This window comes from Rhizobium sp. Leaf321 (assembly GCF_001423215.1).
Lineage (GTDB): Bacteria > Pseudomonadota > Alphaproteobacteria > Rhizobiales > Rhizobiaceae > Neorhizobium > Neorhizobium soli.
Genome location: NZ_LMOF01000006.1, coordinates 414,418 through 472,088, shown reverse-complemented (window position 1 = coordinate 472,088; position 57,671 = coordinate 414,418). Strand labels below are relative to the sequence as shown.

48 protein-coding genes and 2 tRNA genes (2 of these 50 only partly in view) are annotated in these 57,671 nt (G+C 59.3%); 14 read left to right on the top strand and 36 right to left on the bottom strand.

Going from position 1 to position 57,671, the window contains the following annotated elements; genetic code table 11:
- Positions 1 to 4,144, top strand: the 3' portion of a protein-coding gene (locus ASF70_RS08670) for an alpha-2-macroglobulin family protein (protein WP_062579063.1). 1,322 nt of this gene lie to the left of the window's left edge; the window shows 4,144 of its 5,466 coding nt (coding positions 1,323–5,466); its start codon lies off the left edge, out of view; the stop codon is at positions 4,142 to 4,144.
- A gap of 83 nt (positions 4,145 to 4,227) precedes the next feature.
- On the top strand, positions 4,228 to 6,309 hold the full coding sequence (gene pbpC / locus ASF70_RS08665; protein WP_062579061.1) for a penicillin-binding protein 1C: 2,082 nt from the start codon (positions 4,228 to 4,230) through the stop codon (positions 6,307 to 6,309).
- Positions 6,310 to 6,361: 52 nt separating this feature from the next.
- On the opposite strand, the gene ASF70_RS08660 is transcribed toward pbpC, so the two are convergent.
- From ASF70_RS08660 to ASF70_RS08605, 12 genes are all read right to left on the bottom strand, one after another.
- Positions 6,362 to 7,717 (bottom strand): pilus assembly protein TadG-related protein, encoded by a 1,356-nt coding sequence (locus ASF70_RS08660; RefSeq protein ID WP_062453853.1) that lies wholly within the window; start codon positions 7,715 to 7,717, stop codon positions 6,362 to 6,364.
- A 319-nt stretch (positions 7,718 to 8,036) separates the two neighbouring features.
- Positions 8,037 to 8,112: transfer RNA gene (locus ASF70_RS08655), tRNA-Phe, on the bottom strand.
- A 181-nt stretch (positions 8,113 to 8,293) separates the two neighbouring features.
- A complete protein-coding gene (yacG, locus tag ASF70_RS08650) occupies positions 8,294 to 8,512 on the bottom strand; it encodes a DNA gyrase inhibitor YacG (protein WP_062579059.1) in 219 nt (72 codons plus the stop codon).
- 22 nt (positions 8,513 to 8,534) lie between these two features.
- Complete coding sequence (locus tag ASF70_RS08645) at positions 8,535 to 9,155, bottom strand: Maf-like protein (protein WP_062453855.1); 621 nt, start codon at positions 9,153 to 9,155, stop codon at positions 8,535 to 8,537.
- A 28-nt stretch (positions 9,156 to 9,183) separates the two neighbouring features.
- The gene (gene infA / locus ASF70_RS08640; RefSeq protein WP_062453856.1) at positions 9,184 to 9,402 is read right to left on the bottom strand and encodes a translation initiation factor IF-1; all 219 of its coding nucleotides are present in this window, start codon (positions 9,400 to 9,402) and stop codon (positions 9,184 to 9,186) included.
- Between the two features lie 129 nt (positions 9,403 to 9,531).
- Positions 9,532 to 9,963 carry a low molecular weight phosphatase family protein gene (locus tag ASF70_RS08635; RefSeq protein WP_062454876.1) on the bottom strand — a complete coding sequence of 144 codons (432 nt, stop codon included), beginning with the start codon at positions 9,961 to 9,963 and terminating at the stop codon, positions 9,532 to 9,534.
- A gap of 68 nt (positions 9,964 to 10,031) precedes the next feature.
- Entirely contained in the window at positions 10,032 to 10,505 is a 474-nt protein-coding gene (locus ASF70_RS08630) for a UPF0262 family protein (RefSeq protein WP_062453857.1), read from the bottom strand.
- Positions 10,506 to 10,507: 2 nt separating this feature from the next.
- Positions 10,508 to 11,821 carry a histidinol dehydrogenase gene (gene hisD, locus ASF70_RS08625; RefSeq protein ID WP_062579057.1) on the bottom strand — a complete coding sequence of 438 codons (1,314 nt, stop codon included), beginning with the start codon at positions 11,819 to 11,821 and terminating at the stop codon, positions 10,508 to 10,510.
- Between the two features lie 42 nt (positions 11,822 to 11,863).
- Positions 11,864 to 12,295, bottom strand: coding sequence for a DUF2948 family protein (locus ASF70_RS08620; RefSeq protein ID WP_062579055.1), 432 nt, complete (start codon positions 12,293 to 12,295; stop codon positions 11,864 to 11,866).
- 83 nt (positions 12,296 to 12,378) lie between these two features.
- Positions 12,379 to 13,221: an oxidoreductase gene (locus ASF70_RS08615; protein ID WP_062579053.1), complete on the bottom strand. Its 843-nt coding sequence runs from the start codon at positions 13,219 to 13,221 to the stop codon at positions 12,379 to 12,381.
- A gap of 153 nt (positions 13,222 to 13,374) precedes the next feature.
- Entirely contained in the window at positions 13,375 to 14,667 is a 1,293-nt protein-coding gene (murA, locus tag ASF70_RS08610; protein ID WP_062579052.1) for a UDP-N-acetylglucosamine 1-carboxyvinyltransferase, read from the bottom strand.
- Positions 14,668 to 14,796: 129 nt separating this feature from the next.
- Entirely contained in the window at positions 14,797 to 15,021 is a 225-nt protein-coding gene (locus tag ASF70_RS08605) for a hypothetical protein (protein ID WP_062579050.1), read from the bottom strand.
- A gap of 153 nt (positions 15,022 to 15,174) precedes the next feature.
- Between ASF70_RS08605 and ASF70_RS08600 the strand changes: the two genes are divergently transcribed.
- The 3 genes from ASF70_RS08600 (at position 15,175) to ASF70_RS08590 (ending at position 18,116) form a co-directional block, all read left to right on the top strand.
- Positions 15,175 to 15,249, top strand: a tRNA-Thr gene (locus ASF70_RS08600).
- Positions 15,250 to 15,351: 102 nt separating this feature from the next.
- Entirely contained in the window at positions 15,352 to 17,151 is a 1,800-nt protein-coding gene (locus ASF70_RS08595) for a site-specific integrase (RefSeq protein WP_062579048.1), read from the top strand.
- A gap of 65 nt (positions 17,152 to 17,216) precedes the next feature.
- A complete protein-coding gene (locus ASF70_RS08590; RefSeq protein ID WP_062579046.1) occupies positions 17,217 to 18,116 on the top strand; it encodes a hypothetical protein in 900 nt (299 codons plus the stop codon).
- Between the two features lie 70 nt (positions 18,117 to 18,186).
- Here the strand turns inward: ASF70_RS08590 and ASF70_RS08585 are convergent, their stop codons facing one another.
- Positions 18,187 to 19,011, bottom strand: coding sequence for a hypothetical protein (locus tag ASF70_RS08585; RefSeq protein WP_156461801.1), 825 nt, complete (start codon positions 19,009 to 19,011; stop codon positions 18,187 to 18,189).
- A gap of 598 nt (positions 19,012 to 19,609) precedes the next feature.
- On the opposite strand from ASF70_RS08585, the gene ASF70_RS08575 reads away from it, so the two are divergent.
- Positions 19,610 to 20,452: a hypothetical protein gene (locus tag ASF70_RS08575; RefSeq protein ID WP_062579040.1), complete on the top strand. Its 843-nt coding sequence runs from the start codon at positions 19,610 to 19,612 to the stop codon at positions 20,450 to 20,452.
- A gap of 15 nt (positions 20,453 to 20,467) precedes the next feature.
- On the opposite strand, the gene ASF70_RS08570 is transcribed toward ASF70_RS08575, so the two are convergent.
- The 8 genes from ASF70_RS08570 to ASF70_RS08530 form a co-directional block, all read right to left on the bottom strand.
- Entirely contained in the window at positions 20,468 to 21,121 is a 654-nt protein-coding gene (locus ASF70_RS08570; RefSeq protein WP_062579038.1) for a recombinase family protein, read from the bottom strand.
- Between the two features lie 263 nt (positions 21,122 to 21,384).
- Positions 21,385 to 22,365 (bottom strand): hypothetical protein, encoded by a 981-nt coding sequence (locus tag ASF70_RS08565; protein ID WP_062579036.1) that lies wholly within the window; start codon positions 22,363 to 22,365, stop codon positions 21,385 to 21,387.
- 361 nt (positions 22,366 to 22,726) lie between these two features.
- Positions 22,727 to 24,025 carry a hypothetical protein gene (locus ASF70_RS08560; RefSeq protein ID WP_062579034.1) on the bottom strand — a complete coding sequence of 433 codons (1,299 nt, stop codon included), beginning with the start codon at positions 24,023 to 24,025 and terminating at the stop codon, positions 22,727 to 22,729.
- On the bottom strand, positions 24,009 to 24,605 hold the full coding sequence (locus ASF70_RS08555) for a hypothetical protein (RefSeq protein WP_062579032.1): 597 nt from the start codon (positions 24,603 to 24,605) through the stop codon (positions 24,009 to 24,011). Before ASF70_RS08555 ends, ASF70_RS08560 begins: the two co-directional genes overlap by 17 nt.
- A gap of 136 nt (positions 24,606 to 24,741) precedes the next feature.
- Positions 24,742 to 24,891: a hypothetical protein gene (locus ASF70_RS23935; protein WP_156461800.1), complete on the bottom strand. Its 150-nt coding sequence runs from the start codon at positions 24,889 to 24,891 to the stop codon at positions 24,742 to 24,744.
- Between the two features lie 460 nt (positions 24,892 to 25,351).
- Positions 25,352 to 29,281 carry a hypothetical protein gene (locus ASF70_RS08545; protein ID WP_062579027.1) on the bottom strand — a complete coding sequence of 1,310 codons (3,930 nt, stop codon included), beginning with the start codon at positions 29,279 to 29,281 and terminating at the stop codon, positions 25,352 to 25,354.
- A gap of 321 nt (positions 29,282 to 29,602) precedes the next feature.
- Positions 29,603 to 29,986, bottom strand: coding sequence for a hypothetical protein (locus tag ASF70_RS08540; RefSeq protein WP_062579025.1), 384 nt, complete (start codon positions 29,984 to 29,986; stop codon positions 29,603 to 29,605).
- A gap of 649 nt (positions 29,987 to 30,635) precedes the next feature.
- The gene (locus ASF70_RS08530) at positions 30,636 to 31,520 is read right to left on the bottom strand and encodes a glycoside hydrolase family 5 protein (protein WP_062579021.1); all 885 of its coding nucleotides are present in this window, start codon (positions 31,518 to 31,520) and stop codon (positions 30,636 to 30,638) included.
- Positions 31,521 to 31,937: 417 nt separating this feature from the next.
- Between ASF70_RS08530 and ASF70_RS08525 the strand changes: the two genes are divergently transcribed.
- From ASF70_RS08525 to ASF70_RS08505, 5 genes are read left to right on the top strand one after another with little or no spacing between them, the layout of a single operon-like run.
- Positions 31,938 to 33,005, top strand: a complete 1,068-nt coding sequence (locus tag ASF70_RS08525; RefSeq protein WP_062579018.1) for a glycosyltransferase — start codon at positions 31,938 to 31,940, stop codon at positions 33,003 to 33,005.
- Positions 32,998 to 34,101, top strand: a complete 1,104-nt coding sequence (locus tag ASF70_RS08520) for a glycosyltransferase family 4 protein (protein WP_062579017.1) — start codon at positions 32,998 to 33,000, stop codon at positions 34,099 to 34,101. The genes ASF70_RS08525 and ASF70_RS08520 overlap by 8 nt, the downstream gene beginning before the upstream one ends.
- 5 nt (positions 34,102 to 34,106) lie before the next feature.
- A complete protein-coding gene (locus tag ASF70_RS08515; protein WP_062453866.1) occupies positions 34,107 to 34,886 on the top strand; it encodes a WecB/TagA/CpsF family glycosyltransferase in 780 nt (259 codons plus the stop codon).
- A gap of 8 nt (positions 34,887 to 34,894) precedes the next feature.
- Entirely contained in the window at positions 34,895 to 35,818 is a 924-nt protein-coding gene (locus ASF70_RS08510; RefSeq protein ID WP_062579015.1) for a glycosyltransferase, read from the top strand.
- A gap of 43 nt (positions 35,819 to 35,861) precedes the next feature.
- Positions 35,862 to 37,319 (top strand): oligosaccharide flippase family protein, encoded by a 1,458-nt coding sequence (locus ASF70_RS08505; RefSeq protein WP_062579013.1) that lies wholly within the window; start codon positions 35,862 to 35,864, stop codon positions 37,317 to 37,319.
- Positions 37,320 to 37,466: 147 nt separating this feature from the next.
- Here ASF70_RS08505 and ASF70_RS08500 read toward each other — a convergent pair whose 3' ends face one another.
- Both ASF70_RS08500 and ASF70_RS08495 read right to left on the bottom strand, forming a co-directional pair.
- Positions 37,467 to 38,087, bottom strand: a complete 621-nt coding sequence (locus ASF70_RS08500; protein WP_244473994.1) for a transglutaminase-like cysteine peptidase — start codon at positions 38,085 to 38,087, stop codon at positions 37,467 to 37,469.
- Between the two features lie 370 nt (positions 38,088 to 38,457).
- Entirely contained in the window at positions 38,458 to 38,892 is a 435-nt protein-coding gene (locus tag ASF70_RS08495) for a BA14K family protein (protein ID WP_062453869.1), read from the bottom strand.
- 197 nt (positions 38,893 to 39,089) lie between these two features.
- Between ASF70_RS08495 and ASF70_RS08490 the strand changes: the two genes are divergently transcribed.
- Positions 39,090 to 40,178, top strand: coding sequence for a calcium-binding protein (locus ASF70_RS08490; RefSeq protein WP_062579011.1), 1,089 nt, complete (start codon positions 39,090 to 39,092; stop codon positions 40,176 to 40,178).
- Between the two features lie 21 nt (positions 40,179 to 40,199).
- Here the strand turns inward: ASF70_RS08490 and ASF70_RS08485 are convergent, their stop codons facing one another.
- The 6 genes from ASF70_RS08485 to ASF70_RS08460 form a co-directional block, all read right to left on the bottom strand.
- Positions 40,200 to 42,005 carry an ABC transporter ATP-binding protein gene (locus tag ASF70_RS08485; protein ID WP_062579009.1) on the bottom strand — a complete coding sequence of 602 codons (1,806 nt, stop codon included), beginning with the start codon at positions 42,003 to 42,005 and terminating at the stop codon, positions 40,200 to 40,202.
- A gap of 2 nt (positions 42,006 to 42,007) precedes the next feature.
- Positions 42,008 to 42,871, bottom strand: coding sequence for an ABC transporter permease (locus tag ASF70_RS08480; protein ID WP_062579007.1), 864 nt, complete (start codon positions 42,869 to 42,871; stop codon positions 42,008 to 42,010).
- Entirely contained in the window at positions 42,868 to 43,809 is a 942-nt protein-coding gene (locus tag ASF70_RS08475) for an ABC transporter permease (protein WP_062580151.1), read from the bottom strand. Before ASF70_RS08475 ends, ASF70_RS08480 begins: the two co-directional genes overlap by 4 nt.
- A gap of 31 nt (positions 43,810 to 43,840) precedes the next feature.
- A complete protein-coding gene (locus ASF70_RS08470; protein WP_082471885.1) occupies positions 43,841 to 45,370 on the bottom strand; it encodes an ABC transporter substrate-binding protein in 1,530 nt (509 codons plus the stop codon).
- Between the two features lie 62 nt (positions 45,371 to 45,432).
- The gene (locus ASF70_RS08465) at positions 45,433 to 46,914 is read right to left on the bottom strand and encodes a M81 family metallopeptidase (protein ID WP_062579005.1); all 1,482 of its coding nucleotides are present in this window, start codon (positions 46,912 to 46,914) and stop codon (positions 45,433 to 45,435) included.
- A 365-nt stretch (positions 46,915 to 47,279) separates the two neighbouring features.
- A complete protein-coding gene (locus ASF70_RS08460; RefSeq protein ID WP_062580148.1) occupies positions 47,280 to 48,368 on the bottom strand; it encodes a D-TA family PLP-dependent enzyme in 1,089 nt (362 codons plus the stop codon).
- A 136-nt stretch (positions 48,369 to 48,504) separates the two neighbouring features.
- Here ASF70_RS08460 and ASF70_RS08455 point away from each other — a divergent pair, with 136 nt between their 5' ends.
- On the top strand, positions 48,505 to 49,368 hold the full coding sequence (locus tag ASF70_RS08455) for a MurR/RpiR family transcriptional regulator (RefSeq protein WP_062579003.1): 864 nt from the start codon (positions 48,505 to 48,507) through the stop codon (positions 49,366 to 49,368).
- Positions 49,369 to 49,386: 18 nt separating this feature from the next.
- On the opposite strand, the gene ASF70_RS08450 is transcribed toward ASF70_RS08455, so the two are convergent.
- The 7 genes from ASF70_RS08450 to mscL all read right to left on the bottom strand — a co-directional run bounded on the left by ASF70_RS08450 (position 49,387) and on the right by mscL (position 56,037).
- On the bottom strand, positions 49,387 to 49,782 hold the full coding sequence (locus tag ASF70_RS08450; RefSeq protein ID WP_082471826.1) for a RidA family protein: 396 nt from the start codon (positions 49,780 to 49,782) through the stop codon (positions 49,387 to 49,389).
- Between the two features lie 117 nt (positions 49,783 to 49,899).
- Complete coding sequence (locus ASF70_RS08445) at positions 49,900 to 51,660, bottom strand: GGDEF domain-containing phosphodiesterase (RefSeq protein ID WP_162237961.1); 1,761 nt, start codon at positions 51,658 to 51,660, stop codon at positions 49,900 to 49,902.
- Between the two features lie 171 nt (positions 51,661 to 51,831).
- A complete protein-coding gene (locus ASF70_RS08440; RefSeq protein WP_062579001.1) occupies positions 51,832 to 52,035 on the bottom strand; it encodes a KTSC domain-containing protein in 204 nt (67 codons plus the stop codon).
- Between the two features lie 170 nt (positions 52,036 to 52,205).
- Positions 52,206 to 52,973: a polysaccharide deacetylase family protein gene (locus tag ASF70_RS08435; protein ID WP_062579000.1), complete on the bottom strand. Its 768-nt coding sequence runs from the start codon at positions 52,971 to 52,973 to the stop codon at positions 52,206 to 52,208.
- A gap of 120 nt (positions 52,974 to 53,093) precedes the next feature.
- The gene (gene galE / locus ASF70_RS08430) at positions 53,094 to 54,128 is read right to left on the bottom strand and encodes a UDP-glucose 4-epimerase GalE (RefSeq protein ID WP_062453878.1); all 1,035 of its coding nucleotides are present in this window, start codon (positions 54,126 to 54,128) and stop codon (positions 53,094 to 53,096) included.
- Between the two features lie 165 nt (positions 54,129 to 54,293).
- Positions 54,294 to 55,469: a pyridoxal phosphate-dependent aminotransferase gene (locus tag ASF70_RS08425; RefSeq protein ID WP_062578998.1), complete on the bottom strand. Its 1,176-nt coding sequence runs from the start codon at positions 55,467 to 55,469 to the stop codon at positions 54,294 to 54,296.
- A 124-nt stretch (positions 55,470 to 55,593) separates the two neighbouring features.
- A complete protein-coding gene (mscL, locus tag ASF70_RS08420) occupies positions 55,594 to 56,037 on the bottom strand; it encodes a large conductance mechanosensitive channel protein MscL (RefSeq protein WP_062578996.1) in 444 nt (147 codons plus the stop codon).
- 187 nt (positions 56,038 to 56,224) lie between these two features.
- Between mscL and ASF70_RS08415 the strand changes: the two genes are divergently transcribed.
- A protein-coding gene (locus tag ASF70_RS08415) for a PAS domain-containing hybrid sensor histidine kinase/response regulator (RefSeq protein ID WP_062578994.1) crosses the window boundary here: on the top strand, positions 56,225 to 57,671 show its 5' portion. 2,075 nt of this gene lie beyond the right edge of the window; 1,447 of the gene's 3,522 nt are visible here — the first part of the coding sequence; the start codon lies at positions 56,225 to 56,227; the stop codon falls past the right edge of the window.

Below are 57,671 nucleotides of genomic sequence, written 5' to 3'. Positions count from 1 at the left end.
ACTCAACAAGGATGTGGCGACCAGTTTTCCGGTCGACGAGGCGCTGCCGAGCCGCAAGCCTGGTGTCTATGTGCTGACAGCATCGGCCGCCAACGCCATTTCGCAGGAATGGGATAACAAGGCGACCCAGTGGTTCGTCGTTTCCGATATCGGGCTGACGACCTATGCCGGCACCGACGGGCTCAGTGTGTTTGCCCGCTCGCTCGGTTCGGCCAAGCCGATCGCCGGCGTCGATCTGCAGCTTCTTGCCAAGAATAACGAAGTGCTCGGTACCGCAAAGACCGATGGCGATGGCCGTGCCACGTTTACGGCCGGCCTGATGCGCGGGACCGCGGCCATGGTGCCGGCGGTGCTGACGGCGCAAAACAGCGGCCAGGACTACGTCTTTCTCGACATGACCCGCGCCGGTTTCGATCTTTCTGATCGCGGCGTCACCGGCCGGCCGGCACCCGGCGCGATCGATCTCTTGCCATGGACCGAACGCGGCATATACCGGCCAGGCGAGACGGTGCATGCGAGCGCCCTTGCCCGCAATGTCGATGCAACCGCGATCGACAACCTGCCGCTCACCTTCGTCTTCCTGCGCCCTGACGGCGTCGAGGACCGCCGCATGGTGAAGTCAGGCGCGCTCGGTGGCTACACGCTCGATCTCGCCCTGCAGGACACGTCCATGCGCGGCACCTGGACGATGCAGGTGTTTACCGATCCCAAGGGCTCGGCGATCGGCGAAAAGACGTTTCTGGTCGATGATTTCGTGCCTGATCGCATCGAGTTCGACATGACCAGCGCTGCGAAGGAAATCGTGGTCGGCGAACCGGCTACGGTCGAGATCGACGGACGTTTCCTCTATGGCGCACCGGCAGCGGGACTTGGCCTGGAAGGCGAAATTGCCCTCAAGCCGACCCGCGAAAATGCGGCCTTCCCGGGCTACCAGTTCGGTCTTGCGGACGAGGAACAGGCGGAAACTGTCCGCATTCCGCTCGAGGCACTCGACGATACCGATGAAGACGGCAAGGCATCGTTTCCAGCAGATGTCGCGGAGCTTCCCTCGACCACCAAGCTGATCAATGCGGATATCGTCGTGCGCATGAAAGAATCGGGCGGCCGCGCGATCGAGCGGACCCTGTCGCTGCCGGTCAAGGCGGATGGACCGCGGATCGGCATCAAGCCCGAGTTCTCCGGCGACCTGCCCGAGGGCGCGGTTGGCAGTTTCAACGTCATTCTCGTGGACGAGACCGGAGCAAAGCAGGCCGCAAAAGGCCTGCCGTGGAAGCTGGTCAAGGTCGAGCAGGACTATCAGTGGTATCGCGAGGGGAGTTCCTGGCGCTACGAGCCGATCACCCGCACCAAGCAGGTATCCAATGGCAGCGTTGACGTAACTGCTGACGGCGGCCGGATTTCGGTTCCGGTCGCATGGGGCCGTTACCGCCTGGAAGTCGAGACGGTCGATGCTGGCGGCCCGGCCTCAAGCACCGAGTTCGATGCCGGCTGGTTCGTGACCGCCACGTCGACCGAGACGCCGGACGCGCTGGAGATCGCCCTCGACAAGCCGAGCTACAAGGTCGGCGATACTGCCAAGCTCAAGGTTTCCTCGCGTTATGCCGGCGAACTGATGATCATTGCAGGCTCCGAGCAGCTGACCGCGGTCAAGACGGCAAGCCTTGCGGAGACCGGCGGAGAGATCGAGATCCCCGTCACGGCCGAATGGGGAGCCGGTTCCTATGTGACCGCGACACTCTACCGCCCGGGTGCTGCGCGTGAAAACCGTATGCCGATGCGGGCGATCGGCGTGACCTGGCTGAAGGTCGATCCGGAAGCACGCGATCTCGCGGTCGCGATCACGGCACCGGATAAAACCCTGCCGCGCCAGCCATTGGATATCTCAGTCGCCGTAACCGGTGCCGGCGCCAACGAAGATGCCTATATGACGGTGGCAGCCGTCGATGTCGGCATCCTCAATCTCACCCGCTACGAGCCACCGGCGCCGGACGACTGGTATTTCGGCCAGCGCCGTCTCGGGCTCGAAATCCGTGACATCTACGGCCGGCTGATCGATGGCTCGCTTGGTGCTACCGGTCGCCTGCGCACCGGTGGTGATGGCGGCAGCATGGCACTGCAGGCAAGCCCGCCGAAGGAAAAGCTTGTCGCGTTCTTCTCGGGCCCGGTGAAGCTTGATGCAGAAGGCAAGGCGAACGTCTCCTTCGACATCCCGCAGTTCAACGGTACTGCCCGGGTGATGGCCGTCGCCTGGTCGAAATCCGGGGTGGGTCATGGGGTGAAAGACGTCATCATCCGCGATCCGATCGTCGTGACCGCCAGCCTGCCGCGCTTTCTTGCGCCGGGAGACGACAGCAACCTCAGACTGGACATCGTCAACACCGACGGACCCGCAGGCACCTATGATCTCGGCGTTACGACAAACGACCCTGTTGCGGTCGGCCAGAGCGCGATCAAGCCGGTCGAACTGGCGGCCGGCGGAAAAACGAGTGTGACGCTGCCGCTGGTGGGCATCGGGCCGGGTGACGGCACTGTTTCGATCCGGGTCTCGAATGCTTCCGGCCTGTCGGTCGATCAGGTTCTCAACATCCCGGTTCGCCCGGCGGCCATGCCGGTGACGGAGCGCCGGCTGGTGGATCTGAAGCCCGGCGCAAGCGTAACGGTGGATTCCAACCTTCTTGCCGACAGCGTGCTTCAGGGCGCCTCGGTCAGCGTCAATGTCAGCCGCTCCAACGCGTTCGATATTCCGGCGCTGCTGATGAGCCTCGACCGCTATCCCTACGGCTGCGCCGAGCAGACGACAAGCCGGGCACTTCCGCTTCTCTATCTGAGCCAGATGGCAGTTCAGAACGGGCTTGCCGATGATGCCGAGGTCAAGAAGCGCGTGCAGGACGCGATCTTCCGCGTGCTCTCCTTCCAGGCATCGGCTGGCAGTTTCGGGCTTTGGGGACCTGATGGTGCCGGCACCGATCTCTGGCTGGATGCCTATATTACCGACTTCCTGTCGCGGGCCCGCGAACAGGGTTTCGACGTGCCTGAAAAGCCGCTCGTCCAGGCGCTTGAAAATCTGCAGAACACTCTGGCCTACACAACCAATGTCGCCGACCAGGGCAATCAGATCGCCTATGCGCTCTACGTGCTGGCGCGCAACCGAAAGGCTGCGATCAGCGACCTGCGCTATTATGCCGATACGATGCTCGGCGACTTCCCGACACCGCTTGCCAAGGCGCATATCGCTGCAGCGCTTTCGCTTTACGGCGATGCCCAGCGCTCGCGCACCATCTTCAACGACGCGCTGCAGATGTCGGAAGATGCGCAGATCAAGAAAGTCAGCCTCAGCCGTTCGGATTACGGCTCCTCGCTGCGAGATGGTGCAGCGGTTCTGGCGCTGGCCGCCGAAAGTCGGCCGGTGCCGCCGATCGTGCCTGCACTTGCCAATGTCGTTGCCAAGGAATGGGTGGCGAAGAAACATACAAGCACGCAGGAACAGACCTGGATGCTGCTGGCGGCCCGGGCCTTGCAGAACGGCGACGAAGACCTGCGTCTCAGCGTCAACGGCGCGGCCCACATCGGGACGCTGATGTCGCAGATGCCAGGCGACGTGCTGCTCGACCATCCGCTGACGGTTCGCAACGACAGCAAGGATAAGCTGTCTGCCGCCATCACCACGGTTGCCGCCCCGGCGCAGCCGTTAGCTGCCGGCGGCGATGGTTTCGAGATCACGCGCACCTATTACACAATGGATGGCGAGGAGGCGAATGTCAGCACGGCGCAGCAGAACACGCGTTATGTCGTCGTTCTCAACGTCACGGAGACAAACGACTGGCCGTCGCGCATTGTCGTGACCGATCTCCTGCCGGCGGGTTTCGAGATCGACAATCCGAGCATCGTCAACAGCGCCAGCCTTGCCAATTTCGACTGGATCGAAGAGGTGCAGGCCGCCCATACGGAGTTCCGCAACGACCGTTTCGTTGCAGCCTTCAACCGCGCAGAAGGTGACAACCGCAAGATCACGCTCGCCTATGTGGTGCGCGCCGTGACACCCGGCACCTACGATCATCCGGCGGCACAGGTGGATGACATGTACCGGCCGCAGCTTTCCGCAAGGACGGCGATGGGCAAGATGGAGGTGGTTGCGGCGCCGTGAGATCCGTTTGCCGTCCTTCCCGGGCGGCAGCGTGCACAGGGCGAAGTCGAGGCAATCAGCGGCAGGACGACAAGAAGAATGCCATGAGACGCAGATGGACGTATTCGTTGGGTCTTGGTTTTTTCGTCGCGCTCGCGGCGGGGCTGGCGATTGCGCTTGACGCTGCAGACCGTGCCTATCCGCCACCGCTCGATAAGGCGCAAACCGTATCGGCAGAGGTGCTCGATGCCGACGGGCTTCTGCTCCGTGCATTTGCCACACCCGAAAGCCGCTGGCGTCTCAAAACCTCGATCGCGGATGTCGATCCGCGGTTCCTGAAAATGCTTGTCGCCTATGAGGACCAGCGGTTTTACCAGCATGGCGGCATTGACCTGAAGGCGATGGGCCGCGCCGCGGTCCAGCTTCTCGTCAACGGGCGGATCGTTTCCGGCGCCTCGACGCTATCCATGCAGGTCGCGCGTCTGATCGAGCCCCGGGAAGCCCGGTCCTATTCGGCAAAGCTCCTGCAGATCGCCCGCGCCATCCAGATCGAGCGCCGCCTCGACAAGCAGGAGATCCTCGAGCTCTATCTCACCTACGCGCCCTATGGCGGCAATCTCGAAGGCGTGAGGGCTGCAAGCCTTGCCTATTTCGGCAAGGAGCCGGGGAGACTGACGGTGGCGGAAGCCGCTCTGCTCGTCGCCCTGCCGCAATCGCCGGAAAAGCGGCGGCCGGACCGGCACCCGCAATCGGCCATGCGGGCCCGTCAAGGCGTTCTCTCAAGGCCGGCCGTGGCGTCGCTGACGGGTGAAGGGGAAGCGGAACGGGCATCCCATGACGGGCTCCCCCGGCGCAGACTGCAACTGCCGGCGCTTGCCGCGCATATGGCGGAAGCCGCAATCCGTAAACAGCCCGGGGTGCCGCGATACCAGAGCACGCTGAAACGCGGCATTCAGCAGAAGCTGGAAGACGTCGCGAGGGAAGCTTCGGCGAAGCTCGAACCGAAGGCATCGCTCGCCATGGTCATGGCGGATGCGATGACGGGCGAGATTGTCGCCCAGGTCGGTTCGGCCGACTATTTCGATGCCAGCCGCGCCGGCTGGATCGACATGACACGGGTGCTGCGGTCTCCGGGTTCGACCCTGAAGCCCTTCATCTACGGACTTGCATTTGAACAGGGGCTGGTGGCGCAAGAGACGATGATCGAGGATCGCCCCGCCGATTTCTTCGGCTATCGGCCGAAGAATTTCGACATGAGCTATCAGGGCGATGTCACGGTGCGCCAGGCGCTGCAGCTGTCGCTCAATGTTCCGGCAATTCGTCTGCTCGATGCCGTCGGCCCGTCGCGCCTGATGATCCGCTTCAGACGGGCAGCGGTGCATCCGGTGCTTCCGCCGAACGAGGCGCCGGGCCTTGCGATCGGGCTTGGCGGGGTCGGCATCACGCTAAAGGATCTGGTTCAGGCCTATGCCGCTCTGGCCAACGGCGGCCAGCCCGTTCGGCTCGGCAACGGCATCGACACTGTCGCGGCACGTCTGGACAGCGAGCCCTTGCTGGAGCCACAGGCGATCTGGAACGTCACGGACATCCTCTCGGATGTGCTGCCGCCAACCGGAAGCCGCCGCCTCGGCATCGCCTACAAGACCGGCACGAGTTACGGATACCGCGACGCCTGGTCGGTGGGTTATGACGGACGCCATGTCCTGGGTGTCTGGGTCGGGCGGCCGGACAATGGTGCGGTTCCCGGCATCGCCGGCTACCAGACAGCGGCGCCTATCCTGTTCGAGGCATTTGCCCGCTCCGGCGTCGCGATCACGCCGCATCCCTCGCCACCATCAGCCACGGCACGGCTGGCGCAATCCGACCTGCCGATCGGCCAGCGGCGCTTCTCGATGACGGCAAGCGGCCTGATCAGCGCCTCGACCCGCGAAGCCGCCCCGCAGATCGTCTATCCCCCCGAGGGTGCCAAGGTGGATCTCGGCGCCCAAACCGGCGAGATCTCGCCGCTGGTGCTGAAACTGCAGGGCGGCCGCCCGCCGTTCCGCTGGCTGGCCAACGGAAAACCCCTCACCGATCTTTCCCGCCGCCGCACCAACAACTGGTTACCCGAAGGCGCGGGCTTCTCGACACTGACGGTGATCGATTCCGCCGGCCGGGCTGCAACCGTGCGGGTGTTCGTGGAGTGAGGGCAGGTTAGGCCAGGAGTGAACCGGACCGAGATCGGAATGATCAGGCCCGTCAGCTTGTCAGCCGTACACGGCCCACGATCTTGCGAAACAAGACATCCATTGCCTCGCTTATGCCGTCGGTCGGACTGACCTCGAAATAGTAGCCTTCCGTGGCGCAAGATTGCATCTGCGTCGGAATTTCCTTCTGAAAGGGTGCGATCCACTTCTTGTAGAAACCGTCTTTGGGCAGAGGCAAATAGGTTGTGTACAGGACTGCGACCTTTATTCCGCGCGCCTTCAGGGCGTTGCAATGACTGGCATTCAACGGCTCCATGCAGCGATCGCCGTTGGATGATGAAAGCTTCTTTGTACAATCGGAACGGTATGCGTCTCCAACGCCGTCCGCGACAAGGAAAACGATTGGCTGTCTATCCGCCGAACTGCTCCCGTCACCGACGGTTTTGATCTTTTGGCCGATCTTGGACAGTATTTCATTGTAGTCGGTCTGCCCGTTCGGCGACGAATGGCTCGGAACGCTCATCAGCTCAATCATCTTCGTCGCCTTTGCCACGGAGGTGAAATTGCTCGTCGGCTCGGAAACGGTATATAACTGGGCATCGGCAGAGGTTTGTCCGAACGTATAGGCACCGATCTTGAATTGGCCGGAAACGGTCTGAGTCTCCTGCGCCGTTGTCATGAGCGCGGAGACCGCCTCCGCGACAACGTCGATGCGGATGGTCGCGCCAACTTCTTTGGCGAGATAGTAATAGCTGTTTTTGTCGGCGACACCGCTCGTCGAAACGATGTGGCATGCAAAAGCGCAGTTGGCGTCCTTGCCTTTCCCATCCGATCCATTCTTCGTTGCAGCTTCCAGTTTCGCCACGTCGTCGGCAGTCGCGCCGACCCCCATCGATGGCGTGTTGTCCAGCAGCATGTAGAAATCCAGAAAACTCGGTATCAGGTAGGCTGCGGTCGCTTGCCCCGAAATCGCCATCTCGTCATTGCCGAGGATCCGCGTAAAGGTCGTGGGTAGAGTGGCGGCGTATTTCAGTCTCGATGTGACGACGCCGTCGGACTTTACCAGCTCCAGCTTGACGTCGATCAGCAGGCTCGACAAACCTTCCATGTTGTCCCCATATCTGGCCGACAACTGAGATTTGAAGATTTTCTTGGCTTCGGTGTCCGCGATGGCGACAGTACCGTCCTCGGCCATTTTCATGGCTTTTGCGACCGCTGCGGATTTTTCGGAGACAGCAGCAAGTACCGCAGCATCCGCAGCGGCATCGAGATAGGATTTTGCCTCCAGGGCGCGTCCGAAATCGATTGCCAATCCGACACTACCGATCAAAGGAACCATGATAAGGCCGGTGAGCACGCCGAAATTGCCCCGGGTGCAGGAAAAAATAGACCTCAATTTTGCAAGCATAAACCGCAATCTGCCTTTTAGTTTTTATAGCGGCATCATGCTGCATTTCGATCAGAGCATTCGATCAGCTCCCACCGTTTCAAATGTTTGTTACTAAAGTAGCGAATTGAAATTGTTAACGAAACGTGTTTTTGCGGCGCCCGGTCTCGTGGCCAGTGGTGGGGAACGGGAGGCCGCTCACCAAAGAAGTCGGCCGATCCTTGTGGAGTAGCATTTTTGACGAACAGCAGGTGAGTGGTAGAGATGCCCGGATCTGCAAAGACGAGACAAATCGCCTTCAACTGGACTCGATCAACAGAGGCATTTTCTTGATAAAAAATGGTGCCCGGAGGCGGATTTGAACCACCGACACGCGGATTTTCAATCCGCTGCTCTACCAACTGAGCTATCCGGGCATCCGGGCTTTATGCAAGCCGTTCCGGTCCTTGGTTGACCGGCCAGGGTTTGTATCCCCGGGAAGCGAGCGGGGTTATAACATCTTGTTCGGCCATGTCCAGCACCCCGGACGACTTTTTTGAAAGGTTTGTGAAAAACCTGATTTCATGAGCGAAATCAAAGGCCGAACCGGACGAGGATCTAGTCCTCGTAGTTGTCGGCTTTGCTTTCATCGTCGGCCACGGGGATGGCGTAGCTGCCCTGCAGCCAGCGGGAGAGATCCAGATTGCGGCAACGGTCCGAGCAGAAGGGATAGTGTTCGCGCGCGGAAGGGCGGCTGCATTCGGGACAGGGCCTTGCCTTGCGCAAAGGCTCCACCTTGCCGCCTGTCGTGATGTCCTTGTTTGAAGTTTCAGCCATATCAGGCCTCCTTCTTAAGTCTTCAGCCTTGCGGCCATGCGCCGGCGACGTCAAAACCTTCGCCAGCCAGCAGACCCGTCACTTCATGAAGCGGCAGGCCGACGACGTTGGAATAGGAACCGACGAGTTTCTGCACGAAGGCGCCGGCGATGCCCTGGATCGCGTAAGCCCCGGCTTTTCCCCGCCACTGGCCCGATGCGATATAGTTCTCGATCTCGCGGGTCGACAGTCGCTTGAAGCGCACCTTGGTCTCAACCACCTTCTGGCGGAACTGGCCGCCCGGCGTGACAAGACAGATGCCGGTATAGACCCAGTGGCCGCGGCCCGACAGAAGATGCAGGGCGGCACTGGCGTCCTGCGTATACTCCGTCTTTTCCAGGATGCGGCGCCCGACCGCCACGACCGTATCGGCAGACAGGATATAGCTGTGGCGCCAGGCGGGATCGTTGTTGACGGCGGCGAAGGCGGCCTCCGCCTTTTCCGTCGAAAGACGACGCGCAAGCGAACGCGGATGCTCCACCCGCTTGGGTGTCTCGTCGATATCCATCGGCATCAGCCGGGCCGGTTCGATGCCGACCTGATTGAGAAGATCGAGACGACGCGGCGAGCCTGAGGCCAGGATGAGCTTTTGTTCGATCGCCATGGGGACCCGTCTTTGCCGCGAGAAATTCTTACTTGAAGCGGTAGGTGATGCGACCCTTGGTCAGGTCGTAAGGGGTCATTTCGACAAGAACCTTGTCGCCTGCCAGAACGCGGATACGGTTCTTGCGCATGCGGCCCGCGGTGTGGGCGATGATTTCGTGTTCGTTCTCGAGCTTCACGCGAAAGGTCGCGTTCGGCAACAGTTCGACGACAATGCCCGGGAATTCAAGAACTTCTTCTTTAGCCATGTATTGGTTTTCTTTCTGTGTTGAAGGTCGGGCATGCCGAAATCTGATCAGCCGCCTCGAAATTTGCGCGGAAACTACACAATCGCGTCCGGTTTGTGAACCTCGCTTGACAGCGATTCTTGAAGACCGTCAATCGCCTGCCGGAGGTGGCCTGCGAATGGGCCTCATCCGTCGGTCAATCAGCTTCCACAGATGCTCTCGCACCTCGCGATAAGCGTCGAGAACCTGCTCGCGCGTGCCGGTCGCAGCCGTCGGATCCATGGTCGGCCAATAGACCACATCGACGGCGTTCGAACGGGTGAGTTCCAGGGCCGCGTGATGGGCCTCCGGCGTCAGCGTCACTATCAAATCGAAGAAATCATCCTCAAGGTCATCCATCGTCCGCGGCTTGTGCTGCCGGTTGCGGTTGAGCGAAAGGCCCACCTCTTCCAGAACGACATCGACGAAGGGATCGTGCTCGCCGGAACGGACGCCCGCCGACTGGATGTAGATATCGGGCTGCAGCAGGCTTTTTGCAATGGCCTCCGCCATCGGCGAACGGATGGAGTTGAAACCGCACATGAAGAGGATCGCGGTCGGAATGCCGATCGTCTGCTTCCTTGTCGGTTCGTCATCGGCCGCCATGGTCTTCAGCCGCGCCAGTAGAGCACGCAGACGAGCGTGAACAGCCGTCTTGCGGTATCGAAGTCGATTCGGATCTTGCCGTCGAGACGATCCATCAGGGTTTGCGAGCCCTCGTTGTGAATGCCGCGGCGGCCCATGTCGATCGCCTCGATGCGCGATGGCGTGGAGGTCTTGATCGCCTCGTAATAGCTTTCGCAGATCATGAAGTAATCCTTGATGATCCGCCGGAACGGCGTCAGCGACAGGATGTGGACCGCAACCCCCTCGCCCGCTTCGCCCGTGATGGTGAGCATCAGCTTTGCCTCGACCAGCGAAAGCTTCAACGTGTAGGGGCCGCCTGCATGGCCGACCGGCTCGAAGGCGTTTTCCTCGACAAGGTCGAAGATGGCAACTGCCCGCTCATGTTCGACATCGGGCGTCGAGCGCCCGATCGAGTCGTCGAGGACGACATCCGAGAGCCGGAAGTGCCCTTGTCCCATCCCTAGCCCTCGTCTTGCGGAGGCTGGGCGTTCATGCGGATGGCGACCGAACGGGCGTGGGCATCGAGCCCTTCCGAATGGGCGAGCGTGATGGCGGCCGGCGCCAGTTGCCGCAGTTGATCGGGTCCGAGCCTGAGGATCGACGTGCGCTTGACGAAATCGAGCACACCGAGGCCGGACGAAAAGCGTGCCGAGCGTGCCGTCGGCAGAACGTGGTTGGAGCCGCCGACATAATCGCCGATGACTTCAGGCGTGTGGCGACCGATGAAGATGGCGCCGGCATTGCGGATGCCGGCCATGAGCGCATCCGGATCGGCGACTGCGAGTTCCAGGTGCTCGGCGGCAATGCGGTTGGCAAGCGGGAGCGCGGCTTCGAAATTCTCGACCAGGATCACAGCGCCGAAATCGCGCCAGCTCGCGGCGGCCGTTTCTGCGCGCGACAGTGTCTTCAATTGTCGCTCGACGGCTGCCTCGACCGATTTTCCGAATTCGGCATCGTCGGTGATCAGGATCGACTGGGCACCGGCATCGTGTTCGGCCTGCGCCAGAAGGTCGGCGGCGATCCAGTCGGGGTCGTTGTCCTTGTCGGCCAGGATCAGCACTTCGGATGGGCCGGCGATCATGTCGATGCCGACGATGCCGAAGACCTGGCGCTTGGCGGCCGCCACATAGGCGTTGCCGGGACCGACGATCTTGGCGACCGGCGCAATCGTATCGGTACCATAGGCAAGCGCTGCCACGGCCTGCGCACCGCCGACGCGGTAGATTTCCGTAACGCCCGAGATGCGCGCCGCGGCAAGGACGGCCGGGTTGATGGTGCCGCCACCGGCCGGCACGACCATGACGACGCGCGGCACGCCGGCAACCTTTGCCGGCAGCGCATTCATCAGCACGGAGCTTGGATAGGATGCCGTGCCGCCCGGTACGTAGAGACCGACGGCTTCGATCGCTGTCCAGCGGGAGCCGAGGCCGACGCCGATCGCGTCTTCGTAGATATCGTCCTTCGGCATCTGACGGGCATGATGCTTTTCGATCCGCTCGGCTGCAAACTTCAGCGCGTCGATCACCTTGCGGTCCGTTTCGGCGAAGGCCTTGTCGACCTCCTCATCGGTCACGCGGATGCCGGTCGCTGTCAGATCAATGCCGTCGAAGCGTTTTGAATAGTCGACAAGTGCCGCGTCGCCGCGGGCGCGCACGTCATCGATGATGGCGTGCACGACGGCGTTCACATCCTCGGAGACTTCCCGCTTGGTCGAAAGAAAAGCGGAAAAGCGTGTCTCGAAGTCCGGTGCTGTCTGCTCAAGCCAGAGTGCCAAGCGGATATTCCTTCCCGTTCCATGCCATGATCACAAGGCCGGTCAAGGATGGCGCGGCCTCGTTGCGGTTTCCCATGCGCCGCCGATATCTGCAAGAGCAACTTCGATGCATTCGACATCGAGAGCAATGGTGCCGCCGCCGGAAAGCATCAGTTCCACGGTGCCATCAGGCCCCTCGCCCTTGGGCATGAAGCGCACGGCGAGAAGCGACAGGACATCATCCTTGCGGTTGCGGTCGATACCGGTCGAACGGACTGCTTCCACGCGCTTCAAGACAAGCGCTGCACGGTGCCGCTCGAACCCCTTTTTCTTCTCGCCGGCCTTTTCCCAATCAAACCTGTTGGCAGCCAGCGAGAATATCTTTTCCGACGCCGACCACTGCACGTCGGACAGCTTGAACACCGCATCCTGCATATGGGCAGACACGATCCCCAGATCGTCGGTATCGAGAGCCAGAAGCTTGAGCTCGGTCATGCGCGTCCATTCCGTTCCTGGGCCGCGATCTGCGGCCCGTTGTTTACTGGTCTGGAGATAGGATGGCGCATGCCAAGAAGCAACTATTTCGGGAAGTCGGCAGAGAGTGTCGTGTCCTTCCAGGCAACGATCTCGTCGCGGCGTTCCGATAGCTTGGCGGTGATGCCGGTATAAGCGATTTCGCCGAGCACGAGATGGCGCGGCGGGTTTGACGCTTCAACGACCTTGATCATGGCTTCGCCGGCACGCACGGGATCGCCCGGCTGCTGGCCGCTATAGCCTGCGGTCTGCTGCAGACGGGTGCCTGCGGTATCCTGATACTCCTCGATTTTCACCGGCGTCTGTTTCAGCGAACGGCCGGCCCAATCCGTCCGGAACGGACCCGGTGCCACGCAGGTGACCTTGATGCCGACCGACGCCACTTCGGCGGACAGCGCATCGGAAAAACCTTCGACCGCATGCTTGCTTGCCGCGTAATAACCGGAGCCCGGGAAGCCGATAAAGCCGGCCTGGGAGGTGATGTTGAGGATGTGGCCCTTGCGGCGGGCGCGCATGCCGGGCAGCACCGCCCGCGTCATGGCGAAAAGGCCGAAGACATTGGCATCGAACATGCCGCGGATCTCGTCTTTCTCGCCTTCCTCGATCGAGGCCTGGTAGCCGTAACCGGCATTGTTGACGAGGACGTCGATGCGCCCGAACTTTTCCTCGGCAGCGCTGACAGCAGCTGCGATCTGGCCTTCGTCGGTCACGTCGAGATCAACGGCGAGCGCATTGTCGTGGCCGGCGATGAGATCGGCAAGCCTTGCCTTGTCGCGGGCCGTGACGACGGTCGGAAAGCCCTTTGCAATTGTCAGCTTGGCGAGTTCCAGGCCGAAGCCGGAGGAGCAGCCGGTGATGAACCAGACGTTGGAAGATGCATCAGTCATAAAAATATCTCCGATGGAAAAGCCGGATCATGAAAATGAGGCGGGGCGTGTTGGATGACAATACCTGACATAGGCATGAAAAAAGGGACGGCAAGGTATCCCCCTGGCCGCCCCTCATCCCTCGAAACATGCGGCCTCTTCAGGCCATATTGCTCAGTCGCTGACGCGTTCGACGATGGCGCCGCAGCGTGTCAGCTTTTCTTCAAGACGCTCGAAACCACGATCGAGATGGTAGACGCGGCTGACGATCGTTTCGCCTTCGGCCGCAAGGCCGGCAATGACGAGCGACACCGATGCGCGAAGGTCTGTTGCCATCACTGGCGCACCCTTCAGCTGCGAAACGCCTTCGATACGCGCCATCTGCCCCGACAGCGAAATGCGCGCACCGAGACGGGCGAGTTCCTGCACGTGCATGAAGCGGTTTTCGAAGATGGTTTCGGTGACGTGCGAAACGCCCGACGACATGGTCATCAGCGCCATGAACTGTGCCTGCAGGTCCGTCGGGAAGCCCGGGAAGGGTTCGGTGACGATATCGACCGGCTGGATCCGGCTGCCGTTCCTGACGACACGCAGACCGCTTTCGGTTTCGGTGATCTCGGCACCGGCAAGGCGCAGCGTATCGAGCGCATTTTCAAGCAGCGAGGCCTGCGTGCCTTCGAGCACCACATCGCCGCCGGTCATGGCAACCGCCATCGCATAGGTGCCGGTCTCGATCCGGTCCGGCAGGACGCGGTGACGGGCGCCCGACAGCGAGGCAACGCCTTCGATGGTGATGGTGCGCGTGCCGGCGCCACTGATCTTGGCGCCCATGGCCGTCAGGCATTTTGCGAGATCGACCACTTCCGGTTCGCGGGCGGCGTTGTCGATGACGGTGGTGCCGCGGGCAAGGGTTGCCGCCATCAGCATGACATGCGTGGCGCCGACCGAAACCTTGGGGAAAGTGTAATGTGCGCCGATAAGGCCACCCTTGGGGGCCGACGCGTTGATATAGCCGGCATCGACCTCAAGGATGGCGCCGAGCGCCTGCAGGCCGTCAAGGAACAGATCGACCGGACGCGTGCCGATGGCGCAACCGCCCGGCAGCGACACGCGGGCCTTGCCTTCACGCGCCAGCAGCGGGCCGATCACCCAGAACGAGGCGCGCATCTTGGAGACCAGCTCGTAAGGAGCGGTCGTATCGACGATGGTGCGGCAGGTGAAATTGATCGTGCGCGAATAGCTCTCGGCCTGGCTTTCGCGGCGGCCGTTGACGGAGACATCGACGCCATGATTGCCAAGGATGCGCAACAGCTGCTCGACATCGGCCAGATGCGGCACGTTTTCGAGCGTCAGCGTATCGCTGGTCAGAAGCGAAGCGATCATCAGCGGCAGCGCGGCGTTCTTGGCGCCCGAGATCGGGATCGTGCCGTGAAGCTCGTTGCCGCCGGAAATTCTGATGCGATCCATGGTGTGGTAACTCTTTCTCTCAAGCGGCCGGGTTTGCGTCTCTAGACCAAACCTTGCGCCGCTTCAATCCGTGATGAAAACTGCGGATGAAAGCAAACCGTGCCACAACCCGTTTATGCACTGCAAACGCTATGATGATTCGTCCGTTTTTGCGGCAGAGGGCGAAGAGGCCGGCAATCCTTGCGTCTCGTCCGCCTCGCCGGCGCGCCGCGCACGCGACTGACCTTTCCGCCGCATCAGGTTTTCCCGCAATTTCGCCGCCGCCCGCTGCTTGCGATCCAGCTCACGCCGCTCGGCTTCGCTCAACGGTGCGGCCGGCGCCTGGCTATCCAAGGTTTCTGGTTTTTTCGACATGGCTTCTCCTTAAAGAAAAAGCCCGACACACGAAAGCACCCCGGGCGTTTTCCCGGATGGTTCTCCAAGAAGTTCGATTTTGCTGCTTGCACTTGCCCCGAACCTATGGCAATAGCCCCCTCGCTGACGACACGAACCCGAACGTCCGCAGATGCTGCTATAGCTCAGGGGTAGAGCACTCCCTTGGTAAGGGAGAGGCCGAGAGTTCAAATCTCTCTAGCAGCACCATTTTCTTTTCCGATAGTGTCAAGAACATAGCATTCTCAATGGCTTTCCGCAACCTGGACTGCTATGGAATGGTGATGTGTAATGGTCGGAAGGCGCTGGAGGATGCGTGGTCTCTCCAGGAGGAAAGGCTCCGGGGTCTGGCAGGGTCGATTTTATATCCCCTCTGAGATTTGGAACGAACGGGACCGACTCCGTGAGTTAGGCGTCAAGGTCGGCAAAAATCAGGACTACCTGAAGTCGCTGGGCGAACGCTCAAAGGGTGACGCTGAAACCGCCTACCTGGAGCGGCTTCGAGACCACAGCAACAAGATGGCCGACTGGCAGGCACTCTTGAGCCTTGGCCCGGTCAAGCTCGACCATGAACAGGTAGTTGCTATTGCTGGAAACGCTGCCCTTGAGTTCGTCAGGCAGCACAAGGCCGACCCAGAGAGTCTTACCGCACCGATTTCCTTCATCCGCTTTGCCTTTGGGTGGCTTGAAGCGAACATGCGGCAGCGCGGCCAGTTCTTCATTGCAATGGACAATCCGGTAGAGGAGTTCCTCAGGGAAGTTGAGGCACTATCACTGCCAGCCCTACCAGATTTCATCAGGAAGGAGCGGGAGAAAGACATCGGCCCCTATCGAGCGATGTTCATCGACTACCTGCGTCGCATCCTCGTTGCGTATCGCGAGAAGATGGGGCAGGACCTCATCGCCTCCGCCCTTGCCTCTCACGTTCTAGCCGTCACAGAGGGAAGCCGCGAGGCGCTTAACAAGGCGGGCGCTGTGTTTGCCGGACGGGCTCTGGACGCGCTCGAAGCTCGCCTTGTCGAGATGGATTATACAGACCCTGCCTGGGAAGCCGGTGTCCCCGCCATCAATCTACCGTCAAAGACGCGAGTCTCAGGCAGAGACCGCTCGGCCAACCCATTCGACCTCTTCAAGCTCCTCGAACACAAAGCCTCCACCCAGACCTCAAGTGCAAAGACGATATCGCTGTATGAGGGAACGGTGCGCAGGTTCAAAAAGTTCGTGGGCCATTCGGACGCTTCCAGGGTGACGAAGGCAAACGTCCGCGAGTGGCGAGACGCGATGATTGAGGAGGGGCTTTCGCCCGCTACCATCAACCGGAAACATCTAGCCGCTATCGGTGCGATCCTGGGCCACGCTGTTGAAGAGTTCGACCTAGGGCACAATGTCGCGCACGGCATCAAGGACAAGCGCGAAGACACAGGTCCTGTGGTCAAGAAGGAGTATGATCGGGAAGTGGTCTCGGACATCCTTACGGCCACCTTTAAGGGGTCAGAGAAGTCTGGCCTGTCCCTTCCTCATAGACGCGCCATCTTCTGGCTTCCGTGGCTCATGACTTATACGGGTCTCAGGGCTGGCGAAGTGGCACAAATTCAAGGTCGGAGCGTCTTAGAGCATCGTGGCCAACCATACCTACTCATCACCCCAGATGATGGCAGCACGAAGAGTAGGAGAGCTTGGGCGACGGGGCTACATGCCCATCTGCTTGAGCTTGGCTTCCTGGAGTTTGCCAAGGAAGTAGGTGACGGCCCCCTGTTCTACACGCCGTACCCTAAAGACATGTCGCTCCAGGGCGTTAAGAACCCCCGGTGGGAACAATCCTACAAGCGGGTGGGGGAGTGGATCACCGGAGAGCTTGGGATCAACGCGCCACTGGGTCGGGCTAACCATGCGTTTCGTCACGCCATGACAACGGCATCCCGTGGCGGCCAAGAGGAGGAGGATGCCTGGGAGCGACTCGATAAAGAGACGCGAGACTACATGCTCGGCAGTCGCCCTCAGAACGATGCGCGTGAGGGATATGGAGAATGGGGCCCATCTGTGCTCAATAGGGAAATCAATAAGCTTCCTCGCTTCAATGTCAAAGACCCTGGGAAGCGGCCCTACAAATAGTCTATTAGGGTAGTTACATAATCCAACTTGCTGGACGAGCTGGTATTTCGCAGGAGCAGTACACTTTGATCTTAAGCAAGTCCGCAGGTTCAGACCTCCAGCCTCCGATCATCCAGTATTTCAACAAGTTCGATGGAAAGCTCTGGTACGCTGAAAACGGCTACCCACACCCCCTACCCGGCCTAAGTGTTGGCTGGAGGCGGGTCACAACGGCGCTAGAGGAAGTTCTTGATCTATATGAGACGGTTCGAGAGGAGAAGCTAGACCCGTCTAGTTCATCCAAAAGTCGGGGGAAAAATACTGACAAGCTGCTGGAAAGACACCAAGAGCTTGTGTATCGAGCCGTAGAATTCGTAGAGACAGCGGCGGATAAAACTAAGTTCGCCCTGTTGCCTCCTGAGCGCCTGAAGGACAGATGGGAAGCTCCGAGAGTCAAGGGCTTAAGGAGACATGCCGACATCATCTGTAACAGGCTGAAGCACAACCAGCATCAGCTTGTAGGCGTGACTGTTAGCCATCCACAAAGCAGGGTCGAAGGCTACATGGTCACCCATATTTCGCCTTCTGGCGAGGCTGTTCCCAATCGAGACATCCATAAGGATAGAGAGGCGTTCTCCCTTAACGTGGACGTTCGGAAGATTGTTGCCAACTGTTACTTGGTCTCGCAAGAAGTCGTGCACGTGGCTGAAAGTATGACTGGGACGAAGATGGAGCCTTTGGACGGGGCCGACCCAGAAACAGAAATTGCCCTGCGAAGACTATGCGACCTTCCGCTTTTTGTCTTTCCCGGCGAAACCGCTAAGCATATGCCCATCCTGTCGTTTGACGGTGAGGCTCTTTCGATTGAGGACCGCGGAGGACATACACGTCATTCGATGTTTGGACACCACTATGAAACACGGTACATGTCGGACGGGCATACTAGGAGCTTCCACATTCCATTCATGGCAGGACATAAGAATTGAACCTGCAACGAGACGATCTGTCAGTACCTGCCCAGTTCCCATGCGAAGGTTCAATCTTTCAGGAACACCCTTAGTCTCCTATTCCGGCAAGGAACCTTATAAAGCCCATACCAGTAGTTGCTGAGAGCACCGCAAGGTCGAGAGGAGCTTCATGTCGTTGCTCAAAGGCGACGCCGTGCCGATAAGGATGCGCCTCTTTAACCCACGCGTTGAACGTCTCAAGCATCCGGGTCACCTTGTCGTCGGCTTCAGGTACTCCGGCGTACCGCTCTAGGAGCAGCGGCTTCAGGTGTTTGTCAGCGTTCTGACGGTTTAGCCGATCAGCCGTGCCGGGGCCAATTACCACAAGGAACGTGCTCTCCACAGCCTCGAAAACACCACGAATAAGGCCCTTCCCACTTTGGGTTACGGGAGCTAACGCTTTCAGACCTTCTTGAAGTGCCGCACGGGCTGCACCAAACCGTTGGTCCGCGAGACCTTCCAAAGTTGATTCGGAAGTCTGGTGGAACTCCTCATCCACGAGGTAGTGTACGCCGCCTTGGGTATATAGCCGGTAATGTAGGTTCTCTTCAGCGAAGATGCGACTAACAGCGGCGACGACATTCTGTTTTTTATCGTCAGAGACGTGTCGCACCCACAATGTGACTGCGCTGAGCATGTCCCCTATCTGAGATTTTCTCCAGAACGCATCGTGAAATGGCCGGTTACCCAGACTTGGATAGTCTACTCCGAGTTCACGCTCGACGGCCCTTGAGAAGTCTCCACCGCTGTACGGCATATTGTCGAAGAAATTTCTGATTATCCGATTCCGGGCTCTATTACTGTCAGACAACTTCACTGGACTGCGAAGATAATTCTGCCGAAAAAGTCCGCCCTCTACAATTTTGTCTACCACCCCTGACGCCCTTCCATAGTTTTGCTGCTGCGTACTTTAATAGGCTACGTCAGCTTCGCAATGAACGTATTATCCAGGCGTCTTTGTTTTCCCAGCAACTATGCGCTATTGAATTATCTATTCGCTCTGCCATCATGGAGGGCATTGCGGGAGAGACCCTGTGCTGCCACGATGCCGGACATCAGGTCGCCTCCAAACAGCTTAAAGCGTTGAAGGATTGGATTGACGGATCACATTTCTACCGACATGAGCCGGGAAGTGAGGAACCGAACCAACCGCTACTGGACAAGGCGATATTAATGGTCTCGAAGGCATGCGCCTGCCTGCGTTGGCTACGTGGCTTCGACATCAAGTAGCCCTCGTCCGGTCCAGAACCCTTTTGACCTGCATCGCAGTCCATCGGCCGGCTTGCGATGTCGTCACCTCCATATCATTCAGTATTACGGCGACAATTGAGGTGACTGGCCGCATAACGTGCTTGATGCAGAGATAAACCGGATGCCCAAGTTTGCTGTGGGGAAAGCCCCTCCCCGCCTGAGGTGCTAGGCGTGTCGCCTCACGTCCTGCTATACTATAGTGTCAGAGTGGAGGAGGATGCATGGAAGAGTTCGGTCGCCGGGAGATTTCCTTTGAGCAAGCGGAAGGCATCGTACCTCTTCCATCCCAGTTGGCGCTTAAGACAACTACTCGTGTTCTCCGTGCGCGGCTGTGGGCCGCCATCCTCAGCCGTGTGGAAGCCGACCAACGGAAAGGGAACCTTTCCATTTCCTTAGGTTCGAAGTGGGAAGCGATTTTTCGCGACTATGTTGTCAGAAGGCTCGGCGCTTTTTCAGATCAGGCCAACAGCACCAAAGATCAATTGATTGCGACCATCCGGCCCAGCTTCGAGAAGGACGACTACGTCGCGGTGCTGGGAACAACTGAATGGCTTGTCCGGAGTGCGGGAGACCAGTTCTTTAATAATCAAGTGCGGCATGTGCTTGAAGACGAGCGTAGCGCCTACAGACTAGTAGACGCCTCAATCGTACCGATCTCGTCAGTTGAGGAGGGTGAAGCTCTTTTGGGTGCGCTTGCGGCTGTTGATAGGCCGGGATTTGGAGGAGGCAGGGCGCATTTGCTAAAAGCGGGATCAGCCTTAACCTCTGGTCAGTTTGCGGACAGCGTACGGGAAAGCATCCACGCGGTAGAGTCGGTCGCTAGGTCACTAACCGGCGAGACATCACTGAGGGAAGCGCTTATAAATCTGGCCAAGAAGCACCCTATGCACCCGGCTCTACAAAAGGGTTTCAATAGCATCTACGGCTACACCAGCGATGCAAATGGAGTACGGCACCCAATGGTGGGAGATGAGGCTGCAATGGTAGGAGAAGCTGAGGCGGTGTTCATGCTGGGAGCTTGCGCTTCCTTTGTAACGTTCTTGATTAAGATCGCCAGTAATTGACCTGCTGCGGCGGCCTCATGCAGCCGCTCGATCCAACACCCTCTTGACCTGCATCGGAGTCCATTGCCCTCCCCTTGAGGTCGCCACGTTCATGTCGTTGAGCGTCTCGGCAATGGATGAGAGTGTTTGACCGGCGTTACGCAATGGTCCGACTATCTTCATGGCCCTATCCGCCTCCGCCCTGGCCTTGTCTTGGATCGCCTTATTGCGCTTCATGGTCTTGTCCCGAAGGCCGCCCAATTGACGTCCCCGCTCTTTGGCCGCCTGAAGTGCCGCCTTGGTACGCTTGGAGATGAACTCCCGCTCCTGTTCGGCAAGGGCCGCGTAGATGTGAAGCTGGAAGTTGTCGGCGTGGGGCATGGAGGCTACGCGGATGGTCGCCTGTTTGATCGTCCTGGCAATGAACTCCACGTCGCGGCTCAGGCGGTCTAACTTGGCCACCAGTAGCTCCGCTTTCTCTTTTCGGGCCAATTGCAAGGCCTTCATGAGTTCTGGTCTGTCGGCCGCCTTGCCAGATTGAACGTCTTGGAACTCCCCAATGATCTTCCATGGCGTCTCCGAGAAGTTCTGGAGGTAGAGGTCGATGTCGCGTAGTTGCGCTTCCAGACCCAGGCCGCTCTTGCCCTGTTCCGCCGTACTCACTCGCGTATAGATGACATACCGTTTCATGGGTCTCTCCAGCTGATAAGGAGAGTCTAGCTTGTATTTATCTAATGTCAACGTTGGTTGTGAGTGTTATATTCTTATGGCGTGTTTCGCAGAGTCCGGGAAAGGGGCGGCCCCTCCCCACCCCTTGTCGTAATGATATAACAAACCGCGCACTTTGTCGCCGAGTAGCCGACTCCCACCCCTAGAGGGGGGAAGTCGCCGCGTTGTCACGTATATTGGAGGTGTCGCGTGAGGCACCCTTGTTGAGGTCCGGGGATGAGCGGTTAATCCGGAACTTCCGCATCACTGGAGTTTTCCGCCTGAAGTCTCGCTATTTCACGCAAGAGCGTTGGCAACCCAAGCATACCACGGCCCCCCTGGGTGATTTCTAGGCCCTCCAGTGACCGGAGCTTAGCGCACTCTTGTATCTTTTGAGCTATTGGCATCATGAGACCAAGCAGCTTACGTGTCTCCCTAGCGCGTTTGTCGACAAATGCCTCAAGGCCATTGAGCGTCACTATATCGACTGTCGAAAACGCTACGGCAGATGTGGAACCTTTCCAGTGACACCTTACGTGATCTGCTTCATCGAGCTTCATGCTATTCTCAGACGGATCGAACGACGCTTTAAAAAGCCGGCCATCTACGACAACAACTGGAAAAGCAATTTCGGCTGCGCGTGGCACGCCCCCATCAGCACGAGGAGCCCGGTCCATTTCCGCAACGTGGGAATATGTGTTTTCGACTACGCTCTTGAGTGCGGAGTAAAAATGGTCTTGTTGTCCATTAGCAAGTGCTTGGCGGCCTCCAAACCCTCCTTCCTCTGGCGTCGCAAATAGGTCGAGAGCATGAAGGATAGGATCTCCCGCAATCGTCCAGATTATTGACTCGCAAAAAATGGAAGCGATACTTTGCGCAGCACAGGCGGTTGGGGCCATCCGCGTGGATGGGCTGGTGAACACGACCCACGGCTTGTCCCTGGACCACTTGCACTCCACAACGTGCGAGACCCTTAAGAAGAAATCGTGACCCGGCGTCCAGACAGTTTTGGAAGCAACAACATCGAGCTCTCGCTTGATATCCCTCCCAGAGCTGGGATCACGGGACACTACATATCCGCCCTGATTGACGGAGAACTCGTTCTGTCTGAAGATGTTCGCGGTCTTGTATTCTGTCGGGTAGCCTTCTCCCTGTAGCCATTCCGCTACCCTTTTACGAAGCTTGTCCTCTTCTGCAGAATTTTGATCACCGTCACCCACGCTCATGTATCCCCTTGCATCTCTGTTGAGCGGATCATGGAGGAATGACTTTGAGTCGTCACCTACTGCCGTTCATCAGACCACCGTTTATCATCAGGCAGGGGCTGGAGGAGTGGACAGTGGGGAGAACTTGGCGGGTGAGGCATGGCGGGAGTGCTCTAGGTGGCTGACATCAGGGGGAAAGATGGTTCTCCACCCACTCCCTCTCCTTTTCCTAGAAGGTTGTCCGGTATGATGTCGGTCACTCTGAGCACCCTACTAAAGGGCAGCTTCAAGCTAAGGCCGATGATGAAGGTAGGCCGATCACCCAACACTTAGAGGAGAGACTTGGAGCGGTAAGCCTTTAGTGGCAAGTTGTTGAAAGACCTTATGCCGCCACCTTTTGACTTCCTTCGGGTCTTACCACGGGCTTCTCCGCGACGGGAAGAGCAACGCCCAACAGTCTCTCAGACACTTCTTGCATCGCCTCTGCAACCCTTCCCTTGTTGGAAACGGCGCACTGTACGCCATCATGCAGAGGCATCGCTCCGATCTCCTGGGTCTCCAGCTTCAGGAGAAACTTCACCATGATCTGGCTTTCTGTGGCCATTAGTTCCACCCCCATGTCTTTCCCCATGGCGTCCCTCAGGGCTGGGTGATGGCGGCTGAAGGCATCGACAAGACGCTTGGCTGTCCAGCCTTCCGGTAGCTCCTCCTTGAGTTCTGGCGAGAGCCGCTTCAGGTCTCCCCTACGTGAGAGGAGCGAGAGCATGGCCAGTTTGCATCCATTGCGATGTTCTTCAAGACCCTCGATAGCGTACGGGTCTCCTGGGAATAGCTTACCTGTTAGACGGACGTACGCCAGTTGACAGAATGCCCCTCTGAAGTCCAGGTCCGCGATAGGCTCCCCGCCGATGGTGATGAGGTGGCGTCTGTCCGATTTTAGCTGCTGCCACCACCCTCCGAAGAGCCGACCGCTGAGATTGAAGGTTTGCGCGTCATCCTCTGACCTCAGGAGAAACAAACGACGGAGAGAGATTGGGCTCTGCCGCTCTCCATCGAACCGGAAGCCAGACTCGTTGAGGTGCGCGTTAATCCGCAAGATTTCGGCACGAAGACCATTTGTTTCGGCCGTGTCGTCATAGTCCATACGGCATTTGATCGGTGTACGATCCTTGAAGCGGATCTCCCCGGTTCTGGCATTGAGCCAAATGGTCTCCGCCCCTTCTGCTCGCGCGATGTCCACCAACTTCACGCCATGCTGGAGGATCGCGTCCATCAGGGCCAGCGTGGGCTCTACTGTCGTGCTCCGCTCCCGATAGATGTAGGGGTGGCGGATGACGAGACCCAAGTCCTGCAATGCCGTGAGTACCCCTGAAAGCAGGCTTTGGGGGTAGTCCGGTCGGTCGTATCTGGTTGGCTTGGTCTTGGCCGTCGCGACTGCAAGGAGATTGCGGTTTTCGGCATGAGGGCTGAGCATCATCACCGCCATGTTCGCCATGACGTTTTCCACCACAAGCCGCCTCCGGGCGATGGCATCCCGTCTGGCTGAGTGGGTCAGGTTGGTGTAAATCTTCCTCTCCACCCGCTCCGCTATGGTCTCCGAGAGCGACTTGAGGCCGTCCCCTTCGGCCGTCAACCACGGGTCCAGGAAGACGGCTGGTGGTAGATCATCCTGGATAGACATCAACGAACTCCTGGAGGATGACGGGTTTCGGGTAGCTCTCTGAGGTGGGCGCGTGGTCTGCCTTATGCTGAAGGGCGTCGGCTCTAGCGGTCCCCCTGGCTACAGCTATCGCGGCGGCAAAGCCTGGAGCTTCCTGCATGGTCTTATGGGGGCAGAGGGACCAACGGGCGGGAGTGGCCTGGATGATGTTGACGACTGCGGGGTATATGTCCAAGGGCTTCCCGCTCTTCGCCCGCCCCTCGTTGAGCATGGCGTGGTACCCGATGCCGCCTAGCTTGATGTAGTCGTGAAGCTGGGCCAGTGCGTGGACCTCGATGCGGCGGCCCTGCGGGATGGCCTTGAGAAGCGTCTCAATGCCGTAGACCACGGGTGGAATGGCTTCAGGTGCGTAACCTGTTCCCCACATGGTCCACCTGACGTTGCCGTTGACGAGGATGGCGATGGCGTAGCTACAGGCCGCTAGAGGTGCGGCTCCTGGTCCCTTCTTGGCGGCGGGTTCATGCCAATGCGCAATGGTGGCTGTGAGCTTGTCTTCTGGGCATAGGTTCGCGAGCGCCGCTTGAAGGCGTAGGAAGTCCATGGGGTGCTCCTTGAGAGTGTGGGAGGCTGACCGAAAATGGTCATTGATTAGATGGCACAAGTGATGCGCCAATTGCATAGCAACGCGGTCAACTATGCGTTTATGTCCTAGTAGCTCCAGGCCGCGTAAGTAGCTGTTATCGCTCGTCTCGGGTGTAGCGCGTGGGCCGCTTCTTGAGCCGCTTTCGCTGGATCGAGACGAGGAGGTTGGAGGGGTCCTCCACATTGAGCCGCGCAATGCAGTCATCAAGCGGCGTACTCAGTGGCAGGCGCTTTAGGTCGGACATGAGGTCCTCCTGGATGGGGCTGAGCCTGCCGGATGGAAACTGGAAGGCGGCAAAGGGTCGGACACTGACGCCACCCCCAGTCCTCCCACCCTTGCGCTCCCTGAGGTGGAGAACATGCGTGATGAAATGGTCTGTGCAGTAACCGCGACGAAAGGCATCCGCCCCGCATAATCTGCCTGGAGTTGGAGGCTCGGCCCTATACATGGTCTGAGACCCAGGTTTCGGCATGATGAAGGCTGTGCAGCGTCCCTCTTCCGCCGCCATCTTGATCTGGGCCGCAAGTCGCCGCTCCAGGTCCATCTCCTCTTGTCGCTTCTGGTGGAGCCAGCTTCGTGTCTTAGGGTGGATATCCACGCCCTTCAGGCTCCGCCGTATCTTCTTGAAGTGGTTCATGGGTCTCCTTCATGAGGATGGAGAGGAGGCCGCATAGCGGCCCCCGTGGTGATCCTTGTGCAGTGGACTACCTGCCTAGTGCCTTGAGCAATTCTTGAGCCCCAGGTTGACCCTCCTGCCTCCGCTGGCGGTTCTCGATGAACGCACCACGCGCTTCCTTCTGCCGCTGCTTGATGAGGGGTCGGAGTTCGGGATACCTCCTCACCAATTCGGCTCTGGCGGCATCGCGGTAGCTACCAGTTATGGAGGCAAGACGGTTTAACCGCGTTCCCTTCTCCCCAGCTTCGCCGTCCGGCAAGTCCTGATAGCCTGACTTCTGGATTTCCTTGGCGAGGTAGTGCTTTAGGGGCTTCTTGCCGGGTAGCTGGCCACTGAGTTCCTGTAGGGTTTCATACGCGCTCTTCCTGTTTTCCAGCCGAACGTCGCGTAGATCGATACCTTGGAACTCTGGGTCCGGCTTACCAATCCACTTCTCGGTCTGAAGCATGATGCGGTTATGTTCCGCGTCAACAATGTCGGTGTCCTGGGTGCCTGCTAGAGCCAAAGTACGCTCCATGGGCTGGCCGAACACGTCATAGACCTTTGGAAGGGTTTCCCTTAGACCCGGAACACCTCGGATGAGATTGTCCACGAAGCCCCTGGCCTCTCTGATGTAAGGGTCTGGGTTGTGCTCGCGCATGAGGGTGCTGGCAGGGAGCATAGACGCCATCGTCCTCGCAACGTAAGCGGGGAACTTCTCTGGCTCCATTGCTGCCTGGATGGCATTGTTGAGACTGAGGAGGAATGTCCTGTCTCCCAGGTTCTGTGCCAAAGCTAGAACTACGGCTCCAGAGGCGTCCTCAAGGTCCTTATCCGGGTGCATCTGCCTCTCAACCACGATGTCGGTGATGATGCCCATCGCCATCGCTGCTGGGTCAAAGCGTTGCCACTGGAGGTACTGCTTCTTTCCGTCCGCATCCTCCCAGACGATGGAATAGGGTCTCCACCCTGTCGCCATCATTTCCCGCCTAAGTTCTGGGTCCCTGGGTCCGCCACCTGTCAGCCTTCCCGATGCTGCCATGGATGCCGCAAGGCCTGCGAACATGGACCCCATAAGCATCTGCCCTGTGGCGTGGGCCTTTGCCTCTACCCCACCCTTCCCCTTGATGGCATCTCGGAACTCCTTCTGCGCCAAGTTGAGTCCTGGAGTAAGCTTGATGCCATACCTGAGGACATTCACAGGGGTCTTCACAAACGGCAGGACTAGCGAAAGGACTGGAGCCGTGCGACGGGCTGAGATAGCGGCCCTACCCATGCTTCCTCCAATCGTCGTCTCGTAGTCCAGGTCTTGTTGGAAGCCTACCATCTGAGACTCTCTCAAGGCCTTCGCATCGAGAGCGCGTCCGGTGTCGGGGTCGATGGCCAAATCCATTGCCCTCTGGATGAAGGACTTGGTGTCGGCCGCATTGAGACCACGCTCGGCGGCGTCTACGGCCGCCCTGGACTGGACAACCGCACGGTACCTCATCAGCTTGAACATCTCGTCCATGGCACCCAGGGACCGCGTGGGGAGACCAACGATGTTCCTGTAGCTGGCGGACATATAGGCGTTCTGTACCACGTCCCAGACACCCTTGACGGGCTTCCAGGGGAGCACTTCTGCGCTGATGCCTTGGGCTCCGCCTTGGAAGTATTCCGTGTTGTGTGGGGCAAGGATCGAGTCACCACGCTTGAACGCCTCGACCGCTGAGAACCAGCCGTCCGCTAGTGAGGTCATGGTGTAGGTGTATTCTCGGAGCGCCTGACGCGAGACCGTGGAGAGTTCCGCCCTTCGCGCTGCGTCCTTGGTGACCAGCTTCAGAGCCGCCGACCCGAAGAGCTTCTCCGTGGGACGGGCAACAAGCATCATCGCGTTGGTGGTGGTGTTGACGAGGTGAGTAGGCCACATCCAGAGGAGGCCGTTGGTAAGATGCCAGCTTGCCTCATCCATGACCCTCTCGGACCACTTGCGGTTAGCCATCATCATGATCTTGCGTGGGTCTCCCTCCGCCTTCTCCATGATGACTGCGAGCTTGGCGGAGTCGAGGTTCTTGATGTTCTGAAGGTCTGCATCCCTCACGCGGAACTGGCCACGCGCACGGCGGAGGGCGCGGCCTGAGTTGGCAAGCATGGAGTTGGCATTCGCCATGACATCCACGGCCGCTGCGAGACGGGCCTTGAGTTCCGCATTGGCCGCCTCCGCGTTCCCCGCGAATGCGTCCAGGTTCCCTAAGCGTATGTCGCTGGCTAGTTTGTCTGCGTCGATGAACATCTTGTTGCCCACACGGAGGGAGGCTTCCAGGGTCGGGACCATCTGAGACGCCTTTCTGCCCATCTCCGCGATCTGCCCCAGGATAACCTCAGGGTCTTCATTGAAGACGTCTGCAAGCTCCTTGGTGATACCCTGGACACGTGCGTCCGTCATCTTGGCTCCACCCTTGGCCACGTCATAGCGCGACTTCAGGACGTTGGCCGTCTGGCGGATGAAGGTCATGGTCTCGGTGGTGCCGCGAAGCTTCTGCCACGGGAGAGGCGTTGCGTTTCCGAACTGATGGCCAGCCTCACGGGCTGCCGCAAAGGAACCATACTGCTTGATTGCAGCACTATCGGCGGCGCTGCCCTTGAGGATGTCGTCAAGCTGCTCGTCGGTGATCTCCTGGACGCGGAGGGTACCCGGCTCCTTGACATCGGAGGGCAGTTCCCGGGTGCCGTTCTTACCGATGGGCTGGGAGATACCGACTTGCTCGGTTACGTCTTCTCGCGGCGCGGCCTGGGGATCGACCTCGCGGGGGGACAGAAGGTCTGGGTTTTCAGCGTCGGCTCGTTGGGGTGCCGTAAGGCTGGAGGCCTGACCCTGCGCTGGGACCTCAGGACTTTCACCCACGGTATTACCCCGTACAGGAACTTCACTGGCTGGTCCTTTCAGAATGACACGGGCGTCATCGCCAGGAGAGGGCATGTAGATCGGCGCGGCACCCCAGCGGTGGCCCTGGGAGTCCATCATCATGCCACGGCTTACGGAGGTGATGTCACGGGTCTTTCCCTCGATAACCATCTGGACGGTTCCGCCACCATCAAGCGTCTTCTGGACATCTTCAGCGATGCCATCCGCCGCAGCACTTTGGTCGAACTTTCCGTCTGGACCTGTGAAGCGGGACCTAATGTCGGCACTACGGAGTTCCGTGATACCCCTCGGGCTGGCAACTTGTGTAGCCGCACTTACGGCTTCCTTCGTCTCCAGCTTCTCGATCTCTTTAAGTGCCTCATCTTGTTTGCCAGCCCTCAGGAGCTTCACCACCTTGACGGCACCCACGAGGGCGAAGTCCAGGCCAATACTCTCGATGGCGTTCTTGAAGCGGCCCTCAGCGGCGCTGTCTCCAGGATCGGAGGACAGGTAGGCGGTCACAGGGTTCTGGAGCGATGGATATGACTCGATGAGGTCTGAGAGGCGGTCCTCATGAGGGTCGAGGACGACTGCGGATGCTGCCGCCCCCTTCGTGATCTCAAAGGCCGCCCTCCCAGCCTTACCGCCATTGCGTAGCCGCTGGAGGAACTTGACGGGCTTCATCAGCTTGCCAGCACCCACTAGGCCGGTGACCATCTGGGAGATGCTCTGGGTGGCGGACGTGATGAAGCCGCCTTCCTTGTTCGCCTCGTATCGGTCCTCATGGGCCTGTCGGAAGAGTGACTTGTCGCCGGGCCAAGCCTCACCCGAAAGGAAGTCCTTGGTCTCGATGCCCGCTGCGATGACACCTTCACCGGCCGCCTCAACGAACCTCGGTGGGGAAATTGCCCGGTTGATGGCTCCAAGGATACCGGAGTTGCGGTCCTTCTCGATCTGCTCCGTTGTGATGCCTGTTTGATCAACGTCTGGTATTTCCGCGTCTAGCTCCGCCATGGTCTTGAGGAACATTTCCTCGTCCGGGGTGGTGCCTGAGCGTGATGATGCGTCGGGCGTTTCGGTCATGGGACCGGCCATAGTGTTCTCCTGTCATAGGAATGTGAGGTGCCGTTCGCGAGCCATGGTTTGGGCAACACGTCGAAGCGGGTGATGATGGGGACGCGAGCCTAGCGACGGCTCTTCAAGTACGTGGGAATTATCGATATAGTGGCGAGAAGCGGGACCAACTTATCAAGTACGCGCTTATTTTCTCACGGGTCTTGGCGGCGGCTTATCAAGCACACGCAGATTGCATGTTCGATTAGGAGGCTCCTGCCGCAATCCTATCAAGTACGCACCTATAGAGTGGACTGGGAAGGTCGGGATGGACGAAGGCGTTACCGCCGCGCCCTACCCATTTCACGCTGATATACCAGCCTGACGCCTAAAGAGATGCTTCAGGTGGGCGGCCACGACTTCACCGTCTGGTGTTAGTTCAAAGGCCTTGCAGCGGCCGTTGCTCGGATGCTCGTAGGTATGCACAAGGCCCATCCCCGGCTTCCCCTCCCGGTATCGGCTTCCCAGGTATCGCAGATGAGTGGATATCGTCTGAGGAGTCTTTCCGGTGGCGGCCGCCAACTCCTCTAGGTACATCGGAACGGCTGTCTGACCCTGCTTGGTTCCCCACATCGCAGCACCAAGAAAGGTGACCATAATGGCTACAGGGAGTTCAAGCTCGGTCGAGATGGACATCATGTGTCTGCCAGCATCAAAGTAGGCTTGGAGGGGGCGGTTGTCGTGCATGATTGGTTCCCTTGGCTAACGGCATGAAGCGGCCCGTAGGCCGCCTCTGGGTCAACATCTGGTAGATGAGGCAGCTAGGCGGGTGCGTTTACGTACTCAACCCAAGCTGTCACCTTCACCGCCCAAATGTACGGGTCTGCATCGTCCTGGTACTCAGTGAAAAACTCAACCATCTGGTGCGGCAAGTGTTCAAGCGCCCACGTGATAGCAGTTGCGGGCCTCCCTCTCAGCATCGCCACCGTCTCGGCAACGGTCGGGGTTGGTCCAGCGAAAGAGAAAGGGTCGTTGGGGGTCGCAATCATCAGGCAGTCTCCATAGCGTTCTTGGTAGGCAACACAGCGAACCAGCCGCTTGTGTCTGCTCTGGTTAATTGCTATGGAAATTGAATAGTCTGGCCGCGAGAATGCCTGATTTACTGGTCTTTTCTGATTGAACCTAAAGTTCAAATCTCTCTAGCAGCACCATTTTTCCTTCCATCCATTATAATTAGTCTGCCAGTAATTTTCGGACAGTCGTACGACTAGCGCGACGCGAAGTTTCGCTTCGTCGCGTGCGCAAACTACCAGCCGTTTCATTGTCGATTTCGCGTGCGACCACTTTGGTTCGCCGGAGAACCTGAAGTCGTAGAAGGCCACCTCCCCCTCCCCGCCTAGCCACGACACCCAACATACGGCAGCAGCAGGTTCATCTGCTCACTCATGACGCCCGGACTGTCGCGTGGGGGATCGACGGTTTGCTGGTTGGTGTTGCCCCAGACGCCGCCGCCGGCCCAGTAGGTGGCGCCGAGGAAGATGTCGGGGCGGGCCATCATGGCATCGAGCAGGTCGCGCAGTTCCCGTAGAGAGCCTTCGGTTCGGCCGGTGGCGAATTCGCCGATGAAGATGCGTTTTCGATGTTGGGTCGCCCAGTCTGTGGCGCTTTTCAGGATCCGTTTTCCGATGCCTTCGGTGGCGATCGGGTTGGAGCCGCCAAATCCCTTGTCGAGATACTGGTGCATGTCGAAGCCGCAATTGTCGGCGGGATCGAATGCCTGCAACATCACGGTGCCGTTCGAGGTCTTCGTCCAGGAATGGGCGCCCGTCCAGGCGATGCCGGAAAACAGCACGGTTCCCGTTGCGCCACGCCGCCTGATTTCGGCGCATGCGGCGTTCTGGGTGTTGAGGTTGAGAATGGGATCCTGGTCATGCGGCTCGTTCATCAGCCCGTACCAGACAAGGCTGTTTTTCCCGTAACGCTGTGCCAGCTCGCCCCAGAACGCCGCGTAGCTTTCGAGCGTTGCAGCTGACGTGCCGTCTCCGATGACGATCTTATCGCGCCTTCCGTAGTCATGCATATCCAGGAGGACAACCGCACCATCGCCCACTGCCCGGCCGACCAGACGATCGAGGCCCTCAAGTGCCGCCGGCTCAAGCGGTTTTGCAATATCGGGCTGCAGGCGGTTCCACTTGAAGGGGATCCGAAACACTTTCACGCCCAGCGAGAGGTAATAATTCAGGTTCTCCAGGTGAGGCCACTTCCAACGGCCGCCAATCATCTCGAACTCAGCACCGGCCAGGTTAACCCCGATCAGCGGGCACGTTCCCGTTCGGGCACCTACGGAAGGACCTGACGACACAACCGACGCCGCAAAGGCGCCAGCGCCGAACAACAAAGATCTTCTTGAGCATTCATTCATGTAAGACGCCTGTAATAAAGATTTTATTATAATATTGATGCACTAAACAATCAACAACTTACGGATTTTTGTGCAACACCTCAGCGAATTCACACTACAACACCCTTATTGAATTCCATTATACGATTAACCTAGCGATTAGTTTTGTTTAATGAGGACTCAGCAAGAGCATATCCATGCTGTAACCACGATTCGATGTCGTGCTACTCGACATTTCACTGATTAGCAGCGGTGATGGACGGCATGCGCGGGTGTCCGGCGACAGCAGGAGTGGGAATGCGAGTGATATTCGATCTGACGCTTGCCACGCGCAAGCCGGAGATTACCGGTGTCGAACGTTACGGGATCAATCTATTCGAGGCATTCCGGAAAATTTGCCCTGGCAGCACGGCCTATGTCATGTCGACATCGTTTTTTTCGAGCGACGACAACCTGGTCCTCTGCCGGCATCCTTTGATGGCCTGGCTCACTTTGCCGTTCAGACTGGCATCTTCCAGTTACGATGCGGCCGTCTTTCCGAGCATGCCGGCAAGTCCGCTCTCCATATCATCCAAACTGCCCCTCTATCGCATCATTCACGACGACTTCCCCTGGACAAGGGGACAGGAGATGCCGATCAAGGGGCGCCTTCTGTTTCGGGATGTGGAGCGCGCCGTTTCATCCCGATACCGCGCCATCTTTGCGCCAACCGGCTACTCGGCGGCAAAGCTTCGTCCGATCTTTCCCTCCCATGATGTGAGCGAGATCGGCAATGCCCCCGCGCTGCCGTTCGACGGCGAACTGTCCGAGATCGCGGAACTGCGAGGCAAAGTCTTCGTCCTGAGCGTGGGGACGGTGGAGCCTCGAAAGAACTACGAAAAGATCATCGACGTCGCGGCAGCGCTTCAACCGCACAATGTCGTGTCGGTCGTTGTCGGGCGCAGCGGTTGGGGGAATATTGTCACCGATCTCGACCGGGCAAGCAACGACCCAACGAGCAACATCCGATGGATGAAGGACATATCCGACAGCCAGTTGCGGTGGCTTTACGCAAACTGCCGGTCGTTCCTGTCCTTGTCGCATGACGAGGGGTTCAATATGCCGCTCGTCGAGGCAGGGTCGCTGGGCTGCAGCATTGTCGCGTCCGACATCGCCATCCACCGGGCTGTTTCTCCGCCATGGGGACGGCTGGTCTCGCCGGGCGCACGCGCTGACGAGATCGCGACTGAGATCATGACGGCTCCGCGAGCGACTGAGAGCGCGTATCTTGCCTACAGAGCCCGGTATTCCTGGGATTTTATCGCAGCCAACCTGCTTTCGAAAATCCAGGCCCATAGACGCACCGGAGCACGGTCCCATGCCTGAGCACCAGTTGACCATGCTCTGGCATGAAGCCGGAAACTCGCACTACCATGACCGATTTGTCGAGCTTTCGAAGGTCGCCAATCTCACGGTCATGGGGCCAAAAACCTTTCAAGGCAAAACGTTCGACCCTGAGAAATTCCGCTTCCCGGTGAAGCTGTTTAATTCCGTCTTGTCGTCGCACTGGCTGACATTCATTCCGAGCACCATCGCTTTCTACCGGGAAGCGCGACGGGCGGACATTCTCTACGTTCATGAGGAACCGCACTCGCTTGTCGCGTTCCTAAGCGCCACCCTGCGTCTCGGGCGGCCGATGTACATCGAAAGCTCGGCCATCAATCTCAAGGGAAACCTCTCCGGATGGAATGTCCTCGAGCGGTTCGTCTATAAAACAGCGACCAAGATCATTCCCAAGAACCATGAGGTCGCCGATGTCCTTCACAGACGGGGGGCTCCCCGGAGCAAGATCTCAAGCCCCATCGGTAACGGCGTTTCAAAGTCGTCGTTTTCGATCGTCGATAAGTCGGCGGCACGTTCTGCGCTTGCGCAAAAGTATCCGCAGGTCTCCGATGCATTCAAGAAGGGCGGTCTCGTTCTCGGCTATGCCGGGCGGATCTGGCAGCCGAAAGGGATAGAGATCCTGGCGCAGCTTGCACAGGAACTCCCGGTCACGATCCTCGCCTGCGGGCCGGTCGCAGATGATTATCTGGTCGATACACTCGTTGCGGCAGGGGTAGCGGTTCTTCCCAGTCTTCAAAAGGATGATCTGCGGACATTTTACAGCGCGCTCGATCTCTTCATTCTGCCGAGCCTCTCGACGAAGAACTGGCGGGAACAGTTCGGCCGTGTCTGCATCGAGGCGATCTATTGCGGGACGCCGGCTGTCGGTTCGAATGTGGGCGGCATTCCGATGGTGATCGGCGTCAGCCAGACCTTCGAGGCAGGCAATATCGAGCAGGCCAAGGCACTGCTGACCAAACTTTCAGACGAGGCGGAGCGGGCGGAAATCCTGCGGTGGCAGACCGCCCATGTCGATCAGAATTTTTCCTGGAAAGCGATTGCAGAGCAAGTTTTAGCCGTCACACACTTAAAGAGATAAATGCAATGACCGAAGATCGACTTGGGTCCAGAGATAAAATATTCGGTTTATCCTTTTACGAATATTCCGACGACGCTCTCGTAGAACAGGCTCTTTCTCCCCTTTCCGAGACGGACGGGGTAAAACTGGTCGTCACTGCGAATACGGATCACGTCTCCAACCTGTACAAAAATGCTGAATTCAGACGTGCTTACGACAGTGCGTGGTCAGTCACGATCGATGGCATGCCCGTCTTTCTCTATGCGAAACTGTGCGGCGCGGCCGTCAAGCAGCGGATACCGGGCGCCGATCTCTTTCCCAAGCTGCTCGATGCCCTGACAGACACGAACCATCGGCCGTTTTTTGTCTGCTCGAGCCAGGCGACGGCGGACGGGCTGGCAGTCCAGATGACGGCACGTGGCTTCCCGGAGGCCGGCTTCGGCTACGCGATACCGCCGTTTGGTTTTGAAAAACAACCCTCTCATACGCGCGACCTGCTGAGCGCGATCCGCGACAACCGCACAACGCATCTGTTCATGGGTATCGGCGCGCCCAAATCCGAGATTTGGGTGAACCAGAACAGATCCGCGCTTGGGCACCTTTACGCCTTCTGCTTCGGCGCGGCTCTCGAATTCACAGCCGGCACCAAGACTCGAGCGCCAAAGGTTTTCCGTCTGGTTGGAATGGAATGGTTCTGGCGAGTGGCCACCGAGCCCCGTCGCTTGTTCAAACGGTACTTCATCAGCTCCTGGGGTTTTTTCTCAGCCGTTGTCGCCGATCTGAACCAATCCAGAATAAGCTCGTAGGTGACCCGATGTACGATGTCTCCGTGATCATTCCAGTCGTATCGAAAAGCAGTCGTCTGCCGCGCACCCGCGAAGTGGTGCGGCGATTGCAGGAGCAGAGGGCGATCGCGCTTGAAATCATCATCGTGATGCAGGGGTTCGACGAGACCGAAACGATCGGCATCGACGGTGTGAAAACCATATTCTCGCGCGTGTTCAGCTCGTCGCATTCCCGAAATGTCGGCGCCTGTCACGCGACGGCCGATCTCATCTCGTTTCTGGATGACGACACATTTCCGGCCGCGAGCGATTTCTACCGCAGGGTGAAAACCATTCTCGATGTCGGCGCGGTCGATTTCGTCACCTGCAACATCGTCTCGAACGGCAAGCGGCTGGCTGCAAGCCGGATCGAAAGCGATGTCCAAATCAACAGGCAAACCATCATCGGCAACATGTGGGAACCGGGGCTGACGCTTCGCCGCAAGACGTTCTTAAAATTCCAGTTCGATGCCACGCTGGGTATCGGCGCCATTCATGGATCGGGAGAGGGCTTCGATCTCGGGGCACGTTTGGTCGATGCCGGCCTGAAGGGCAAGCGGTTGGCCGGCCTGGAAATCGACCATCCGCCTTTGCCGTTGAACTCCGAATTCGATGTCCAGCGCACGTTCTACTACTCGCTTGGCAACGGCAGCTCCCTGGTCGCCAGAGGGTTCCACAAGGCCTATGCAAAGCAACTCTTCAAGCAGGTCGCAAAGACGGTGCTCTATCCATGTCTCAACAGGTGGAGCGAGGCGAAGCTTGCCCTGCTGCGGCTTGCCTGCCTGCTGATCGGGCCGGCGATCCCGCGCGGCGTTCCGAAGATCATTCCAAACCAGTTGGCGAAGGACCTGATCGACGGTGAAATCGACCCGTTCCCTAAGGTGGAACCTCGGATCGACCGGGCCACAGCCTAGACCATTCGCATGACGCGACCGAAATATCACCGATCGGGTTCACATGTCCTATTTGAAACTGGCAATCAAGGGTACGAGCTGGTCGCTTGCGCAGGTGCTCGTCGAGCGGCTGACGCAGACCGTGGTGTTTCTGATTGCGGCAGCCTTGCTCGGGCCGCATGAGTTTGGTGTCGCAGCGCTTTCAACCGCGCCGGCCGTGATCATCGCGTCCACCCTGCAGTCCGGAAGCCAGGTGGTGATACAGCGGCGATTGCTCGACGATGACTTCGTCAATTCGGTCTTCGGTCTCTTCCTTCTGCTTGGCCTTTGCGGCTCGGCGCTACTGTTGATAGCGAGCGCCCTTCTCCGCCACCTGGAAACCTTCTCCGGCCTCAGTGCCATGGTTGCCGTGACGTCGATCGCCCCCCTTGTCTCAGCGCTCGCGGTCGTGCCGGAAGGACTGCTCGCGCGAGATTTCGCCTACAAAGTACTGGCGGTCCGAAAGTCGGCCGGGTTGCTTGTGGGCGGGATTGTCTGCTGCGCGCTTGCGTTTTCGGGGTTCGGCGCCTGGAGCATCGTTGCAGTCGTCGTGATAACGCCGATCGTTGCGGCGATGGTCAGTGTTGTGGCGGCGCGCTGGAAGCCAACGGCCATGCCGACGCTGATCTCGATGCGGTCGACGCTGAACTTCTCGTTCGCTGTAATCGGAATGTCGGCAGTCACGCAGATCAACGTGCGCTCTGCCGATGTGGTGGTCGGTTTGGTCGCGACACCGACAGCGACGGGTGTTTTTCGGCTATCACGCACGGTGCTTGATCTCGCATCAAGCCTGTTTCTCAATCCGATCAACAACATCCTGCTCCCAATCTTTTCGAGGATGGGTGAGGATCGTGACCGGATGATAAGCACGATGTGGAGGTCATGCGCGGTAACAGGCCTTGTTGCCGCGATACCTTTTGTCGCTTCCGCGTTTTCAGCGCCCTATGTCGCTTTCATGTTTTTTGGAGACAGGTGGCCACAACTGCCCGAAACGATAACACTGATGCTGGTGGCGCTACCGTTCATTGCGGTTGTCGTGCCAGTGCAAACCTTCCTGGTTGCAACAGGACACCCAAGCTTGGCATTCCTGAACAATGTCTACCAGGCACTTGCTGATGTCGCGATGATTGCAGTCGGAGCATATTTCGGGATTTTTTGGGCAGCAGCGATGTTCAGCCTGAGATTCTCTCTGACAGCGTTGTTTATTCTCCTGGCCGTGCAGAAACGATTCAGTGAGATCAACGCGTTTGATGGGATCAAAACAACATTTCCGGCGCTTGTCGCGATTGCCATCGTATCAACCCTGACCGGGTTTCTATGGCTATGGCAGCTCGATCTCAAACACTTATCAGTCGCTGTATCATTTAGCGTTACGGCCTCTCTGGCATACGCATTGATATGCGCGTTCGTATTTCACGATCGTATCCGGCCAGTTCTTGAGATCTGGAAGGCGCGGCGCGTTCGTGCGCCGACTGCTGCCTGATCTAAAGCCCGGCTGTCTCGCAGGCTGGCCTCCGTCTCGAGGTCCTGGGGAAGGTTGGTGGTCTGATACGGTATCATCGTAACCGTCGGGGCGTCCGACCTGATCGATCAGGACAGCGCGCCGGTGGCTGACGAGTGCGACCCTAGTTTACCATTGGTTGGCAACAAAGGTCGGGCGGTCGTCGGATGCCCCGATCTTGACCCAGATCCTCGGGCTGTTCTGCGACTGCATCATGATCCAGGTCAGGTCGGTCTTCTTCCACGGCTTGATTTCGGAGAACCGGTTGTCCAGCACCAGGTCGCCGGCGGATGTCTTTGCAACCAGCACCGCATGTCCCTCTCCGGACCGCGTTCTTGCCACAGCCATTCTCAGCGATCCGGAAGGCCAGCCTAAGGAGATGAGGTGTTTGCGCTTCGTGAGCGCGTAATCTTCGCAATCGCCTGACGCCACATCAATGCTCCAATCGTCGGAGCCGTCGGCATCATTGACGGGACGGACGGTGCGATTGATGCCTGAATTCACCGAAAGCAGTTGCGCCTTGCGATCCTCGGTCAGTTCGACGATCCCGTCGCCGCCGGTATCGGCGCACTGCTCCTGATTGCTACGGCAGAATTTCGCAAAAGCGTAAGGTGCAAGCGCAAAACCACTTTCCTGGATGCGCTGCATTGAGCCTCTCACATCCCGCAGAATGCCGACAGGGCCAGCCGCCATCGTTACCGATGGAACTGCGAAAAACGCCAGAGTCATGACTATCGAATGCAGTTTCATGGCACGTCTCCATGTGGAATGGAGAGTAATTTACCTGCATTCGTTGTATATCACGTTTTGAGAAAGTGTAAGATTTTAATCGTCGTGCAGATTGAATTTTTCTGTTTAAGAACTACTGCAGATATCGATTTGCTGATGGTTCAAGGAACTGCTGCCATCAGGGCAATAAAAAAGGCCGGAGCGAATACACGCGCCGACCTCCCTGCATTGCTCTCAGCCACTGCGCCAGTACATCCGTGGTCGCCGACGAAAACAATGTTGTAGCCAAGATATGGTAGCTCGATCCAGATATTCAACAGGGAACCTGGATCAAAAATGGGGGCAGCGGCTCAATGCGCTGCCCCTCATCACCTCAAAAGGCTAGACGCCCTCAGTAGGGCGAGTTGCACTGTGCGCGAACGCCCGCACGTGGCACGTAGCTGTTATCCGATGCACGGTAGCTGCGGTAGCGGTCGGCACACCACTGGACGTGAGCACGGGTACCTGCGCGGGCCGGGCGACTTGTCACGGCACCGCCGATGATTGCGCCAGCGCCGAATGCTGCGAGGGGATACCAGAAACCATCGGAATGGCGGCGATAGCCCGGACGGCGATCACGGTATCCACGGTGGCCCTGGTGCCACCCGCGACGATCACGCATTTCCCGGCGTTCGCGCATGTCACGACGGTACTGGACATGTTCGACATCGGATACCTGAGGCGACTTCACCATCGGCAGGGGTGCCGCAGTCGCCGGGACAAGCGAGGTGAGGCCCAGTGCCACCGCAAGCGACGACGCGGTCAGAAACTTCGTAACAATATGCATATTAGTTCTCCGTGTTATGGAGAGACAACACATTGACGCAACAGGGAGTTCCCTCATCACGCGAGAGTGAGGCCCGCGTTACAGGTGTTTCCAACCTTGAGCGATCGCGACAACGGGAACAGCGGCCAATACATCGTTTAAATCTTAAATAAGCATTCTCCGCTATTTCTGATTGTTCAGAGCGTGCGGAGCATCCCATGGGCTTTTACGGCAACCCCTTCGGCTACGAGTATCAGTTCCCAAACAGGCTTACGCCGTCCCTCGACAAGGACGTCGTCAGCGTGGTTGACACCACCGCGGTTGCCGCGCTTACCGTCAATACAAAGTCGCTGTTCCAGCTGAAACTGCAGGACAACTCGATCCGCTTCGAGTTTACCCAGTATGCCTTGTGGACCTCTGGTTACAAGCCGACTTCAAGCGATACCGCCAGCGCTGTGCACTTCAACGGGCCGGTGTTTACCGATATCAACAACAACCTGTCTCCGATCGTCGGCGTCTCGATCAAGAGCAATATTGCCGGCCTCGACAGCCGGGACGTTTCGTTCGACTACAACAAGATTGCGATCGACTTTACCGGCATCAAGGCGGGTCCGACGTCGTACATCACAGTGTCCGTGACCTTCAATGAACCCAAGATCGGGGGTGACGGCAACGACGTGCTGAACGGATCGCGTTACGCAGACATCATGTCCGGCGGCAAGGGCGACGACAAGCTGATGAGCAGCGCCGGCGCCGACAAGATGGACGGTGGTGCCGGAACCGATACCGTTTCCTACGCCAATGCCACAACCGCAGTGGTTGCCAGCCTCGCCGCGCCGGAGGGCAATACGAACAATGCCAAGGGCGATACCTATACCTCGATCGAAAACCTCATCGGTTCGCAGTATCGCGATGTGCTGACGGGCGACCAGGGCGCGAACGTCCTTTCCGGCGGCCTTTCGAACGATCGCCTGACAGGCGGCGAAGGCGCGGACAGTTTCGTGTTCGACACGCGACCGAACAAGAAGGGCGATGTGGATACGATCACGGATTTCTCCGTCGCGGATGACACGATCTGGCTCGACACGGATATATTCACAAAGGCCGGCACGGTTGGGGATCTCGCATCGGATGCATTCCATAGCGGCACCGCGGCCAGCGACGCATCCGACCGGATCATCTACGACAAGGCGACCGGTCGTCTCTACTACGACGCCGATGGAACCGGGAAATACGGGCAGATGCTGTTTGCCATCGTCGACAAGGGCCTCAACATCACCGCAGCAGACTTCGACATCATCGCCTGACCGTATCCGGCACGAGGGTGCTTACGCCGCCTGCTGGACGAAATGGCCCGGCGAGACCTCGAGATAGGTGCGCTTCGGCGCCACGTAATCGAGCGGCCTCACGGGGCTCTTAATCTCTTCGGACAGTGGCGGCGGCGTCTCACCGCGGCGTGAGGGGTCGGGAACCGGCACGGCCGAGATCAGCCGGCGGGTATAGGCGTGCTGCGGATTGTCGAAAATCGCCGCACGCGGCCCGATCTCCACGATCTCTCCAAGGAACATGACAGCGACCCGGTGGCTCATGCGCTCCACGACCGCCATGTCGTGGGAGATGAACAGATAGGCCAGACCGTGCTTTTCCTGAAGCTCGAGCAGCAGGTTGGAGACCTGCGCCTTGACCGTGACGTCGAGGGCCGAGACGGCTTCGTCGGCGACGATGAATTTCGGCTCCAGTGCCAGAGCACGCGCGATCGAGATGCGCTGGCGCTGACCGCCGGAAAACTCATGCGGATGGCGATCGGCCATTGCCGCCGAAAGCCCGACCTGTTCCAGCAGTTCTGAAACACGCGCCTTTGCCTCGCGCTTGCCCATCATTTTATGCGCAAGGATAGGTTCGGCAATGGCCGAACCGACGGTGATGCGCGGATTGAGCGAGGCAAACGGATCCTGAAAGATCATCTGCGAATTGCGACGCATGGTGCGCAGATCGCGCGTGCCGGCCTTGGTCACATCCTGGCCGTCGATGACGATCGAGCCGGCGGAGGGATTGAGCAGACGAATGATTGCGCGTCCCGTCGTCGACTTGCCGCAACCGGATTCGCCGACCAGCGACAGTGTTTCACCGGGGCGCAGATCGAAGGATACGTCTTCCACGGCATGGACCCGGCCATTCGGCAGGTCGAAACGGACGGCGAGATTTTCGACCTTGAGGATCGGTTCGACAGTCTGGGAAACCGGTTTCATTTCGCGGCCGTCGGTCGCCACGCCCGTCGCAGGATCGACTTCGGGGAAGCGCTTGGGCGCCACGCACGCGCCCATCGCGCCGAGGCGCGGGATCGAGGCGAGCAGCGACTTCGTGTAGATCGCCTTCGGACTTGCGAAGATCTCGGTGGTGGGGCCGGTCTCGATCATGTCGCCGCGGAACATCACGACCGTGCGGTCGGCAATCTCGGCCACCACGCCCATGTCGTGGGTGATGAACAGCACGCCCATGTTTTCCTCGCGCTGCAATTCGCGCAGCAGGTGGAGGATCTCGGCCTGGATCGTTACATCGAGTGCCGTCGTCGGTTCGTCGGCGATCAGCAGTTTCGGACGGCAGGCAAGTGCCATGGCAATCATCACGCGCTGGCGCATGCCGCCGGAGAACTTGTGCGGATATTCGTGCAGCCGCGCCTTGGCGGCCGGGATGCGCACCCGCTCCATCAGCCGCACGGTTTCAGCTTCGGCTTGGCCCCACGACAGGCCGCGATGCAGAACCAGCGCTTCGGCAATCTGGTTGCCGATGGTGAAAACCGGGTTGAGCGAGGTCATCGGCTCCTGGAAGATCATGCCGATCGACCCGCCGCGGACCTTGCGCATTTCGGATTCACTTGCGGCAAGCAGATCCTTGCCGTCGAGCAGGATCCTGCCCTCGGTGCGCGAGCGTCCGGGCGGCAGGAGCCGCATGGTGGAGAGCGCTGTGACGCTTTTGCCAGAACCGCTCTCGCCAACGATCGCCACCGTCTCACCGGCATCGACGGACAGGCTGATGTTGCGGATGACGGCCTTCCATCCTTCCGGCGTCTTGAAGGAGGTCGTCAGGTTTTCGACCGACAGAACAGGCGGGGTCGTTTTTACTGTGTCGGTCATGATCAGCTCTCCTTCGCCAGCCGTGGATCGACAAGATCGCGCAGGCCATCCCCCAGCAATTGCAGGGAGAGAACCGAAAACACGATGGCAAGGCCCGGAAAGACCATCAGCCACGGAGCGTTGTTCATGTATTCGCGCCCTGACGCGAGCATCGTGCCCCAGGTCGGCATGTCAGTGGAAACACCGACGCCGAGGAAAGAGAGGCTCGCTTCCGCCAGCATCGCCGAGGCGAACACGAAAGTTGCCTGCACGAGGATGGGCGATGCGAGGTTGAGGAGAACGTGGCGGAGCAGGATCTGCCATGTGGGCAGACCCATGGCCACAGCTGCCTCGATATAGGGCAGTTCGCGCAACACCAGCGTCGAGCCGCGGATGATGCGGGCAAGACGCGGCGCGTAGGTGATGCCGAGCGCCAGGATGACGGTCGTGAGCGACGGACCGAGTGCCGCGACGAGCGCGATCGCGAGCAGGATATCCGGAAACGACATCATCGCATCGAGGAGGCGCGAAATCGGTGCGTCGAGCTTGCGGAAGAAGCCGGCGGCAACACCGAGGATGACGCCGAGAACCGTGGAGATGGCGACCACGCCGAGGCTGACCATCAGCGAAATCCGGCCGGCGAAGATGGCGCGCGAAAAGATGTCGCGGCCGAATTCGTCGGTGCCGAAGAAATTCGCCATCGACGGCGGCTTCAGCTTGTTGACGATCGAGAGCTTGTTTGGCGCGTAAGGGGCGACCCAGGGCGCAAGCAAAGCTGCCGCAACGACGACCACCAGAATGATGGCGCCGGCCAGCATCGCGCGGTTTCCGAACAGGCGGCGCAGGCTTGACGCGAAGGGCATGGAAACGGAGGCCATGGTGTTCATAGGCGCACCCGCGGATCAACGATGATGTAGAGCATGTCGACGATGAAGTTGATGAGAACGTAGATGGCGGCAACGACGAGCAGCGCGCCCTGGATGACCGGATAATCACGCCGCAACACGGCTGACACGACGAGGTTGCCGACGCCCGGAAGGCCGAACACGGTCTCCGTGACGACCGCACCCGCGACCAGCATGGCGACCGACAGGCCGATGACGGTGATGATGGGGATCAGCGCGTTCTTCAAGGCGTGCTTGAGGATGACGCGGCCTTCGCCCGCTCCCTTGGCACGCGCCGTGCGGACGTAATCGTCGCCGAGAACGTCCAGCATTGCGGCGCGCGTGAAGCGTGTGATGAGCGCCGAGTTGACGACGCCGAGTGCCACGGCCGGCAGGACGAGGTGATGCAGCCGCTCGAAGAACGGCGTACCCGGACCGCCATAGCCGGAAGCCGGGAACCAGCCCTGCCCGACCGCGAAGATCTGGATCAGCATCAGCCCGAGCCAGAAGCTCGGCACGCTTGCCGCAACCATGGTCAGCGTCACCACGATCTGGTCGAAGATCGTGCCGCGCTTGACGGCCGAGAGAATGCCGACGGGAAGCGCGATGGCGACCGCGATCAGGATCGAGAACAGCGTGAGGAAGAAGGTTGGCTCCGCACGCGCCGCAAGTGCAGTCGTGACCGGCTGGTTCAAGAAGATGGACTGACCGAGATCACCTTTAAGGATGCCCAGCACGAACTGGCCGTACTGGACGAGCATGGGCGCATCGAGGCCCATGCGGGTGCGCAGCTGCGCGATGTCTTCCGGGGTCGCATCCGACCCCAGCATGACAGCGGCAGGATCGCCAGGCGTCACGCGAACGATGATGAAGACCACCGTCACGACGAGGGCGAGCACGATAGCCATGCCCCCCAGCCGTTTCAAAATTGCCTGTGCGATCCTTGCCATAGCCAGTTCCTAGTTATCCAGCTTACTTCTTCGGGCTCACGTTCCAGAAATGCGGCCAGTAGGTCGGCTCATAGCCGGAAACTCCGTTGGCGAGACCCGAAACACCATTGAAGTTGCCGACCTTGTAGAGCGGCGCATCGTCGTAGATGACCGTCTGGATGGCGTCCCAGGCCGTCTTCTTGGCGTCGTCGGTGGTGGCGTCCATGTAGGTCGCGACGGCCTTGGTCTTCTGGTCGGACACGTACCAGCCCGGATAGGTGTCGGTGATCGTGTTGATCGTCGTCGGATCGCCCGGGAAGTTGGAGTGGGTGATGAAGATGTCCCACTGCTTGGCGTCGGCGCGACGGGTCGTCAGCGTCGCCCAGTCGACCACCTGCAGATCGACCTTGAAGCCTGCAGCTTCCAGATAGGCCTTGGCGACTTCGCCGATCTTGTAGTGGAATTCGTACTGGCGGCTGGTCATCAGGCGCAGCGGCTGGCCATCGTAACCGGCAGCCTTGAGCAGCTTGGCCGCCGCTTCCGGATCGCCTTCGCCATAACGGGCAACGCCCGCTTCGGTGTGCCAGACGGAGCCTTCCGGGAAGATCGAGGCATCGACGCTGAAGAAGCGGTCGTCGGAGAAAGCGGCGAGCATCATGTCGGAAGCATTGAGCGCTGCCTGAACGGCCTGACGGAGTTCCTTCTTAACCAGAAGGCCTTCCTTCATGTTCATGTTCATCGATGCCCAGCCGGCATTCTTGAAGATGACGGGCTTGGCATTGCTGCTCTTTTCGACGCGCTCATAGGCGCTGACCGGCAGCGAGTCGGCGAAATCGAACTGGCCGGAGATGAGGCCTTCGACGCGGGTATTGGCGTCTGGAACCGGCACGAAACGGATTTCCTTGGCGATCGCCTCGCGCTTGCCGGCATAGTTGCTCGGCTCACCCTCGGGCGACTTGTAGCCGTCGAAACGGACGAGCTGGGTATACTGGTCGGGCTTGCGTTCCTTCAGCGAATAGGGACCCGTGCCGACGAATTCGGTCAGCGTATCGGCGATCTTTTCGGACGGCAGGATGACCGACGCCTGCGACAGGGTCGCGAGCAGCGGCGCATAGCGCGACTTCAGCTTGATGACGACGGCATGGTCGCCATCTTCCGCGATGCTTTCGACGACGCCGGCAACCTGCTTGCCCTTGGAATTGATCGTCATCCAGCGCTTCAGCGAGGCGGTGACGTCCTTGGCATCGAAATCGCTGCTATCGTGAAACTTCACGCCTTCGCGCAGCGGGATCTTGTAGGTGAGGCCATCTTCCGAAAGCGTCGGCATGGCGGCGGCCAGAAGCGGTACGGACTTCCACTCGGCGTCGTAGGTGTAGAGCGTTTCGAAAATGTGCTGGTCGATCGTCAGCACGATATCGGTCGGCGTCTGCATCACGTCGAGCGACGGCGGCTCGCCGATCGTTGCAACCGTCAGCACGCCGTCGCCTGCCTGGGCATTCGCCTGTGTCAGCGCGAGGCTGCTGGTGCCGGCCAAAGCCGCCAGCGTCATGAGAACAAGTGCACTCTTTTTCATTGTCATCCCCTTGTTGTCTTCAGTGGTCAAATCCCGGCCGGCTTTCCTGTCCGGTCGAAAATTCAGGCATCCAGTCCCAGCGGATCGGCGACGCGCGGCCATATTTCGAGGCTCGCTTTGCGATACGGCGTCGTTGCGGGATTGGTCGGGTAACAGGTCGGCGCGGCGATATAGACGATCTCAGACGAGACCGGCTGGAAGCCCGCGTGAAAATGGTTGGTCGACTTGACGAGCAGATAGGATTTGGCCCCAAATTCGATGCCCTGATTGGCAAAGATATCCGGCTGGTAGGTCTGGGTGCGGCTGGTGATCAGCACGATATCGATACGGGTGCCGACCGGACGCACGACGGCGGTGCTGCCCAGCGTAACGCGGCTGTTGCGAAAGCTCTGCCAGCCCGCATCGAACACGCTTTGAACCGTGACGCGCAGATCGAGCGGTTCACCGCCTTCCGGACCGGATTTACCGCCGATCCGCAGGCTGAGTTCGGCGCCCTCTCCCGCCGCCTGGCAGAAGGTGACGGCAATCGGATCCCAGATGGTTGCAACCGCGAAATCGTCCATGCCGCGCTCCATCATCCGGCGCAGGATGAAGGTCGCGTCGCCAGCCACGCCGCCGCCGGGATTGTCCCAGACATCGGCGATCGTCACCGGCAATCCGGGATGCGAGGCGCGGATCGACACGGCCTTGTCGAGGCCCGCTTCGGTATCGAGCATGGGCATCGCAGTCTGCCGGCGCAGGCTGTAGAGCTCGCGACCGAGAGAGGCCGCCAGCGCATCGCCCTTGGCCTTGTCGTTGTCGGTCACGACGACGATGCGGGTGCCCATGTCGGGCAGGTCGCCGGCCATGAAGCCGTGGATGACCGAGGCAGACAGAATGCCGTCCTTGCCTTCCATCGCTTGCATGCGATCGACGAAGGAGCGCATCGGCTCGCGGCTGGTCGGGAAGATCGTGATCATCCGGCAGTCGAATGTGGAGATGACCGGCTTGATCTTGCCCTTCAAGGCCTGCAGCGCCAGCTCGACCACGTGTTCGCCGCGCTGTTCGAAATCCGTATGGGGGAATTCGAGGAAGGCAGCCATGATATCGAGATTGGCGACACGCAGCGCCGTCAGGTGACTGTGCGGATCGAATTCGGCGGCAACCAGAACATCCGGGCCGACGATCTGTCGGACACGGGCCAGAAAATCACCTTCGGGATCGTCATAGCCCTGCGCGGCCATCGCGCCGTGAAGACCGAGCACGACGCCATCGACGGGAAGCGCTTCCGTCAGTTCGGAAAGGATCAGGTCGCGCAGCGCTTCATAGGTCTGGCGCTGGATCAGGCCCGCGGGCTCTGCCCAGCAGGACGTGCCCTCGATCACGGTAAAACCTTCGGCCCGGCCTCGGCGGCGCAGAATTGGCACGACGGACGAGCACAGCGTCGGCGTATCCGGATGCTCGCCCGGACCGGCGAAGAACGCCGCCTTGAAGGCGTTCATATCCGTCGGGACGGGAGAGAATGTGTTGGTCTCGGTCGCCAGCGAGGCGGTGAAGATGCGCATATGTCTTATCCGGACAGGTCCGACGGCATCAGGCTCCCGTCATGGTCACCGAGCGCCAGCACCCCTATTGCATGAATTTTGTCGATCGCCGGAGCAGGCACGCCATGCTCCGGAAAACCTCAGTCCCGTTTCTCGTTCAGTTCGCCCGCTCACCATTTTGGTGTAATTTATTTTCTTCATAATGCGTCAAACCCAGCTGAAGTCAACGAATTTCCAGAATATGCACCAATTTGTGTAATTTATTTTCTATAAGTCTAAATTCGGGGAAATTTTCACCTCCACCGCATTTCGCGCTCCGAACATGAAAAAGGGCGCCCGAAACAGGCGCCCCATTTTCATTCGGTCCGTAACGATCGATCCGGCGGTTACCAGACGGTGCCGCGCGCATCGACGTTTTCGACCCTCGTCACGATGCCGTTCCGGTGAAACACCATCCGGTCGAACAGGTTGGTGACGACGCAGGTGTGGTTCGGCACGACCTTCACGATCTGGCCGATCTCCGCAAACGGCACTGCACAGCCCGAGAGATCGACCACCGCATGTTCTTCGGACAGCGATACGATCCGCGCGCCCTCGAAGCCGACGAGTGAGCCGTAGTCGGAAAACCCGAGCAAATCGGATGTCAGTGCCTTCGAGCCGCAATCGAGCACCGCCCGGTCGGGCGCCGGCTTCGAAACGACCGTTGCCAGGATATGCATGGCGAGATCATCGGGCGTGCAGTGACCGGCGCGCACCATGCTGCGGTCGTTATAGACATAGGTTCCCGCCCGATGTTCGGTGGCGGAGGGCACCAGATGTGCCGAAAAGAGATCCGGCGAACCGCCGCTGGACCGCACCGGGCATTCGATGCCCTTTCCCGACAGAAGCGACATGGTGGTCGCCATGAACTCCTCGACGGCCTCTGCGCCACCGATGGCCGGGTAGGTCATGATGCCACCGAAGCGCAGGCCGGGCGCCGCCGCAATCTTCTCAGCGAGAGCCACCGCCTGTTCCGGCGTCTGCACGCCGCAGCGTTTTGCGCCCGTATCGCATTCGATCAGGACGGTCAGCGGGCGATCGGCATCGAACGTTGAAGACAGGCCCGACACGGTCGTTTCACTATCTGCAACGACCGCAAGCTTTGCCACGCGCGCATTCAGCGCCTTCAGCCGCGCGAGTTTTACCGGCCCGAGAATGTTGTAGGTGATCAGGATATCGTCGAAACCGGCATCGGCGAACACTTCGGCTTCGGTGACCTTCTGGCAGTTGAGGCCGACGGCGCCGGCTTCGATCTGCTGGCGGGCGACGGCTGCGATCTTGTGGGTCTTGATATGCGGCCGGAACGCCTTGCCCTGCGTATCGCAGTAAGCCTGCACCCTCTCAATATTGGCGGCGAGCCGATCCTCGTCGATCACGGGCATCGGCGTTGCGATCTGATCGAGCGGCGTGCCGGGTTCAGGCCAGGGATAGTTCATGATGTAAACCTCTGTGGGCATGGCTGGTTTCGTTGATGCTTGCCCGCTTTGTGCTATCAGGGCAAGAACTGGTGAAATTCATTTTCACGATCGTGACGTGCTTCGTGTCTGCGCCAATCTTCGAGGAAAGTACCTGATGGATCTGTTTCACGCGCTTTCCGACGAAGACGGCAGGCTCTCGAGCCTGGAGACGAAACTGGCGCAGTTTGCGCTCGCCAATGTCGATTTCGTGGTCAATTCCTCGATCAGCGATCTGGCCGAGCGTGCCGGGGTTTCGCCGCCGACCGTGACAAGGTTCTGCCGCCGGCTGGGCTGCCAGGGCTATTCCGATTTCAAGGTGCAGCTGGCCAAGATGGCCTATGTCGGTTTGCGCTATCTGAAACCGGAAGCGCCGACCGCGACGGTGGAAGAGGTTGCCCAGGACATCATCTCGAAAGCCCAGAACGCGCTTTTCGATTTGCATCGGCAGCTCGACCTTGGCGCAATCGAGAAAGCCGCGCAGATGCTGCGCGGTGCCGACTTCATCCAGGCATTCGGTGCCAGCGGCAATTCCGCGATGGTCGTCAACGAGCTGCACAATCGCCTCTTTCGTCTCGGCTGCCGCATCAATGCATCGAACGACCACAACATGAACCTGATGATCTCGGCAGCAGCCCAGCCCGGCACGGTCGTGTTCGGGTCGTCCTATACCGGCCGCGACATGGGCCTCGTCCAATGCCTCAAGCTGCTCCGCCAACACGGCATTCCCACCATCGTGATGACGCAGCGGGGTTCGCCTGTCTCCGATGCGGCCGACCTGACGATCGCCATCGACATGCAGGAGGGCAAGAACATCTTCCGCCCCACCTCGACCCGCTTTGCCTATCTCGCCGCGATCGACATCCTCGCCAACATGGTCGCCTACGCCGACCGCAACATCGCCCTGAAGGCGCTGCGCAGCATCAAGGAAGAACTGGTGCGCAACCGCGACGGCGACGACCGCCAGCTTCTCGGAGACTGACGGTCGTCATTGACACAATCAGTCGATCGGCTTGTAGGCGATCACGTCCATCTCGACCTTGGCATCGACCATCAGCGGCGACTGTACCGTCGAGCGTGCCGGTGGATGATCGATGAAATGCTTCTGGAACACGGCGTTGAAGCTGGAGAAGTCACGGGCATCGTCGAGCCAGACATTGACCTTCACGACATCGGCCAGCGTGCAGCCCGCAAGCGCAAGCACGTCCTTGATGTTCGCAACGACCCGTTCGGTCTGGGCCACGATGCCACCGGTCACCACTTCGCCATCCACCGTCGGCACCTGGCCGGACACATAGACGAAATCGCCGGCGCGCACGGCCTTGGCGAATGGACGTCGCTGGCCGCCCGCCTGTGCGTCGGCCGCAGCGAGACGTTCGATTTTCTTGTGACTCACGATGCTCTCCGTAATTTATTTTCACCGACCGTGAATCTAGCACTGCCTGGATGCGAATTTCCAGCACCTCGGGGGAATACGAGAAAATTATTTACGGTAGTTAAAACGGCTCGGATATCAGCGACGCCTTGCCGAAGACGCGCGCGAACCGGTCGGCGCCGTCGTATGGCGCTTCTCCAAGCGCTTCTCGACGACATGTGCCGGCTCCGGCCGGCCAAAGGCAAAACCTTGCAACAGGTCAACGCCAAGACTTGCCAACACGTCCGCATGGCCGAGCGTTTCGACGCCCTCGGCGACGACTTCCATGTCCAGCGTCCGGGCGATATCGACCAGTGCGGCGACCAGGCGCTGCTGGGGCAGGCCATCCAGCATGGGCAGGATGAGCTGCCGATCGATCTTGACGCGGTCCGGGCGAAGCTTGATCAACCCGAGCAGTGAGGCATGGCCCGAACCGAGATCGTCGATCTCGATTTCAATCCCAAGCGACCGGATGGCATCGATATTGGCTCTGATCTCCGGTGTGAGCTCATCGAGGAAGATCGTCTCGACCAGTTCGAAACTCACCTGGCCTGCCGGGATATCGAGACGCTTGAGCTTTTCCTCCAAATCAGGATCGGAGAGGCGGGAGGCCGACATGTTGACGGACACGCGCGGCAGAGCAAATCCCTCGGCTTGCCATCGCCTCAAGTCGGCAAGGACGAGGCGCAGCATGATTTCGTCGATTTCGTCGATCAACCCGTTCGTCACCGCCGTCGGCAGAAATGCGCCGGGCGGTTTCAGCTCTTCTCCATGTTTCCACCGCACCAGCGCTTCGAGGCCCTTGATAGCGCGGGTCCGGGCATCGACCTGTACCTGGTAGAACGGCACGAAATTGCCGTTGGTGATGGCGCTGCGCAGCTCGTAGAGGATGTGTTTTTCGGCGATCGATGCGGCTGCCATGGCGGGCGAGAACCATTCGGCGCGGTTGCGTCCGTTTCTCTTGGCCTCATAGAGCGCGAGATCGGAACAGGCGAGCAGTCCGGTGACATCCGACGCCGAGGTTTGCGCCACGCCCATCGAACAGGTGACAACGACATTCTTGCCGTTGAGAAGAACGGGTGACTGTAGCTCGGCGCGGATTTCGGCGACGATCTTCTCCATCGCGTTGAGGCCGCGGTCCATCGAAACGATGGCGAATTCGTCACCCCCCAGCCGCGCCACGATATCTCCCGGGCGGCTTGCCTGCTTCAGGATCGACGCGACATGGGCGATGACCACATCTCCACAGGCGTGGCCATATCGGTCGTTGATTTCCTTAAAGTTATCGACGTCGAGATGGCACAGCGACACGAAGTCCAGCTCACCCCGTTTTGCAAGGCTGGCACATATCGCGTCGAAGCTGCGGCGGTTGAGAAGTCCGGTCAGGTGGTCGTGGTCAGCAGCATAGCGCGCTTCGGCGCGGCTCTGGTCTGCGGCTTCCCGCTCTTCCGCCAGTTGATGGCTTCGCATCACATCGTCGGTGACATCCCATTCCGCGCCGACGAAGCATGGCTCGCCATTCCCGTCGATGAAGAACTTTGCGCGTGAGCGAAGGTGGCGAATGGAGCCATCCTGGCGGATGATCCTGAACTGTGACGCATAGTCTTCGCGGTTTTCGATTGCCTTTTCGAAGTGCGCATTGGCGGCATCTCGGTCGTCTGGGTGGACGCATTCGAGCCACACCACATCCGTCGGACCCTTCGGGACACCGTAGAGTTCCTGTAGCTGCTCATCCCACCGGGTCTGGTTCTTGCGCAGATTGTGCTGCCAGATGCCGATACCGGAAGCCTCCAAAGCAACATTCAACTGGCGCAGGAGGTCGTCCAGTTCGTTGTTCGTCCAGATGCGTTTGTTTTCCATGGCTTGCTCTGCCGACATCAGTGGCGACGACAATAACAGCCATTACTTAGCGAATACTAAAACAATGTGCACGTGTTATTATGAGGGAGCTCTACCCTTTAAACACCGGCGATCCGCGTCAGCGAGATAGCTCAGGCCGTTCGCGACCGCCGCGCGACGCCGTTTCGGCGATCAACCGAACATCGGGAACTTGGAACGTATGTTTTCGATGTAATACTGTCCTGGCGACCGGGACCCTGCCAATTGCTGGAACACCTGCACGGGTACCGTCTCGAATTCGCGAATTTGCCCGTTTTTCATGAACAGCCGGAGACGCTCTGCACCTTCATCATAAGCAGCAGCATCGAAGAGAGATGAGTTTAGCTCTGCTTGCATAATCGCACTCCTTGAACGGAGACAATAATGCAGTGCAGCATAAAAATTGCAAGAAAATTTAAGCTTAATTAAGTAATCGAGATGCTCACGCTCTCTTCGTTGCTTTCACATCGAATTCGGAGGAACTAGCAATTTCCGAGCCCTACTTTTGAGGCTGATCCCGATCCACCTCAAAACAATCCAGGCAGCTTGGCGGTCGTCTCATGGTCGCCTGAGGCCTCGAAATCAGAGAGGCGAACGAATTCTGCGCCTCTGTTTTTCAGATCAACCAGTGCACGAGCGACCCCCTCGCCGGCGGCATGAGTCGGCTGGTTGATGTGTGAAATCACCACATCGCCATCCTTGGCAGCAGCAATCCGCTTTTCGGCAGCCGCGGCGCCGAGGAGCGAGCCATCATCGCCGTTCAGCGAATAGCCGGCGATCTTGAAACCCATGGCCCGGATCTCCCGGATGGCCGAGAGATCATATTTTGCCGTCGCGCCGCGGAACCAGTGCGGTCTAGGAAGACCGGCTGCAAGCATGGCGTCGGCCCCTCGTCCCACCTCGCGGCCGACAGCTTCAGGCGAGCCTGCGGCCGGTATGCCATAGATCGCGACCGGAATATCGACTGCGGGAATGTGGTTCTCGCCGTGATTTTCCAGCTCGAAGAGATCGCTGTTTTCACGCAGAACAGCGACGGTTTCCGGATTGTGCTTCAGCCACCGTGACGTGACGAAGATCGTTGCGGGAATTCTTTCACGAACCAGCGTGGTCAAAATACGCTCGTCGGCCTTGCCCATGCAGGCATCGAAGGTAAGGGCAACACGGATGTGTTTCGCATTTCCCGCAGGCGCCACCGTCAGACGCGGCTCGACCAGTTTCTGAACCGCCAGAGTGTCTGCTTTCGCCAAAGGCGCAAGACAGCAAAGGAGGATAGCGGCGGTGGACAAGAGGCGCATGGTCAGTTTCCGCAGGATCAGGTTGTTCCAGGATCCCGCTTTTAATCCCCTGCACGCCATTCGACCATGCGCATTCTCACGTATCAGCAATGCGGCTGCATCACTGCATCTTGCTTGCGCTCAGAAGCTCGCCGACGCGAGCCGGGTGCGGATTGCACGGATGCTTTCCGGACGGCGATCGCCCAGTTCCCGTTCCCAGCGGATTGCGGTTTCGACGATCAGGTCGAGATCGTCGTGGCGCGGGGTCCATTCAAGAAGGCGCCGGGCGAGCGTCGCATTGGCGACGACGCTTGCTGCATCGCCCGGGCGACGCGGGCCGTAGTTGATGTCGAACCCGCGGGCTCCGGCTTTCTTGACCGCTTCGAGCACTTCCAGCACCGAATAGCCGCGCCCATAACCGCAATTGGCAATCAGCGGTTCGCCGCCACGACGCAGATAGCTCAGTGCCTTCAAGTGCGCTTCGACCAGATCGGTCACATGGATGTAGTCGCGCACACCGGTACCATCGGCTGTCGGATAATCGGTGCCATAGACATCGACGCCGCGGCGCTTGCCGAGAGCCGCCTCGCAGGCGATCTTGATGAGATGCGTCGCACCTTCCGTGGAAAGACCGGTGCGCCCAAGCGGATCAGCACCGGCGACGTTGAAGTAGCGCAGCGCGACGAAGCGGAAATCATGGGCTGCAGCCGCATCGCGCAGCATCAGTTCGGACATCAGCTTGGATTGACCGTAGGGGTTTTTCGGCAGCGTCGGCGCGCTTTCCAGAACCGGCGTGTCATCCTTCTGATCGCCGTAGACGGCGGCGGTGGAAGAGAAGACAAAATGCTTGATGCCCGCTTCGACGGCGGCTGCCGCCAGGAAGCGGGTCTTGCCGGTATTGTTCTCGTAATAATCCAGCGGATGCGCGACCGATTGCGGCACGACGATCGAGCCTGCGAAATGCAGGATAGCGTCGATGTCATTTTCAGCAAAGATCTGCTTTAAGATGATGGAATCGCCGACATCACCCAGATAGAAGCGCGCCTCGTCCGGAACCGCCCAGCGAAAGCCTGTCGACAGCCGGTCGAGCACGACGACATCCTCGCCAGCGTCGAGCAGCGCCCAGACCATGTGACTTCCGATATACCCTGCACCACCCGTGACCAGAACAGCCATTTTCTCGCCCCTGCTTTTTTCTTTCGCAGAGAGAAACACGGCCGCTCTTCAGCAAACCTTACCGCCGGGCGGGGCCGCCGGGTTTAACGCGGAACACGGAAAACACGGCGTTCAGGCGATCGATAAAATTTTACAGACCGCCCTCTTTGCGGTGATGGAGCGGGGTTAGAGGCGCTTGATATAGTCCGCCAACCGACCGGCGGCTTCTTCGACATGGGCCGAATTGCGCAGAAAACAGGCCCGCAGAAACAGTTCGCCACCCTCTCCGAAGGCAGAACCGGGCGCCAGCGCCACGCCGATCTTGTCGACGATGTCCATTGCCGTCAGGCGGCTGTCGGTTACGCCATCCACCTTCAGGAAGGCGTAGATCGCGCCATCCGGTTTCAGCGTCTGCACGCGGTTGGTGGCGATCAGCGCATCGCAGAGGATATCGCGGCCGGCGACGGCGCGGGCCACGTTCTCGTTGACGAAGCCATCGCCTTCGTTCAGCGCCACGACCGCGCCGCGCTGCATGAACTGGGCAACGCCCGAATTGGAATACTGGATGAGGTTTTCGATCACCTGTCCCATTTCCGGCGGGGCCACCAGCCAGCCCATGCGCCAGCCGGTCATCGACCAATTCTTGGAGAAGGAGTTTGCGAAGATGATCCGATCGCCCTCTTCCATGATGTCGAGGAAGGACGGAGCCCTTGCCGCACCACCGTAGTAGTAACGGGCATAGATCTCGTCGGCGATGATCCAGATCCCATGTTTGCGGGCGAGCGTCAGAATGTCTCGGAGATCATCAAGCGTTGCCGTCCAGCCGGTCGGGTTGGCGGGCGTATTGATGAAAAGGCCACGTGTCTTTGGTGTGATCGCAGCGTCCAGCGTGTCGAGATCGAGAGACCAGCCGCCGCCGGTAAAGGCAAGCGGCAGGCCGATGGCGGAAGCGCCGGAAATCTCGATCGCGGAGATGATGTTCGGCCAGGTCGGCGAGAGGTAGATCAGTTCATCGCCCGGCGAGGCGATCGCCTGCACGGCCATCATGATCGCATGCATGCCGGAGCCGGTGACATAGAAATGCTCTGACGACAGCGTCTTTGAAAAATGACGCGTGTAATAGTCTGACAGTGCCTGTCGCAGTTCGGGAATCCCGCGCTGCCAGGTATAGAAGGTCTCACCGCCCAGAAGCGCGCTCGATGCCGCCTGATTGATGAAATCCGGGCTTGGCAGATCGCCCTCGCCGGCCCAGAGCGGTATCAGGTCGCGGCGGCCACCGGCGCGGGCGTGATTGATGATCTCGACAATACCGCTTTCGGGAGTGGAGACGGCGCGCGGGCTGAGACTTGCAATGATCGACATGGTTCCTGAACATTTCCCTATGCTTTAATTCTGTTTAGCGCAGAGAACTCGGAAAATCCCATGACAATCCGTGGATCGGCGATCGTTTTTCTTGATGGATCGCCGATCTGTTGACGCGGTTGGGTTACCGGATCGGGTTACCCGTCTTCAGAAGGTCGCGGATTTCCGAAAGCAACTGGATATCGGCCGGCGGCGGGGCCGGTGTGGCGTCCGCAGGCTTCTTTTCTTCCATGGCGCGGAGCTTGTTCACGCCCTTGACCATGAGGAAGATGATGAAGGCGAGGATGAGAAAGTTGATCGCGACCGTGATGAAGCTGCCATAGGCGAAGACCGCGCCCTGCTTGCGGGCTTCTTCCAGCGAGGGCGCTGTGACCGCACTCGACAGCGCCACGAAGTAGTTGGAAAAGTCGAAGCCACCGCCTGTCACGGCACCTACGACCGGCATGACGAGATCGTTGACCAGTGATGTGACGATGCCGGTAAAGGCGCCGCCGATGATGATGCCGACGGCGAGATCGACGACATTGCCCTTGGCGATAAAGGAACGGAATTCGGAAACAACGGACATAGCATTACCCCTGCTGCTCGGGTTGTTGATCCGCCCCAACATAGTGCATCACCACTTGCTGAAAAGGTGAAAAAGACAGAGACTTAAAGATGACCAGGCATTGGACTTTTTGCCAATGCCGCGGCGATTTGCAAACCCTTGCTTTTGACCTAATCTCATCCGCGTCGCGGCATTGCGGGGAGGAGACATGCTTTCGGGCTGGGTGATCATCGTCGCCGCTTTCGCCTATATCCTGCTGCTGTTTGCGGTCGCAAGTTATGGCGACCGGAGAAGCCGCGTCGTGGGCGTGCCGAAGATCGGCCGGCCCGTGGTCTATGCGCTCAGCCTGGCGATCTACTGCACCTCGTGGACCTATTTCGGTGGCGTGGGTCTGGCTTCCCGTCGCGGGATTGAATTCCTCGGCATCTATATCGGCCCGATCCTGATGCTGACATTGGGCATGCCGCTGATCCGACGCATCGTTGAACTCGCGAAAGCCGAGAAACTGACCTCCGTCGCCGACTTCGTCGCTGCCCGCTATGGCAAGAATTCGACCGTGGCGATGATCGTCGCCATCATCGCGCTGGTGGCCTCCGTGCCCTATATCGCGTTGCAACTCAAAGCCGTGTCGAGTTCGGTCGCCGTGATGGTCAATCCCTCCGACTACGGGATTGGCAGCGGCAACCTGCATTTCATCGATCTGGCCTTGATCGTGACACTGCTGATGGCCGGTTTCGCCGTCATGTTCGGCACACGCCATACGGATGCGACGGAGCATCAGGACGGTCTGATCCTGGCAGTGGCGATGGAATCCGTCGTCAAGGTCTTCGCCTTTGCAACCGTTGGGCTGACGGTGCTGTTCGTGCTGTTCGACGGTCCTGCAGACCTGATGGCCAAGGCTGCCGACAACCTCCTGATCACCTCGGCACTGTCCTACGAAACGCCCCTCAGCCGCTGGCTGATTTTGATACTGCTCTCGGCCTTCGCCATCCTGCTTCTGCCTCGACAGTTCCATGTGACGGTCGTGGAAAACCGCACGGACCGGGAACGCAAGGTCGCTTCGTTTCTGCTGCCGATCTATCTCGTCGCGATCAACCTGTTCGTCCTACCGGTGGCGATTGCCGGACTGGTCACGTTCGGTGGAACCGGCAATGCCGACCTCTACATTCTCACGCTTCCGCTCCACGGCAATCTGCCGGTCGTGACGCTGATCACCTTCATCGGCGGCTTTTCCGCCGCAACCGCGATGGTGATCGTCGAATCCGTCGCACTGTCGATCATGGTGTCGAACGACATCATCATTCCTGTCTTCCTGCGCCGCAAGCTGATGGCGGCACGCTCGGCGCATGGGGGTCGTGCCGATTTCACCCGTGCACTTCTCAATATCCGACGGCTCGCGATCTTCGCCGTGCTGCTTCTCGGCTACGGCTATTACCGCATGGCGGACACCCAGTCGGGTCTTGCCTCGATCGGCCTTCTGGCGTTTGCGGCGATCGCGCAGGTGGCACCCGCGCTGTTCGGCGGGCTGATCTGGCGCCGGGCCAATGCCCGAGGCGCAATCCTTGGCATGTGCCTCGGGTTTGCGGCCTGGGCCTATCTGTTGTTCGTGCCGAGCCTCGGCGGACCGGACAATTCCCACATCGCCGCGGCCGTGC

Bases quoted from the DNA above. Each gene is read 5' to 3' on its own strand.
- ASF70_RS08605 (WP_062579050.1), bottom strand. From the start codon at position 15,021: ATGTCGAAAAAACCAGAAACCTTGGATAGCCAGGCGCCGGCCGCACCG.
- ASF70_RS08480 (WP_062579007.1), bottom strand. From the start codon at position 42,871: ATGAACACCATGGCCTCCGTTTCCATGCCCTTCGCGTCAAGCCTGCGC.
- ASF70_RS08540 (WP_062579025.1), bottom strand. From the start codon at position 29,986: ATGCACGACAACCGCCCCCTCCAAGCCTACTTTGATGCTGGCAGACAC.
- ASF70_RS08435 (WP_062579000.1), bottom strand. From the start codon at position 52,973: ATGCGCCTCTTGTCCACCGCCGCTATCCTCCTTTGCTGTCTTGCGCCT.
- yacG (WP_062579059.1), bottom strand. From the start codon at position 8,512: ATGGCTGAAACTTCAAACAAGGACATCACGACAGGCGGCAAGGTGGAG.
- ASF70_RS08660 (WP_062453853.1), bottom strand. From the start codon at position 7,717: ATGCTTGCAAAATTGAGGTCTATTTTTTCCTGCACCCGGGGCAATTTC.
- ASF70_RS08630 (WP_062453857.1), bottom strand. From the start codon at position 10,505: ATGGGACAAGGGCACTTCCGGCTCTCGGATGTCGTCCTCGACGACTCG.
- galE (WP_062453878.1), bottom strand. From the start codon at position 54,128: ATGGCTGTTCTGGTCACGGGTGGTGCAGGGTATATCGGAAGTCACATG.
- ASF70_RS08565 (WP_062579036.1), bottom strand. From the start codon at position 22,365: ATGAGCGTGGGTGACGGTGATCAAAATTCTGCAGAAGAGGACAAGCTT.
- ASF70_RS08485 (WP_062579009.1), bottom strand. From the start codon at position 42,005: ATGACCGACACAGTAAAAACGACCCCGCCTGTTCTGTCGGTCGAAAAC.
- ASF70_RS08595 (WP_062579048.1), top strand. From the start codon at position 15,352: ATGCGTGGTCTCTCCAGGAGGAAAGGCTCCGGGGTCTGGCAGGGTCGA.
- ASF70_RS08525 (WP_062579018.1), top strand. From the start codon at position 31,938: ATGCGAGTGATATTCGATCTGACGCTTGCCACGCGCAAGCCGGAGATT.
- ASF70_RS08615 (WP_062579053.1), bottom strand. From the start codon at position 13,221: ATGACTGATGCATCTTCCAACGTCTGGTTCATCACCGGCTGCTCCTCC.
- ASF70_RS08495 (WP_062453869.1), bottom strand. From the start codon at position 38,892: ATGCATATTGTTACGAAGTTTCTGACCGCGTCGTCGCTTGCGGTGGCA.
- ASF70_RS08575 (WP_062579040.1), top strand. From the start codon at position 19,610: ATGGAAGAGTTCGGTCGCCGGGAGATTTCCTTTGAGCAAGCGGAAGGC.
- ASF70_RS08455 (WP_062579003.1), top strand. From the start codon at position 48,505: ATGGATCTGTTTCACGCGCTTTCCGACGAAGACGGCAGGCTCTCGAGC.
- ASF70_RS08510 (WP_062579015.1), top strand. From the start codon at position 34,895: ATGTACGATGTCTCCGTGATCATTCCAGTCGTATCGAAAAGCAGTCGT.
- ASF70_RS08635 (WP_062454876.1), bottom strand. From the start codon at position 9,963: ATGTGCGGTTTCAACTCCATCCGTTCGCCGATGGCGGAGGCCATTGCA.
- ASF70_RS23935 (WP_156461800.1), bottom strand. From the start codon at position 24,891: ATGTCCGACCTAAAGCGCCTGCCACTGAGTACGCCGCTTGATGACTGC.
- ASF70_RS08460 (WP_062580148.1), bottom strand. From the start codon at position 48,368: ATGAACTATCCCTGGCCTGAACCCGGCACGCCGCTCGATCAGATCGCA.
- ASF70_RS08505 (WP_062579013.1), top strand. From the start codon at position 35,862: ATGTCCTATTTGAAACTGGCAATCAAGGGTACGAGCTGGTCGCTTGCG.
- ASF70_RS08440 (WP_062579001.1), bottom strand. From the start codon at position 52,035: ATGCAAGCAGAGCTAAACTCATCTCTCTTCGATGCTGCTGCTTATGAT.
- pbpC (WP_062579061.1), top strand. From the start codon at position 4,228: ATGAGACGCAGATGGACGTATTCGTTGGGTCTTGGTTTTTTCGTCGCG.
- ASF70_RS08425 (WP_062578998.1), bottom strand. From the start codon at position 55,469: ATGTCGATCATTGCAAGTCTCAGCCCGCGCGCCGTCTCCACTCCCGAA.
- ASF70_RS08645 (WP_062453855.1), bottom strand. From the start codon at position 9,155: ATGGCGATCGAACAAAAGCTCATCCTGGCCTCAGGCTCGCCGCGTCGT.
- ASF70_RS08520 (WP_062579017.1), top strand. From the start codon at position 32,998: ATGCCTGAGCACCAGTTGACCATGCTCTGGCATGAAGCCGGAAACTCG.
- murA (WP_062579052.1), bottom strand. From the start codon at position 14,667: ATGGATCGCATCAGAATTTCCGGCGGCAACGAGCTTCACGGCACGATC.
- ASF70_RS08560 (WP_062579034.1), bottom strand. From the start codon at position 24,025: ATGTCTATCCAGGATGATCTACCACCAGCCGTCTTCCTGGACCCGTGG.
- infA (WP_062453856.1), bottom strand. From the start codon at position 9,402: ATGGCTAAAGAAGAAGTTCTTGAATTCCCGGGCATTGTCGTCGAACTG.
- ASF70_RS08465 (WP_062579005.1), bottom strand. From the start codon at position 46,914: ATGCGCATCTTCACCGCCTCGCTGGCGACCGAGACCAACACATTCTCT.
- ASF70_RS08570 (WP_062579038.1), bottom strand. From the start codon at position 21,121: ATGAAACGGTATGTCATCTATACGCGAGTGAGTACGGCGGAACAGGGC.
- mscL (WP_062578996.1), bottom strand. From the start codon at position 56,037: ATGTCCGTTGTTTCCGAATTCCGTTCCTTTATCGCCAAGGGCAATGTC.
- ASF70_RS08515 (WP_062453866.1), top strand. From the start codon at position 34,107: ATGACCGAAGATCGACTTGGGTCCAGAGATAAAATATTCGGTTTATCC.
- ASF70_RS08445 (WP_162237961.1), bottom strand. From the start codon at position 51,660: ATGGAAAACAAACGCATCTGGACGAACAACGAACTGGACGACCTCCTG.
- ASF70_RS08555 (WP_062579032.1), bottom strand. From the start codon at position 24,605: ATGGACTTCCTACGCCTTCAAGCGGCGCTCGCGAACCTATGCCCAGAA.
- ASF70_RS08500 (WP_244473994.1), bottom strand. From the start codon at position 38,087: ATGAAACTGCATTCGATAGTCATGACTCTGGCGTTTTTCGCAGTTCCA.
- ASF70_RS08620 (WP_062579055.1), bottom strand. From the start codon at position 12,295: ATGACCGAGCTCAAGCTTCTGGCTCTCGATACCGACGATCTGGGGATC.
- ASF70_RS08545 (WP_062579027.1), bottom strand. From the start codon at position 29,281: ATGGCCGGTCCCATGACCGAAACGCCCGACGCATCATCACGCTCAGGC.
- ASF70_RS08490 (WP_062579011.1), top strand. From the start codon at position 39,090: ATGGGCTTTTACGGCAACCCCTTCGGCTACGAGTATCAGTTCCCAAAC.
- ASF70_RS08530 (WP_062579021.1), bottom strand. From the start codon at position 31,520: ATGATTGGCGGCCGTTGGAAGTGGCCTCACCTGGAGAACCTGAATTAT.
- ASF70_RS08470 (WP_082471885.1), bottom strand. From the start codon at position 45,370: ATGAAAAAGAGTGCACTTGTTCTCATGACGCTGGCGGCTTTGGCCGGC.